Here is a 57671-nt window from a genome sequence, read left to right as displayed (position 1 = left end):
GAGAACTGAGAAAGGCATCATGACCAGTATCACTGTGATCGGCACCGGATATCTTGGAGCCACACACGCCGCCTGCATGGCCGAACTTGGATACGATGTCCTTGGAATCGATCGGGATGCGCAGAAGATCAGTGAACTCTCCCAGGGCTGCGCCCCGTTCTACGAACCGGGCTTGAACGAACTGATTGCCAAGCACACGGCGAGTGGGCGACTGCGCTTCAGTACTTCCTTCGCAGAAGCAGCCGATTTCGCTGACGTCCACTTTCTCTGCGTCGGCACACCCCAACTTCCAGGAAGCGACGCCGCGGACCTGCGTCATGTCGACAGCGTCATCGACGAACTCGTTCCACTGATCGACGGACAGGCGCTGCTGATCGGAAAATCGACCGTGCCGGTCGGGACGTGTGCGCGACTGGGGGCCCGGATAGCTCAGCTGACTGCCACATCGAACGCTCGAGTCGAACTCGCCTGGAACCCGGAGTTCCTCCGGGAGGGCAGTGCGGTCAAGGACACCCTGACTCCCGACCGCCTCGTCGTCGGGGTGGGCAGCATCGCTGCCGAGGACACGCTCCGGGACCTGTACCGCCCCCTGATCAATTCCGGGATCCCGTTCCTGTCCATGGACTTCGCGACGGCAGAGCTGGTCAAAGTAGCGGCGAACTCCTTCCTCGCGACCAAGATCTCGTTCATCAACGCCATGGCCGAAGTCTGTGAAGCGGCGGGAGCCGATGTCACCCAGCTATCCCAGGCACTCTCGCACGACCCGCGGATCGGGGGCCGGTTCCTGTCTCCGGGCCTCGGATTCGGCGGGGGGTGCCTGCCCAAGGACATCCGCGGATTCGTCGCACGTGCAACCGAGCTGGGCGTAGGTCACTCAGTCACCTTCCTCAAGGAGGTGGATGCGATCAACCTGCGCCGTCGGACCCGCACGGTTGAACTCGCCCGAGAACTGTGCGGCGGGACATTCGAGGGCAAGCGCATCGCGATCTGGGGGGCCGCCTTCAAGCCGGACTCGGACGACATCCGGGACTCACCGGCACTGGCCGTGGCCGACGCGATATCCGACCTGGGAGGTCACATAACGGTGTGCGACCCTCAGGCCACCGACAACGCCCGTCGGCGGCACCCCAGCTTTTCGTTCACCGAAGACCCTCTCGTGGCGGCCAAAGACGCACACGTCATCCTTCACCTCACCGAATGGGCGATGTTCCAGGACGTCGATCCAGGTCTGGCAGCTCAATATGCCCATCGTCTGTGTATTCTCGACGCGCGCAACACTCTCGATGCCGCACGCTGGCGATTGGCCGGCTGGCAATGTGCGTCCCTGGGGCGGCAGTCCTCGAAGCCCGCGCCGGCATTGACCTGAGCTGTCCAACAGCTTGGGCGCGGGTTTCGCACCGGATCACTCGCAGAATCCATGGACCTTCTTGCGGCGGAGCCGGCGGATAGGGCTGCAGACGAGGGAGAGGACTCCGGTTGTCCCTTACGGAAGATGACGGACAGGATCCGCCGGAGACACAACCGGTCCCGGCTCGGGGTTGGAGTCGTAGCCCTCGGCAGGGCTTTGAGGTCTCGGCGGGCGCCGCCGGAGCGGGCGACAACTGGTCCGGTGCCGGCGAGAGCGCGGAGTCGACCGGGTGGAGAACCCGCCGTCGAGCGCAGCGGACAACCACCACCACGGCGAGTCGGCGGCGGGGATCCATGTGGTCGGCGGCCGCCCCGTAGGCCGCGAGTCGAGTAGGTTCGGGGTCACGCCATGTTGCGGGCTCAGGCGGCCGTCGGCGGCCTGAGGGCGAGGGAGGGGAAGCGTGGCCAGGATCGCAGCACTGTCGTATTACCCCATCAAGGGGTGCGCCGGAGTCTCGGCCGACGTCGCCATGCTGACGCCCGCGGGACTTGCCCACGACCGGAGTTTCATGGTCACCGGTGCGGATGGCGTCTTCCGCAGTCAACGCCGCCATCCGCAACTCGCGCTGATCCGACCGGAGATCGGCGCCGGCGGTGCGCGCCTCACACTGCGCGGACCCGGCCTGGGCCGGCTGGCCATCGATGTCGACACCTCCGGCACGCGCCGGGACGTGGAGCTGTTCGGGGCCCCGTACAAGGGCATCGACCAGGGTGACGAGGCCGCCGGATGGCTGTCGGAATTCCTCGGCTCGCCGGCCCGGCTGATACGTGTGCCGCCGGAGCACAACCGGGTAACCGACGGTCGGACGCCCGGCACCTCCGGATACGCCGACAGTTGCGCCGTACACATCCTCTCCCGGTCCACTCTGGAGCTGCTCAACGAACGGATGGCCGAACGAGGAGGCGCGCCGCTGCCCATGGACCGTTTTCGCCCGAACATCGTCATCGAAGGCTGGGACGAGCCGCACGTCGAGGATCGGGCACGCCACATCACCATGGGCGAGGCGGAGTTGGGCTACGCCAAACTGGCCATCCGCTGCGTCGTCACCATGGTCGATCAGAGCGTTGGCGCCAAGGCCGGCCCCGAGCCGCTCCGCACTCTCGCCGGCTACCGGCGGGCAGCCGAGGGCGGAATCGCCTTCGGTACGAAGTTCGCCGTGCTCCGGCCGGGAAAACTGTCCGTGGGCGACCAGGTGATCGTCGGTTCCTGGGGCGAGCCGGAGCTGTAGGCCCGACGCCCGGCCGGAGCGTGTCGCAGGCCGGGAACGACGGACCACCCGCCCGGTGCTCCTCGCCAATGGCTCCGGCACGGCCCGGCAGACGTCGACAGACCCTGGGGCGAACTCGCGGGCGCCGTCGGCCTCCCTGCGTATCAAGGGGCCGGCTGTCGCCCCGGCATCGACGAACTGACCTCACGTCATCGGGGAAAGGAAGCTTGCCCGTCGGCCTCGGGATGCCGCGCGACGGCCCTGTCGGGGGGCGGCATGGTGTGCAGCAGTTCCAGTCGGCGCTGAACAGCCTCGACCGCCCCGAAGCGCCGGCCAGGGACGTGGCGGCGCAACGAAACCAGGGGCGGGCCGAGTTCCCGGGCCCGAACCTGGTCGCGAAGTTCCAGCCACTGGTGGTGGGCCCGGTCCACGGCACTCTCCACGGCAGGGTCGTCCGGGGCCTGCTGCCGGGCCAGGCGGGCGTCGGCGGCAGCCATCCACAACTCGCAGCTGCGCGCCGGATCACCGGCGAGACGAGCGAGGTCCGCCCGAACCTCCAGCCAGTGGATCGCCTGCACGGAGCCCGCGCCGTAGGTACGCAGAGCCCACCCCTCCCACATGGCTGCGAGTGACACGGCCTCGCTGTGCCGCCCCGCGTGGGCGGCGGCAAAAATCGCAGGCAGCGGATCCTCTTCGGACACCCCGGTGTTCTCCGCGTTCGGGGCAGGTGCCGTAGGAACGGATGCAGGCTCCTCGTGTGGCCGGCTCGGTGCCGGCACAGTCGGCGCCGCGGGGACGGGGAGGGCTGTGTGGTCGAAGGCCAGGAGCAGCGCGTCGGCGGGGCCGGTCTGGATGACGGCCTGTTCGTGGAGCTGGGCGAGCGGAGGGTTGGCGCCACTGCGCCAGGTGGTGGCAAAGGCCCTCAAGTAGGCCGGTTCCACGATCCGGTGGCGGGGCGGCGGCGGGGTGATCCGGCCGTATACGCGGATCCCGTGGCCGAGGACGAGGCCCTCGGTACGGAGCTGCTGCCAGGCGTCAGGGGCGGCGACCAGGTCGGTGACGACCGTGGTGGTGTCCGGGCGGCGCAGTTTGAGTTCGCCGGCCAGCCAGTGCCAGGGCAATGCGGTGTAGCGCAGGGTGGCCGGCGTGGTCCGGGCGAGCGCGAGGTGGATCAGGCGCTGCTTGTGGTCGAGATGGAGTTGTCCGGTGAGGTAGAGGGTGAGTGGGCCGGATGTGGCGGCCGCGGCGCGGATGTGGGTGAGGACGGTCTGCGGGTCGGTCGGATCGGCGAGCTCGACGATGGTGGCCGCCGTCGTTCGGGTCAGGATGCTGGGCGGCACCGCCGCGAGCGTGGGCAGGACACTGGTTGCGTCGATGAGGCGGCTCTTGCCGGGCGGCGCTGCCGCGAGCAGCAGCGCGGTCCCGGATGCCGTGTCCTCCCCGTTGATCATCACAACAGCACCGTATCCGCTCCCGGTGGTGAATGGAGCCGTCTGCCGACTCGGGACGGGCCGCCTGCAGTGCGCACGGCACGGAGGACCGGCGCGGCTCTCCAGGCGGTCGAGCCGTTCGTGGAGTGCGCGGCGCAACTTCATCGCCGCAGGCGACCGCGCCGACCGCCAGGGGCATTCGCTGGGGCCGGGGTGAGCCGGCCGGGACTTTGCGGGTGCTCTGAAACCATGCCTGGCCGGTTCTGGCGTTCGCCCTGTTCCCGGCAGACGGCTTTGGGCGTTGACTCTCCCTGGAATGCATGTTCGGATCGCGGGAGAGGGACATCGGATGACCCCTGCACAGCCGAAAGGCCAGGCACTGCCCGCAGTGGGCAACTCCCCGGGCGGGGACGGATCCGCTGCCGGGGGCATGACCCCGTTCGACGACACGTACGACCAGCCGGACCCACGCCCGTACTTCCGTGCGCTCGGCCCTTGGGAGTACCAGACCCCTCACCATGCGCAGAGCGTCTTCCGGCACCTGCTCAGTACATGCGGTCCCTCGAAGGACGCGGAGGGCCCGGCGGAAACGGCGGGCCCGGCCGCGGTGCTGGACATCTGCTGCTCGTACGGCTTCAACGCCGCGCTGCTCAACCACCACCTCACCTGGAACGACCTGTACGCCCATTACACGTCTCCGCACGCCACCGGTCTCAGCACCACCGAACTGATCGAGTGGGACAGGGAGTTCTACGCGGCTCACCGGCGCCCGGACGCGGTCCGCGTCGTCGGGCTCGACGCCGCCCCCCGTGCCGTCTCCTACGCTCGCGCCGTGGGCCTGCTGGACGAGGCGTTCGCCGAGAACCTGGAGACCGCACCGGCCGGCCCCGCCCTGCGCGACGCGGTACGCGGTACCCGTCTGATCACCCTCACCGGTGGGGCCAGCTTTCTGTCGCCCCGCACCTTCCAACCCCTCCTCGACAGTATTCGCGGCCCTGTACAGGTCGCCGCGTTCGTGCTGCGCACCGGCTCCTACCAGGCCGTCGCCGACTGCCTGGCAACGTACGGCCTCACCACCGAGAAGTCCGTCGAGCGCACCTACCCGCAGCGCCGCTTCACCAGTGCGCAGGAGCAGCAGTACGCCGTCACCGCGGTCCTGGCCGCCGGTGAGGACCCGCGCGGCAAGGAGAGCGACGGTTACTTCCACACCGCGCTGTACCTGTCACGCCCCGCAACAGACGCGGTGCGGACTCCGTAGGGGCACGCGCTTGCGGGGCAGCGCCAGTAGGCCGGGGCCGGCCGGTCGACGCACCGAGACGCCGCGCCCCAGCCCGCACACACCCCTGCACACATCAGCCCCTCGGTGGCAGCTTCGTTGCACGGGACATGGCGGAAACCGGTGGGTGCGATACGTGAGGTTTCCGTAGCAGGGTCGAGAAAGCCGGACGGGAGAGTTAGTTTGGGGTAAGCAACTAATCCAGCCCTCTTCGTCGAGGTGCCCATGTCTGCGACGCCTGCGGTGGACCGCGCGGCGCGGCGGCGGGCCCGAGCCGCCGCCGACACATCCAGCCCGCGGTACAAGTGGGTCGTGCTGTCCAACACCACGCTGGGTGTGCTGATGGCCACGATCAACGGTTCGATCATGCTGATCGCGCTGCCCGACATCTTCCGCGGCATCCGGATCGACCCGCTGCAGCCGGGGAACACGAGCCTGCTGCTGTGGTTGATCATGGGGTACTTGGTGGTCACTGCGGCGCTCGTGGTCAGCTTCGGCCGGATGGGCGACATATACGGCCGGGTCCGCATGTACAACGCGGGGTTCGCGGTCTTCAGCGTGTTCTCGGTGCTGTTGTCATTGGCGTGGATGCACGGCACGGCAGCCGCGCTGTGGCTGATCCTGATGCGGGTGGCCCAGGGCGTCGGCGGCGCGATGCTGATGGCCAACTCCAATGCGATCATCACCGATGCGTTCCCGGCGGACCAGCGCGGCCTTGCGTTGGGTCTGAACCAGGTCGCGGGCATCGCGGGCTCGTTCATAGGGCTGGTGCTCGGGGGGCTGCTCGCTCCGGTCGAGTGGCGCCTGGTGTTCCTGGTGTCGGTGCCGTTCGGGGTGTTCGGCACGTTCTGGGCGTACCGGAAGCTGCACGACACCGGCATCCGGCGGCCCGCCCGGCTGGACTGGTGGGGCAATCTCACCTTCGCCGTCGGGCTGATCTCGGTACTCGTGGGCATCACCTACGGCATCCAGCCCTACCGGGGGGACACCATGGGCTGGACCAACCCCGGGGTGCTGGCCGCCCTGGTCGGCGGCGTGGCGGTGCTGCTGATCTTCGGCGTCGTGGAGACCAGGGTCGCCGAGCCGATGTTCCGGATGAGCCTGTTCCGCATCCGTGCGTTCGCTGCCGGGAACCTCGCGAGCCTGCTCTCGGGAATGGGCCGCGGCGGGCTGATGTTCATCCTGATCATCTGGTTGCAGGGCATCTGGCTGCCCCGGCACGGCTACAGCTTCGCCGAGACCCCCTTGTGGGCAGGCATCTACATGCTGCCGCTCACGGTCGGATTCCTCGTCGCCGGACCGGTCTCGGGCTGGCTGTCCGACCGCTTCGGGGCGCGGCCGTTCGCCACCGGCGGCATGATCGTCGCCGCGGGCAGCTTTGTGCTTCTGGCGCTCCTGCCGGTCGATTTCCACTACGGGACCTTCGCCACGATCCTGCTGCTCAACGGGATCGGGATGGGGCTGTTCGCCTCCCCCAACCGGGCGGGAATCATGAACAGTCTGCCCGCCGACCAGCGTGGCGTCGGCGGCGGTATGAGCACGACCTTCCAGAACTCGGCGATGGTGCTGTCGATCGGGGTCTTCTTCAGCCTGATGATTCTCGGCCTGGCCACCACGCTCCCGCACGCCCTGTCCGACGGCCTGGTCTCCCAGGGCGTCCCCGCCGCCGACGCGGACCGGGTGGCGGCGCTGCCGCCGGTCTCGGTGCTGTTCGCCTCGCTGCTGGGCTACAACCCGGTCCAGACGCTGCTCGGCCCCGACGTGCTGGCCCATCTGCCGGCCGGCCACACCGCGTACCTGACCGGCCGGGGCTTCTTCCCCGCGCTGATCTCCGGGCCGTTCGCGCACGGCCTCACCACCGCGTTCGCGTTCGCCATCGTTGCCTGCCTCATCGCTGCCGTGGCCTCCTGGCTGCGCGGCGGCAAGTACGTGCACACCGACCGGCCGACAGCCGTCGGCCGAGCGGAATCCGCCCCCGCACCACCGGTCCCGGGAACGACGCCCGGCGCCGCGGCACCGGAGCGGGCGTCCGTCCGTGTCGGAGCCGACGTCCCCGATCCCGGCATCACGCGGTCCGCCCCGTCGCCGGCCGGCCTCGGCACCGCTCGGGCAGGGCCGCGCGGCACGCGGCCCCACCTCACCGGGGACGCGCTTCGTGATGCGTACACGCTGGTCGTCACCGCGCGTGGCTACCGCCCTGCCGTCTACGCGATGGCGACCGGCGGCAACGGCCGCCCCGCCACCGCGGGCGCCACCGATCGGACGAACGGACAGCTCACCGGCGTCGTCTGCGGGCCGGGCCCGGACAGCCCGCTGCCCGGCGCGGCGCTGCGAGCCGTCGATCCGCGGGGTGTGATCGTGGCGTACGCCACCACCGGTCACGACGGCCGGTTCCAACTGCCCGGCCTGCCCCACGGCCTCTCCGCGGCAACCAGGGCCGAAGCCCCGCAGGCTCCGCCGGGCACCCCCGGCGGGCCAGGCGGCGCCTTGCACCTCAGGCTGGACGGCGCATGGTCGTGAACGAGCCGCAGCGAGCTGTGCCCGGAGCGTCGGCCCCGCCCTCGGGCCGCGACGAGACCGCGGCCCGGCTGCGGGCGGCGGTCGTACGGCTGGCCCATGGGCTGCGCGCACCGGCGGAGCGGCACGACCTGACGCCAAGTCGCCTGACCGCGCTGGGCGTTCTGTCCGCGCACAGCCCCCTGCGGGTCGGTGACCTGGCGCGCGGCATGGGCATCAGCATGCCCAGTGCCTCCCGGCTGGTCGACATCCTGGTGGCCGCCGAACTGGTGGGCCGTCGTCCCGATCCGGACGACCAGCGCGCTTCCCTCCTCGTCCTCACCCCGGCCGGCACAGCCGTCCTGGACAGCATCCGCCGCGACAGCCTTCAGGCCCTGGCCTCCCGCATCGCCGCACTTCCCGACGACCAGCTCGCCGTGCTCGCCGCCGCTGTGCCCCTGCTGGACTCACTGGCTCAGCAGTTGGCCCCCAGCTACCTGCCGGCTCATGAACTCGCCCCGCGCCCCGGGAGGCAGTCACGGCACCGGCCGGCGGGTGACACGCCTGGCTGATCCTGCGCCGAAGGTTCCTTGCTCCGGTGTCCGGGGCGCACCACTGCGCGGCTTCGTCCGCACCCGCCCGCCCCTCGGCAGTTCCACTGAACAGCCAGCCGCACCGGCGCAGACCGTATGGAGGGGCGGCCCCGGAACCACCCCTGCATGCGGTCTGCACCTGGGGTTGGTCGCTGTAGGTGCGGGCCTGGGCCCGCCCCATGGTCGCGTACTCGCCGTCCTGCTCCAGGAGTGATTGGTGCGTGCCCTCTTCGAGAAGGCGCCCGCCGTCGAGGACGATGATCCGGTCTGCGGCGCGGGTGGAGCCGAGGCGGGGGGTGATCAGGACGACCGTGCGGTCCACGCTCAGCGCCCGGATGCGGTCGTGGACCGCTTCCTCGGTACGCGGGTCGAGCGCGGGCCGTCGGCTGCTCCTGGTGCCTCGGTGGGGTGTGAGCGGAAGGCGGTCCGGTATGCCTGCGGGGAGATGCCCGTGTGGCGGGCGAAGTGCTGGCGGAAGGTCGAGGGGGCGCCGAAGCCGGTGGCGGTGGCTATGCGTTCGACGGGGATGGCCGTGGTTTCGAGGAGTTGCTGGGCGCGGTGGACGCGGGCCCGCAGCAGCCACTGGAGGGGGGTGGTGCCGGTCTGGGCGCGGAAGTGGCGGTTGAGGCTGCGGATGCTCATCGCGGAGTGGCGGGCGATGTCGTTCAGGGTCAGCTGTTCGTGCAGATGGGCCTCCAGCCAGTGGAGGATGGGCTGGAGTGCGGCGTCTTGGCCGCCAGGGTCGGGGTGTTCGATGAACTGGCTCTGGCCGCCGTCGCGCTGGAGCGGCATCACCGTACGGCGAGCGGTGGCGGCGGCGAGGGCGGCGCCCAGGTCGCGGCGGACGAGGTGGAGGCAGAGGTCGAGGGCGGCGGCCACTCCGGCTGAGGTGATCAGGGGGCCGTTGTCGATGTAGAGGCTGCTGCCGTCGACATCGACGGCCGGGTGGCGGGCGGCGAGTTCGGCGGCGTGCTGCCAGTGGGTGGTGGCGCGGTAGCCGTCGAGGAGGCCGGTGGCGGCGAGAGTGAACGCGCCGACGCAGACCGACGCGAGCCGGGCGCCGCGCTCGGCTGCCGTGCGCAAGGCCGCGACCACCGGGGCGGGCGGGTCGTCCAGAAATCCCGAGTGACCTGGGACGACGACGGTGTCGGCCTCGGTCAGGGTCTCCAGGTCCCAGGCGGTGGCGAGCTGGAAGCCGCCGAATCCGGCGGCTGTCGTCACCTGCCGGCCGGGGGCACAGACCCGTACCTCGTAGTGGGTACGGCCGACCGCTTCATTGGCTGTACCGAAGATCTGGCCCGGTACGGACAGCTCGAACGGCACGACACCGTCGAGCGCGAGTATCGCCACAACAGTCATGGCCAGAAGCTAGCGGATGCTGGCATTTGGGCCACTGTCGGGGGGCTTCCCGAAGCAGAAGGATCAAGCGCAGGCCAGGGTGACCTGCCGTGACCTGCTGATCTCCGAGGAGTCGAGTCCTGTGACATCCTGTCCCACCCGGCCGTTCGCCGGTTTCGATCTGCCGGACACCGAACTCGCCGTGGCCGCGCTGCGGTACGCCGAGGAGCTGACCGAGCCGTACGTCTTCCGACACAGCGTGCGCGGCTATCTCTTCGGCCGGGCCCTCGCTACGCAGCGCGGTCTGCGCCCGGGTGCTGACTACAACGACGAGCTGGTCTTCGTCGCGGGCGTGCTCCATGACATCGGGCTGTCCGATGCGGGCAACGGTGACCAGCGTTTCGAGGTCGACGGCGCGGATCTGGCCGCCCGCTTCCTGCGTGAGCACGGCATGCCCGAGAGCGATGTCGCGATCGTGTGGGACGCCATCGCCCTGCACACCTCCGACCAGATCGGCGCGCGCAAGGGGCCGGAAGTCTCGCTCTGCCAGACCGGTATCGCCGCCGACATCCTCGGCCAGGGCCGTGAGGAGCTGCCCGAAGGCTTCGCCGACAGCGTTCATGCCGTGTTCCCGCGCGACGATCTCGCGTACGCCCTGAGCGACGCGATCGTGGCGCAGGCCCTGGACAACCCGCTCAAAGCGGGCCCTCTCTCCTTCCCCGGAAGTCTGCTCCGCCGCCATCTGCCGTCGGGGACCCTGCCCGATTGGTACGACCTCATCGCCGGTGCGGGCTGGGGAGACCGGCCCGCACGGAGCGGGGAAGACGTCGCACGGAGCCCGCGGGAGCTGGCCGGGCTGTTCGTCCGCCACCTCGCGGCCGGCGATCTGGACCGGCTCGCGGGACTCTACGAGCCCGGGGCCGTGTTCGTACCGGAGCCCGGCAGGGTGCTCACCGGCGCCGAGGCCGTGCACGAGAGCCTGCGGCGGTACGTCGAGAACGGCGTACGGATCGGCCTCACGCTCCGGCGCGTTCACGAGACCGGGGACCTGGCGCTGCTGTCGTCCGTTGCGGCCGTCGACGCTCCCGGCCGTCCTCGGGTGACGACGGTCACCACCGAGGTCGCCCGGCGACAGCCCGACGGACGCTGGCTGTATGTCGTGGACGACCCGTCCTTCAACGACTGAGGCAGCCCCTCCCCGCCCGGCCGGGCCCTGCCGGGCGGGGAGCGTCAGCGATCAGCCGCCTGTCGTGAGGGCATCGGCCGCCGTGATGTGTCGGCGGGTGATGTGCCGTACGGCGGCGAGTCCGCCGATGCCGGGGATGAGGGCGAGGAGCTTCGCGGGGGTTCCCGCCGCCGTGAGGCGGAGGGTGCCGAGCACGACCAGGAGGTAGGCACAGCCGTGCACCGGTCCGAGGAGCGCGGAGAAAGTCCGGTGGTGCGCGGTGAGGAGGTTGGCCAGGAGGAGGGCGAGGGTGACGATCTCGACGCCGGCCGCGATGCGCAGATGGAGTGGGGGCACGGTCATGCTCCTGTGGTGGATCCGGGCCTGATGATCATCAGGATGGTGACGGTCGCCCAGAGCAGGTTGAAGACGCCGGTGAGCATCGCCAGCCGGGCTCCGGCCCGCCGGTCGGGGGCACGGTCATCGGTTCTACGGCCTTCCGGGGTGCGGCCGTCGGCACCGTCCGCCGCCTCGACGGCGTTCAGGGCGTCTTCCTGCCGAGGGAGCAGAAGCAGGGCCAGGATCACGGCCGCGCAGCCGGTGAGGGCGATCGAGGTGATCAGCCAGGCGCTGCCCAGGACACCGAGGCTGCTGGCGGTGGCGAAGCCGAAGACGGGTACGGCGACGCCGACACCGGCGTAGACCCGGCAGATGCGGTGCAGGGTGCGCAGCGTCGCCCGGGGCGCGATGTCCCCGGGGGCCGCCTGGGCCCGGCGCAGCACCCCGGGGAACATGCTCGCGGCGATGGCGACCGGCCCGACGGCCGAGATCGCGGCCAGTACGTGCAGCGAGAGGAAGAATTTTGTCATGGTATGAGCGGTTCTCTCCATCGAGGGGGGTGCGGCGGCCGATCCTCGGCACCCCGGGCCCCGGGGACCCCGCCCGTTGCCGGACGGGCGGGGCGGGAAGGGCCTCGCCCCGGCACGGTGACGGGCGTACCGGACGTCCGGGTCCCGGACGGAGACCCGCGCCGGATGCCGTCGGATGATGGAGGGAACCCAACCGTCGGCGCGCCGGACCGGACCGTGGCGGTCGTGCCCGAGGAGCTTCTCGGCGGCTCGCGCCACCCGGGGCCGTAGAAACGCTCCAGGAGATGAACCCCCGGATCCAGGATCAGATCGGCCCGCTCGGGGGAGAGTTGGGCCGTGGCCCGCACGGACAGCGGCGGGGTACCACTGGGGACCTCCCGAGGGCCCTCGGCGGTGACGAGTTCGACCGTCAGGTCGCTGTCGGTGAGCAGTCCCCCGGCGAACAGCACCTCGTAGGGGCCCAAGGCGCCCAGCGGGTCGAATCCATCGAAACGAACAAGCTGAGCCAGCATGTTTGCACCACTTCCTTGGGGTTTATGGCTGATACGGCGCTATCGACCTCAAGCTATGGCGCTCCACCCCGGCCGGGCAGTGGCAAAAGGGACCTTCCTCAATGAGATCTGGCCACCGGAAACCCGGCCGACGCGAGGCACCGGCGCCCCAGGAAGACCAGCCCCGGCAACACCACCCGGCTGATCCAACGAGCAGCCGTGCGGCAGGACCTCTCCAGACACACGGCTTTCTCACTCATGCCGGGTGTCCTCTACCTCACCTGGATCGCCACCGCGCAGACCCGCCGCCGAGACAGCGACCACCGCGATGGACAACTCCATCGCCGAACTGCCCGACCGCTCCCATCCCGCACGGCAGGTGATCGAGGAGCACAAGGCCTGCCAGACCCGCAGGCTGGTCGGCATGTGCGCCGAGGCCCAGCTGCCCGAGCCCGAGCAGACCGCCGCCGAGATCACCTTCGTACTCGAAGGCGCACAGGTCAGCACGCAGAACGGAAGCATCGATCAGGCGGGGGCCGCCTGATGAGAATCGTCGAGGGGATCGTGGATCGGCACCGCTCCCCGCTCGGCGCACACCGGGCGACCGGCTGACCGCCCCGCCCCCGCGTTCCCGCCTCGGGTGACCTTCGCCGGGGCCGGCGGCACCTGCCGTTCCCTGCGGCACCGGGGCACCACCCCGCCTCCGCGAACCGGTCGCGGGACAGCTGCACCCCGCGCGCTCCGCCGAGTGCCACTCGGCGAGCTGGGCCCGGTCCACCTCTGCGTGCACTCGCGGAACCCGAACACGCCCCGCCACAGCGGCCATGCGGCCGCGCGGGACGCCGCCGTACGTCCGCGGTCGGCGTTGTCAGTGGTCGCAAGTATGTTCAGTCGTGTCCCGCCGCTGTGGCGCGGAAGCCCCCTTGGTGCATTGGAGATGGTGCGTTGTCTGACTGGGAGAGGTCGAGCACAGTGCAGGTGATTGCACCCGCACGGCCGCGCAAGCTCGCCAAGGTGCCGTTCGTCGAGCTTGCCGACGGACGCCTGCAGGGAGTGGTGTCCAGCGGCTCGGACATCGAGCGGGTCTATGTCTCGTCGATCGCCACGGGTACCTACGCGTTTGCCTGCAGCACCAACAACAACCGGCCCTGCGGCGGCGCTCGGGGCTCGTTCTGCAATCACATCCGTGCTCTGATCAACGAAGCGGTGCTGCAGTACGGCGCCGAGCGCGTCGCCCGCTACCTGAGAGTCGAGCGCGTGGACGGGGAGAGCGCGCAGTCCCTCGCCGCCGACATGAGCAGCGCACGGCCGCAACAGGGGGACGCCCAGGCCGCCGCGCCTGTCTTCAGCCGGTTCCTGCGCCACCTGGCCTACCTGGAACTCGCCCCGACCACGGCGCCGTTGCCGGAGATGCAGTGGTTCCCGTCGACCAGGGCGGTGGCGTGATGCGCGCCGATCTGCTGGCCGAGACCGTCGACGGGCTCGATGAGGCCCTGGCGGCCGTCGACGCCTTCGACCGGGCTCTCGTCACCGGTCTGCTACGCCCCCAGCCCGCCCAGACCGCCGGCCTGACAGCGCTCGCGCACGCAGTCGCGGGTACACCGCTGGCCACCAGGGTCGCCGAGGCGGCCGAGAAGGCGGCGGCCGGAGCCGCGAGCGAGGACCACTTGGTCGCCCTCGCCGCCGCCCGCACCGCACTGCTCGGCTCCGTCCACGACGCACTGACGACCCGCATCGAGGCGGCGATCGGGCGGTCCCGCAGCGAGGAGACCGTCCCGGCGCCCGGCGGGCCGCAAGCGGGGAACCTGCTCGTCGCCGCCCGCTCCTGGCTGTCCGATCTGGCGCGCTCCGGGTGGCAGGGCATCGATCACGACGTGGTCTCGGGGGCGGCGCACGTCGTCTCCGCGATGCTTCCGGATCCGGCCCTGCGCCGTCTCGCGACGCTCCTCGACGGCTTCGCCGCCGAACTCGCCGCGTCCTGCCCGGGTACAGCCCTGGAGCGTGTCCCGGCACGCCGCTGGGCCGATCTGTGGTCACGCGCGATGCTGCTGACGTTGCCCGGTGCGGCCGATGTGCCCATGACCGGTACCGCCACCGGCCGGCTCCTGCCTCTCGGTGTCGACGTGCAGGAACACGCGACCGCCGTACAGGCCCAGATGCACGCGGTGTTCGAGCCCGCGGACGGCACCGCGCCCCGCCTGGTGCGTGCCAGTGTGTCGGGGCCGAAGCCCGACACGGTCGTCGGAGTCGGCCTCTGGCAGCTGCTCCGCCCGCACATGTCGCTCCTGGCAGCCGCCGGCGAAGGCCGGTCGATGGACCTCGCGGGCATGCCCGTCACTGCCGAGGGCGACCTGGTCTGGAGCAATGAGCACGCACGCCCGAGCGAGCCCGCCGACGCCTTCGCCACCGCCCGCGTCGCCCTGCCCACCGCCACCGACGCGTCGACCGCGCCCTTGGACCGGCACCCTGCACGCATCGCCGCACCTGTGTTCCTGGAGGGCTACACCGCCCATGAGGACGACGGCGCACTCACGTTCACCGTCGCCGGACACCCCTTGGTCGTCGACACCGACCGCATTCCGACCGCCGGTCCGCTCACTCCCGAGGCCGTCGCCGCGTCGAGCGCGTGCATCGGGCTGCTCCGCTGGGACGCCGGGACGTACCGCGTCCAGCCTCTGGCCGTCGAGACGACCGTACGGAAGAAGGCTGTCGCGATCCACGCCGGGGGATGGACCGGGGGCACGACCGACAAGGCCGGAGTCAAGGCCGAGAAGACCGCCACCGACGCCGTGGCCGTGCTGCGGGAGCGCGCCGGAAGGTTGCTGCGGAAATGACGGAGCACACGACGGGACAGCCGGCCGAGTACGCGGGCCGGTCGGACTCCGGGGTGGACCCCCACGACAACCGCCGTCAGGTCCTGTACTGGCGGCTCCTCGCCCGGCTCTTCGACCACGAGGAGCAGGCCGCACTGGAATCGGCGAGCCTCGCCGTCGTCGAGGACATCGGTCTGCCGTCCGCGCTGCTGGACCCGCAGGCATCCGTCGACTCGGTCGTGCAACGCCACCCGGACCTGGCCGCCGAGTTCGACGGTCTGATGGCACCCGATCCCGACCCCGCCGACGGGGCACGTGACCGGGCAGCCGAGGTGCGGCGCGCGGCGCTGGTGTCGAAGGTGCTGCTCAACGTCTTCGCCACCGGCTCCGGCGCGGTCGACGCCGGACAGCTGGCGCGCTGGCAGTCCGACGCGGGCTGGCTGGAGCGCGCGCTCGGCTGCGCACCGGGAGAACTGCGCGGCACGACGCCCGCCCTCGGTCGGCTGATTCCGCCGATCGGCCCGGAACTCGGCGCCATCGAGGCAGACCTCGTCCAACGGATGCACTTGCGCGAAGTGCTCGCCGACCCCGCGCTCGCCGCGCAGCTGATCCCGAGCATGTCGCTGATCGAGCAGCTGCTGCGGGACAAGAACAACCTCTCCGGCGTGGCCCTGGCCAACGCCAAGGCCCTGATCCGCCGTTTCGTCGACGAGGTCGCCGAAGTGCTGCGCACCCAGGTGGCGAAAGCCTCGGTGGGCGCCCTGGACCGCTCCGTCCCGCCCAAGCGGGTGTTCCGCAACCTCGACCTCGACCGCACGATCTGGAAGAACCTCACCAACTGGAGCCCGGAGGAGGAACGGCTGTATGTCGACCGCCTCTACTACCGGCACACCGCCCGCAGGACGACGCCCCAGCGGTTGATCGTCGTCGTGGACCAGTCGGGCTCGATGGTCGACTCGATGGTGAACTGCACCATCCTGGCGTCGATCTTCGCGGGGCTGCCGAAGGTGGATGTGCACCTCATCGCGTACGACACGCGTGCCATCGACCTGACCCCCTGGGTGAACGACCCGTTCGAGGCCCTGCTGCGCACCAACCTCGGTGGCGGCAACGACGGTCCCGTCGCGATGGCCATGGCCCGCCCGAAGATCACCGACCCCAAAGACACCGTGATGGTGTGGATCTCCGACTTCTACGAATTCGACCGTTCCCAGCCGCTGTTCGAGGGCATCGAGGCCGTCCGGCGGTCCGGGGTGAAGTTCATCCCCGTCGGTTCGGTCACCAGCTCCGGGCGCCAGGAGGTCAACCCCTGGTTCCGTGAACGCTTCAAGGCCCTCGGCACGCCGGTGATCTCCGGCCACATCCGCAAACTCGTCCACGAACTCAAGACGTTCCTCACCTGAGACCTACCTGGAAAGGCCCTGTTGTGTCCGATCTGCTGCGAGCCCCTGCCGAGATCAAGTACGCGGAGGAACTGGACTGGCTGGAGTCCATCGACCACAGCCCCAAGCCCTTTTCCTGGCGCCTGTCCCCGAAGATGGTGCGCCTGTTCATCCTGGGCTCCGAGCGCTCCGACGGCCTGGACCGCGAGATTTCCCAGAAGTGGTTCGGCGACCGCAGTTTCGTCGAGCGCTCCATCGTCACCCTGGCCTCCGACCGCGGCCTGCTGCTCATAGGCGACCCCGGCACCGGCAAGAGCTGGCTGGCCGAGCTGCTGTCCGCAGCGATCTCCCGCAACTCCACACTGGTCGTCCAGGGCACGGCCGGCACCACCGAGGACCACATCAAGTACTCCTGGAACGTGTCCATGGTCATCGCCAAGGGCCAGTCGCGGGAGTCGATGATCCCCTCACCGATCATGACCGCGATGGAGACCGGCGCGATCGGCCGTTTCGAGGAACTCACCCGCTCCACCAGCGATGTCCAGGACGCGCTGATCTCGATCCTGTCCGAGAAGTACATCTCGGTTCCCGAACTGGACAGCGACAGCATCGTCTTCGCCAAGCCCGGCTTCTCGATCATCGCCACCGCCAACAGCCGCGACCGAGGAGTGAACGACCTGTCCTCGGCACTCAAGCGCCGCTTCAATTTCGTACGCATCCCGGTGATGACGAACAAGAAGAGTGAGACGGAGATCGTCCGCTTCCGTACGGAGGAACTGCTGCGCCGCCACCAGCTGGAGCTGGACGTGCCGCCGACGCTGCTCGACGTGCTGCTGCAGAGCTTCGCCGACCTGCGTGCCTCGGCGGCGGCGGCCGGCAGCGACGACGAGAAGCTGGAGTCCGCACTGTCCACCGCCGAGCAGATCGGCGTACTCGAGGACGCGATCCTGCACAGCAACTTCTTCGGCGATCGCGCCCTGACCGCCCGCACGCTGGCCTCCTCCCTCGTCGGGTCCCTGGCCCGGCGCGACCCCGAGGACCTGGCCATCCTCAACAAGTACCTGCACGGCGTCGTCGAACCACGCAGCAAGGAAGAGGGCGGATCCTGGCCGGAGTTCCTGGAGGGCGGCCGCGACGCGATCGCCACCCTGTCATGAGTGACACGCACGAGGAGACGTTCGATCCGCTGCGCGGGCAGTTGCAGGAGGCCGCCGCGGCGTTCGCCGACGGGCCCGACGCCCTGGAGGGCATCCTTCTCGGCATCGTCGACGACGTCGACCGCGCGGTGCGCGAGCCACTGGAGATCTTCCCCGTCTGCCACCACTCCCCCGCCTCGGCCATTGCGATGGCACGCCGCCTGCGCCAGAAGCAGCCGAAGGTCGTGTACCTGGAGCTGTGCGAGGACATGGCACCGCTGCTGACCGAACTGCGCAACTGCAAGCTCCCGGTGGCCCTCCAGGCGTTCGCGACCGACGTCGACGGCTTCCCGGCCGAGTGGTCCCCGCTCTCGGTCGTGGCACCGATCACCGAGGCCTCCGCCGAGTACCAGGCGATCGCCTACGCACTGGACACCCCGGGCGTCGAACTGGTCCTCGTCGACCGCTCCTCGGACCACGTCTTCCAGTGGGACGCACGCGGAACGCAGTCCGCCGACCCCGCCGATCCGGACACGCCGCCCGCCGAGGAGGAGGACGCGTTGCACGGCGACGCGGTCGGCGTGGAGATCGGCGACGTGCGCCCCCGCTTCGCGGAACTGGAGGAACACCTGCTGCGCCACGGCCGGGTGCGGCACTGGTCGGAGTGGTGGCACCAGTACGTCGAACTCCCGCTCGGCGACAGCGACCACGACACCTACCGCCAGGTCATGTTCCTGATAGGCAGCCTCTTCCGGCGCCTGGCACCCGGAGCCCCCCACCGGGTGCGCGTGGACGAGGACCGCGAACGCCACATGTGGACCAGGATGCGCCGGCACCTGGCCGCGACCGGCACCGATCCCGCGGACTGCCTCTACGTGTGCGGTGCCTTCCACGCGGCCAGCCGCGTTGCGGAGTTCGGTGTCCACGGCACCGACACCTTCGAGATCGGCCCACGCAGTGCCACCAAGTGGCTGCACGGCCTCATTCCGTCCAGCCACGCGGCGATCGAAGCGCAATTCGACCTGGCCGCCGGCTCGGTGTCGATCGCCGCGACGGTCTGGGCGAAGAACGTCAGGCGCACCCGCGTGGAGCCGTACCGTCTGGCGGGACAGGCGGGCGCGAAGAAGTCGAGGGCCAAGAAGACCGCGGCGGCCCTGCCCGCGCCGGCGGTCCCGCCCTCGGACAAGCTGACCGGCTTCCTGCGGCAACCACCCGTCCTGGACCGGCTGGACGAGGCCGAGTTGCTCGGCTGGTCGGTGGAGATCGTGCGCGCCGCGCGCCGCAGCGGCTACCTCGCCTCCACCGCCGACGCCATCGCGGTGTTCGAGACGTCGATCCTGTTGGCCGGGATGCGCGACCGGGCGAGGCCCACGCCGTACGACTTCCAGGACGCGGCCGTCACCTGCATCGAGAAGGACAGCGTGCCCGGTCGGCGCGACGTACGCCGCCTCGTCGAGACCCTGATGGGCGGCGACCGGGTCGGCCAGGTCGGTTACGACGCGCTGCCGCCCCTGGCCCGCGACGTGCACGACCGGCTCGCACCGCTGAATCTGAAGCTCCAGCAGCGTGGCGTGCAGCGGGCTCTGCTCGACATCGCCTCCCAGCCGGAACTGGAGCGGTGCTCCGATGTGCTGTGGATGCTGCGCCACCTGATGCCGCGGGGCGCCGCACGGCCGATCATGGGCGAGCGGAGACTGGGTGAGCGGCCGATCCAGGAGTCGTGGGACCTGGCGCTGGGCACACACGAGCGCGCGCTCATCGAACTCGGCTACGAGGGTGTCAGCGTCGAGCAGGTCCTGGAGCAGCGTCTGCGCCGCACGGCATACGGCCCGCACGCCACCACGGCGACCGTCCTGGAAGCCGTCGAGGACGCGACGTCGTACCTGCGAAGCCGCCGCCTCGCCGACGAACTGGGCAGCCGCGCCCTGGAGGTGCTGTCGGCCGAACGCAGCGTCGACGGCGCACCGGAGGTGCTGCGCCGGGTGCGGCGGCTGCTGGCGTACTACCGCACCAGCGAGCCGGTGCTGCCGCCGTGGATCGAGTCGTTCGTCAAGACCGGTTACGCCCACTACTGCACCCTGCTGCCGACGGCTTTCACCGACAGCGACGCCACTGTCCGCCAGGTGGCGGCGATGCTGGGTTTCCTCTTCAGTATGGAGAGCCTGGCGCTGTCGCTGGGCTGCGACCGTACCCAACTGGAGCTGGCCCTCGCCCAGTCGCATCCCGAGGACCCGTCGAAGACGGCGCTGCTGTGGGCGGCTCAGGTGCAGCTCGGGGACCTCTCCCGGGCGGACCTGCGGGCGAAGTGCGACGAACTGCTGGGCAACCCCTTGGTGCTGCCCGCCTATCCGCGCTACCTCAGCGGCTTCGTACACGCCCTGGAGCCCGTCCCGGGCCTCACCGACTTCGTCGTGGAGGCGGTGTCGAACGCCTTCGGACGGCTGCCGGACCCGGTTCTCCTGCCGTGGCTGCCGACCCTGATCACCACCCTGCGATCGGGCGGGGCCGAGCTGGCACCGCTGCTGATCCGTGAGTCCGGGCGGATCTTCCCCGGCCGGCTCTCGGCGCTGGACGAGTGGGTGCCGCCGTGGCGGGCGCAGCCGGAACCGGAAACCGCGCATCCGGTGCGGCGCGCGGACGGCAGTCGCGGTTGCACGCTGCTCGCCGCCCACCCCGCGGCGTGCGACGCGTTGGCGGGCCTGCTGGGTTGTGACGACACGTGGGAGGCAGCGGATCCTGTGCCGCCTGGCGCGGCACTGGCGGGCCGGTTCCCGGATACGGCGGTGGCTCTGGAGGTGCTGCTGGCCGGCGCGTGACTTCGGCGGGGTGCAAGCCCGCGCGGCGGATCCGCCGTCACGTCCACCCGGCCGGCCTGAGCTCAGGAATTCGGGCCGCGCCGGGTGGCTCCGGACGCACCCGGCAGCGCCCGGACCAGCTCAGGGGCGCTCCCCGGCTGCGTCGGAAAAGCCCTTCGAGCCGGCACGGCGCGGCCCTTCGCACCCCCGGTGGCGACCACGGGTGGGCCGGTTCCGGAACAAGGGGATACGGCGGGGAACCGTACATGTTCGCCGGTTCACTCCCCGCCCGGCGCACGACGCGTGGGCCGTTGCGCGGAATTCCCCGAAGGCCCTGTCGAGCGAGAAAGTCCACCGCCGACGGGGCCTTCGGCCCCCGCCGACATCGGCGTCCGTCGGCCCCGCCGTTCACGCTGCGCACAATCCGCCCGCAGCGCAAAGCGGCCGACCGCTCCTCGGCCCACCGTTAGCGTCGCACCATGCAACTCATTCGGATCACCGCCGACATCTGGCAGCTGCCCTTCCCGGTCGGGCACGTTCACATCGTGCGTGTGCCGGACGGCTTCGCCCTGATCGACACCGGCATGCCGGGGTCCGCTCCGGCGATTCTGGACGCCCTGGATCAGCTCGGCGGCCGCCCTCAAGACCTGCGGCAGATCGTTCTGACCCACTCGCACGTCGACCATGCGGGCTCGGCTGCGGATCTCGTCGCGGCCACCGGCGCCCAGGTCCTGGCCGGTGCGCTGGACGCTCCGTTCATCCGCGGCACCGCCCCCGAACCCGAGCCCCGGCACACCGCCTCGGAGCGCGCCCTTCATGAGCAGATCGCGGCTGGATTCGGGGACGCCGGCATGCCTCCGGTGAAGCGTGTGCCGGTGGACATGGAGCTGCGCGACGGCGACACCCTCGACGGCTGGGCCGAGCCCGTCCGCGTCCTGCATGTTCCGGGCCACACCCCGGGAAGCATCGCGCTCCATCTCGCCTCCAGCGGCGTGTTGTTCCCGGGTGACCTCGTCGCCACCGCGGAGGGCCGGGCGATCCTCGGTCCGTTCAACGTGGACAGGGAGCAGGCCATCGCCTCCTTCCGGCGGCTGGCCGCACTGGAGGTGGAGACCGTGTGCGTGCCCCACGGCGAGCCGCTGACGGAAAACGCGGGCGCGGTGCTCCGGGCAGCCACTCCGGAGAGCGACTGGCTGTGAGGCGAGGATCAATGTGCTGATGCCGAATCAGCCCCTCCCGGACCGGGCGCCTTTCGCTGCCGAAGCCGGGGCGATGAGTCACCGTCCACGCCGTACGACGCCCTGTTCGGCGGCATTCGTCTCGGCCGTGGCAGCCACGCGCTTCCCGAAATGAGTGAGCGCCGCGGCAAGAGAGGCAGCCCCATGGCGCAGCCGCGCTCGGCGTGCTCGACGGGCTCGACGGGCTCGGCGTGCTCGACGGGCTCAACGGGCTCAACGGGCTCAAGCAGGGGCCGTGCCAGATCCTTCTCCAGTCGGTTGATCCGGATCACCGACGCGGGCTGACCGGTCCGCACCCGCACAGCGCCTCTGGCCCGCCCTGCACCAGCGCAACAGCCGCCACGGTGCTGCCGCCACCGCCTGCCCATCGGCCGATCCCACTCCCCCTGCGCTCGGATCCCCCTGCCCTTGGGAGACATGCCTCGACGGCCTCGGCCACCCGCTCCCGTACGACCGCCTCGACCCCTTCTCGATATTTGTATACCAAGAAGTACGAGGGGAATGGAAAATCGGAACATTCCCCCCAAATAGCCCGCATCGACACAGGAGATCTTGCCGGATCTTGCCCCGGCTTCTCACTTTGGTATACAAACTGGAACCGGTTGTGCTTCAAATGCCGAGGAGCCCCTCATGCGTGTCGAATCCGCCCCGCCGCACCCCTGCCGGCGGAACCGTCCGCAGCGGCGGCGCACGGAGGGGCTCCGGCTCCAGCGGGCAGTGGGCCGCCTCGTGCGCGGCTTCGCGGGAGACCTGATCCTGGTGGACGGCACCCCGCTCGCCGATGTGTCCGTACTGAAGACGCCGCCGTACAGGGTGCGCGCGGGCCTGACGCACCAGCCGTGCCCCTGCCTCTGTCCCTGCCTCTGTCTCTGCCTCTGCCTCGCTCCCGAGGCTGAAGACCTTGCATCTCTGCGGTAACGGGCCGCCGCCTACGGCTCGTTACCGCATCTGCCCCTGCTGCCTCTTCCCCAGCCGAAGGAGTCCCCCATGACGTCCCCTTCCTCTCCGGTGTCCCACCACGGCGTCCTCGCCGGCGCCGCCTCCGCGGCGGGCACGGACTCCGCCGTGTCCGCAGGAACGCCGTCGGCCCTGGCCGATACCCGGAACGGGCCGCGCGACGTGGCGGTCTTCCGTGACGTGCGGCCCCTGGGCGCGGCGGACCCGGTGGATCTCACCGTCGTCGACGGCCGCATCACACGCGACCCGGCTCCCGGGGACGCGAAGGTGATCGACGGCGGCGGCCGCATCGCCCTCCCCGCTCCGGTCGACGCGCACATCCACCCCGACAAGACGACGTGGGGCGGCTCATGGGTCTCCCGCGAACCGGCGAACGGCATCGCCGGCCTCGCCGCCCAGGACGCCGAGCTGTTCCGCGGTCAGCGTCGGCCGGTGGCCGAGCGGGCGTACGGACTCATGGCGCACGCCGTGACCCGCGGGACGCGGGCGATGCGCGCCCACGCCGACATCGCCCCGGCCTACGGCTTGGCCTGCGTGGAGGGGATCGGAGAGGCGAGCGAACGGCTCAAGCACGCGCTCGACGTGCAGATCGTGGCCTTTCCGCAGCACGGCGTCGTTCGCGCCCCCGGGACGGCGGAGCTGCTCAAGGAGGCGGCCCGCAGCGGAATCGTGGACATGATCGGCGGGATCGACCCGATCAGCTTCGACCACGCCTTGGACGAGCAGTTGGACCTGGTCTTCGACCTTGCGGACCGATACGGCGTCGGCGTGGACATCCATCTGCACGACAGGGGCGAGACCGGTCTGACGGTGCTGCGCGCCCTCATCGACCGCACCCGTGCACTGTCCCTGCAGGGCAAGGTGACCGTCAGCCACGTCTTCTGCCTGCCCGGTCTCTCCGACACCGAACTGGCCGAGGTGGCCGAGGACCTGGGCGACCTGGACATCGCCCTGACCACCGTGGCGCCCAGCAGGTCGCTCGTCCTGCCGATCGCGAAGCTTCGGGAACACGGGGTTCGGGTCGGGCTCGGCTCGGACGGGGTGCGCGATTCCTGGAGCCCCTTCGGCAACGCGGACATGCTCCACCGGGCCCACCTGCTCGGCTGGATCACCGGCGCGCGCCTCGACGAGGAGCTGGCAGCCTGCTACGAAACCGGCGCGCACGGTGGCGCCGACGTCATGGGGCTGCCCCGCGCCGACCTCTCCCCGGGCTCCCCGGCCGACTTCGTCCTGCTGCGTGCCGAGTGCCTGCCGCAGGTCGTGGTAGACATGCCCGCGCGCGACATGGTGGTGCATGGCGGCCGAGTGGTGGCCCGCGACGGCGAGCTGATCTGACAGCCCCTCCCGCCCTCGCACCCCGGCGGCCCGTCACCTCACCACGCGCATAGGGTGACGGGATGCCCGGTGGCCCACGAGACCCCGATGACTCGCGAGTTCCGGGACAGGTCGGCAAGGGCCCAGGGAGGACGGCACACGTGACGGCAAGCACCGGCTGGAAGGGAGACGGAGGGCAGCCGTCGGCTCCAGCACCGCGCACACCACTGAGCGAGCTCGCGCGCCGGGCCATCAGGGAACGCATCGTCGACGGCAGCTACGCCCAGGGCACCCGCGTGGTGGAACGCGAGATCGCCCAGGACCTCCGGATGTCGCGGGTACCGGTGCGAGAGGCCCTGCGGGCGCTGGTGGAGGAGGGCCTGCTGGACCTGCTGCCGCACAGCGGCGTGCGGGTGCGCCGACTGGAGCGCGTCGATGTGGAGCACCTGTACGACGTATGGGAGCCACTGGCCATCCAGGCGTCACGCCTCGCGGCCCGCCGTGTGGCCCTCGCGGCCCCGGAGGAGGCCGCCACCGTTCTCGGGGACCTGCGGGACGTACTGGACCGGGCCGAGGCCGCAGCCGCCGCAGGGGAACGGGCGGCGGAGAACGACGCCGGCACCGCCTTCCACGACCGGATCGTGGCCCTGGCGGACAACCCGTTGCTGGCCCAGCTCATGCAGCGGCTGGACGGACAACTGCGGCTCCTGTTCGGCCTGAACACGGAACCCGCCCCCATGCGCGCACAGCACAGCGAAATGTACGAACGCATCGCGGCGGGAGACGCCGACGCCGCCGGGGCGATCACCCTCCTGCACGTCCGCAAGAGCAGGGAACTCGCACTGCGAGCAGTGGCCGCGCCAACCACCCGCTGAACGGCCCGCACACGCGACCTCGGGATCTCGCGTAGCGACAGACCGGATAAGAACTGTCATGCGCACGACAATTCGCGCCCTCGCGCTCACCGACGAGACCCCCGGCTGCGCCTACTGGTACACCGCCGGCGTCAACCGGGCCGGTGTCATCGCCCTGGTGGCCGGCACGGCAGCCGCCGCTCTGTATGTCAGCACCCAGCTCGGTCCGCTGGCCCGCACTGCCGGGGAATCGACCTCGCCCTCCCCGTCGGAATGACGGTCGCCGCAGCCACCTACGCGCTTCTGATGCGTCGGCACCGCACCGCACTCGCGGCCGAGCCGCACTGACACCCCGCTACGCACCCGGGGGCCGCTCCCAGGCAGGGCGCACACCCCCGGGCTGCCCGGCGGACACGTCCGAAGAAGCAATGAACGGCGAACGACAGCACATCGTCGTCTGCGCGGCCGCGGAGAAGGTGCGCCGAAGAACGCGCTCACCGGGCCGATGCACGCCATCGGCCCCAAAGAGAGGGCCGGGAAGGCCGAGAGCGCCGAGACAGCCGGCAACCGGCAACCGCAAGCACTTCGAACGCGCCCCCTCCACGGTGGGCGTCCCCCAGGGCCGACTCGTGCGTCCCCCGGGGACGGTGCACTGTGGAAGACGTGGGCCTCAGTGAGCGGTTTACGGGTCTGCGGGAGCCATTGCGGCCGAGCCATGCGCTGCTGGTGATTCCCCTTGCGCTCATCATCGTGATCACAGCGGTGGACATCCTGGCACCGGAAGACATCCGTCTGGGGCCTCTTCTGGTCATCGCGCCCGCGATCACCGCCTCATTCGCCGGCCCTCTGTCGACCGGAGTCATCGGGCTTCTGGCCGTGGCGGCCCAGGCGTACATCGGCCTGTACTTCGGTGTGCTGTCCTCCCGCAACACCCTGGTACAGATCGTCGCCATCGGCGTGCTCTCGATCCTGACCGCGCTCTTCGCCCTGATACGCGAGCGGCGCGGACGGCAGCTCGCCCGGGTGCGGTCGGTGGCCGAAGCGGCGCAGCACGTCCTGCTGTGGCCGCTGCCGGACCGTATCGGCCCACTGCGCGTGGCCTCCTTGTACCTGGCCGCCGAGGACGAGGCCCTGATCGGGGGTGACCTCTACGCGGCCACCCGTGTCGAAGGCGGAACCCGGGTGCTGATCGGTGACGTGAGAGGCAAGGGCCTCGCCGCCATCGGAGAAGCCGCCCTCCTGCTCGGCGCCTTCCGCGAGGCTGCCCACCAGCACACCGGCCTGCCCGCACTCGCCGCGGCCCTCCAGAAGAGCGTCCGCCGCTACGAGGACGACTTCGAGTCGGAGGACGCGACCGGGGAGTGCTTCGTCACCGCGCTGCTCCTGGAGATCCCGGACGAGGACCATGTCATCCGCATGACCAGCTGCGGACACCCTCCTCCCCTGCTGCTCACCCCAGGGCGCTCCGTGAGCGTGCCCAATCTGCACCCCGCGCCACCGCTGGGGATCGGCAGCACCGGGCCCGCGTCCTACAGCCTGGACGTGTCCACCTTCGAGGACGGCGACACCCTGCTCCTCTACACCGACGGCGTCATCGAGGCGCGCGACCGCAAGGGAGACTTCTACCCGTTCGCGGAGCGGGCCGAGCGGTGGACCGAGAGTTCTCCCGAGGCACTCCTGCACCACCTGCGACGGGACCTCCTCGCCCACGTCGGCGGACGGCTTGGCGACGACGCCGCCGTCATCGCGATCCAGCGCGACCCCACCGCGCGTCCGGGACACCGTCGTGGAAAGACCAACCGGGCGCCCGGGGATTCGTCCGGAGACCGCCTTTGACCTCGACCGTGGTTCAGTTCTCACCGTGGTGGCCGAGCGATACCGGTGGCGGCCTGCCCTCGACGGGCTGGAACGCCGCGACCGGGGAGAGGCTTCGACGACCTCTGCCGGGGAACAACATCTCTACGAGAGGTCGGCAGAACCTCGTGACCGCGCGAGCCGACGTGCTCGGGCCGTGTCCGTCGCACGCCGCGTCCCGCGGGATCGTGCGACGCCATGCTGGGCACGCCGTACGACGGCAGGAGGTTCCGCCCTCCGCAGAGCCGCTCCTCGGAGGAGTTCTCCGATGACCACCACATTCAAGGTGACGTCGCTGACGCCCACCCACCGCGACCATCTCCTGAGTCTTGCCGACAACGTATGGTTCCCCGCCGCGCACCGGCTCTTCGAGGAACACACGGCTGCCGACCGCTTCTGGATCATGAAGACGGGCACGGTGACCCTCGACTCGCAGCTTCCGCGCCGGCGTCGCGCGGAGATCGAGTCGCTGGGGCCGGGCGAGCTGGTCGGACTGTCCTGGCTCTTCCCGCCGTTCGAGTGGGAGCTCGGAGCCGAGACCGTGAGCCCCGTCCGTGCCTTCCAGTTCGACGCGCCGCAAGTCCGCGCACTCTGCCGGTCGGACCCCGAGTTCGGATTCGCGATCAGCCAATGGGTCGGCCTCGTGCTCACCCAGCGGCTGCACGCGACGCGGGGCCGGCTGCTCGATCTGTACGAGTCCGCCGCTCACATCTGACGTCTCGATGTGCCGTCCGTGGACGGCACGTCTCGATGTGCTGCCCATGGACGGCGGGGCACCGAAGGTGCGTGCGACGTCGGACGGCCGTCGAAATCCGGACCGGCCGACGGCCGTCAAGACCCGGCCGGGAGTCGCGTGCCCCGCCCTGTCAGGCGTCGGACACGGTGAAGAGGCTCCCGTCGGGGTCGCGGATGATGAAGGCGTCCTTCGCTGAATCGGCGAGTGAGGGTGAGGGTACCGCTGAGGATTCGCCTCCGGCGTCGACGGCGGCCGCCGCGGCCTTTTCGCTGTCCCTGACGTGGAAGTCGACGATCCAGCGCGGGCGGATCTTCGGGTCCGGGGCGGTCTCGATGCCACCGCCGCGCAAGGTGGCGACAGTGTGCCCGGCGAGCTGGATGACGACGTGGTCCTGTGCGTAGTCGACCATGCAGCCGCCGGGAGGCTGGGCCCAGTCGAAGACCTCGGCGTAGAAGATGGCGGCCTCGAACGCGTGGCGGGTCTGCAGGTCCAGCCGGGCGGGAGCGCTGCCCCGTCCCACCGACCAGGCCAGGGCCGGTCCCTCCCAGAAACCGAACATCGCCCCGTCGCGGTCGGCGGCGATCCCGGCGCGCCCCGCGCCGAGCTTCAACGGGCCGATCGCGAGCGTGGCGCCGCGCTCCCTGACGCGGCCGGCCGTCTCGTCGGCGTCACGGACAGCGAAGTACGGCATCCAGACGGCAGGAGGGCCGCCGGGTGAGCAGGATCCGATTCCGGCGACCGGTTCGCCGTGCGCCATGGCCACCGAGAAGTTGCTCCCGAGGCTGCTGTCCCGGAATTCCCAGTCCATGACCGCGGTGTAGAAGGACTGCGCCGCGTGCAGATCGTGTGCGATCAGGTTCACCCAGCAGGGCGCCCCGGCCACCGGCATGATCCGTTCGAAGGACGGCATTCGATGCTCCTTCCGGTGGACCGGTCGCCGACGTGATCGGGGGGTGGGCCCGGCCGGGTTTCAGGCTTTGGTGGTGCGGCCGCTCAGCAGGCCGCGTACCCGGTCCACCAGCCCGGCGTTCTCCTCGTCCACCGGCCCCTCGCCGTGCGCCGCCCTCGCCGTCGCGAACCTGCTGGCGCACCACCCGGTACAGGCGCGTCCCCTCGCCCACCGAGTGACGCACCCACGCACCGTGCACCCGCGGCCACCGGTTCTCCGTACCGTGGCCCCGCGGCCACCGGTTCTCCGGTCCTTCCCGTAAACGGAGCCGGCCCTTCGGCGCTCGATGGGTGAGCACATGCGCAGGACGACCGGCGGGTCGGCCTCATGCCGTCAGCGTGTACCCGGTGGGATTCCACCGCACTCCAGAGCCGCTCCGTCCACGCCCGATCCCGCATTTGCCGGGAACCCCGTCCCTCACGCAGCGGGCCCGCGCGCAGGCTCCGCCGGGTACGGCGAACGCGGACAGTGGTCCCAGGAGGTCCACCGTGCACCGGTGGCGCACCGGGTTCGCATCGAAGCCGCCGGCCGCGGCTGCGGGAACCCGCTTCTCCCCAACGCCCGTGAACCGCTCGGCGCCTTCGGCGCCGAGACCTCGCCGGCGTCGGCGCAGGAAGCACCGACGACACCGCCTTCCTCGCCGTACGGCTGCCCGCACACCGCCGCCACCGGCCGGACACACGGGCGATGTCGGGCGACTGGCGGACGCCGTCTGCCGCCCTGCCAAGAACGTCGTCACCGCCTCGATCCGGCCATGCGCTCCCACCCGATCCGGTTGTAAAATGTCGTCTAAAAGATGACAAATGCCATGTCATGCGGATGATGACACGCAAAGGAGGCAGCGATGGCGCGGGCAGTGGGCATTGACCTGGGAACGACGAACTCCGTGGTGTCCGTGCTCGAGGCCGGCGAGCCGACGGTCGTCGCGAACACCGAGGGCGCGCGGACCACTCCGTCGGTGGTCGCCTTCGCGAAGAACGGCGAGGTGCTGGTCGGCGAGGTCGCCAAGCGGCAGGCGGTGACGAACGTCGAGCGGACCGCGCGGTCGGTCAAACGGCACATGGGAGACGCTCAATGGCATTTCCCCGAGTCCGGCGACATCGACGGCAAGCGGTACACGGCGCAGGAGATCTCCGCGCGGGTGCTGCAGAAGCTGAAGCGGGACGCCGAGGCACATCTCGGGGAGGACGTCACGGACGCGGTGATCACTGTCCCGGCGTACTTCAACGATGCCCAGCGCACCGCGACCAAGGAGGCCGGCCGGATCGCGGGCCTGAACGTGCTGCGGATCATCAACGAGCCGACGTCCGCGGCGCTCGCCTACGGCCTGGACAAGGAGAACGAACAGACGATCCTCGTGTTCGACCTCGGTGGCGGCACCTTCGACGTATCGCTGCTGGAGATCGGTGAGGGCCTGGTGGAGGTGAAGGCGACCAACGGCGACACGCAGCTCGGTGGCGACGACTGGGACCAGCGGATCGTCGACCACTTGGTGAAGCAGTTCAAGAACGGCTACGGCGTGGACCTGTCCAAGGACAAGATGGCTCTTCAGCGGCTGCGTGAGGCCGCGGAGAAGGCGAAGATCGAACTGTCGTCCGCGACCGAAACCACCATCAACCTGCCCTATGTCTCGGCGTCGGCCGAAGGCCCGCTGCATCTGGACGAGAAGCTGACGCGCGCGCAGTTCGAGCAGCTGACGGCGCCTCTGCTGGAGCGCTGCAAAGGGCCTTTCCACAACGCGGTCAAGGACGCCGGAATCAAGGTGTCGGACATCGACCATGTGATTCTGGTGGGCGGTTCGACGCGGATGCCCGCGGTGACCGAGCTCGTGAGGGAGCTGACCGGCAAGGATCCGCACAAGGGTGTGAACCCGGACGAGGTCGTCGCCATCGGCGCCTCGCTCCAGGCCGGTGTCCTCAAGGGCGAGGTCAAGGACGTCCTGCTGCTCGACGTCACCCCGCTGTCCCTCGGTATCGAGACCAAGGGCGGCATCATGACGAAGCTCATCGAGCGCAACACCACGATCCCGACCAAGCGCTCCGAGATCTTCACGACGGCCGAGGACAACCAGCCGTCCGTGCAGATCCAGGTCTACCAGGGCGAGCGCGAGATCGCGGCGTACAACAAGAAGCTCGGCATGTTCGAGCTGACCGGCCTGCCGCCGGCCCCGCGGGGCATCCCGCAGATCGAGGTCGCCTTCGACATCGACGCGAACGGCATCATGCACGTCGCCGCCAAGGACCTCGGCACCGGCAAGGAGCAGAAGATGACCGTCACCGGCGGCTCCTCGCTGCCGAAGGACGACATCGACCGCATGGTGCGCGAGGCCGAGCAGCACGCGGAGGAGGACCGGCAGCGCAAGGAGTCCGCCGAGACCCGCAACCAGGCGGAGAGTCTGGTCTACCAGACCGAGACCCTGCTGCGGGACAACGCCGACAAGATCCCCGCGGATGTGCGTTCCGAGACCGAGGCCGCCCTGACGGAGGTCAAGGAGAAGCTCAAGGGCGAGGACACCGCCGAGATCCGTACCGCCACCGAGAAGGCAGCGGCCGCCGCGCAGCGGATCGGCACCGCTCTGTACGCGCAGGCACAGGGCGGCGAACCCGCTGGGGGCGGTACGGCCGGTACCGGCACTCCCGGGGGCACGAGCACCGGTGACGACGAAGTCGTCGACGCCGAGATCGTCGACGACGACCAGAAGGGGGGTACCGGATGAGCAAGGATCCGCACCTCCCGCATCAGGGCGAGCGGCCGCTTGTGCTGGTGCGCGACCGGAGCGCGGCCATTCCGGCCGCTCTTCCGCCCCGGCAGCACCGGGACGCGGGGACCGACCGGGCGGAGACAGAAGGCGAAGGGCTGCCCGAGACACGACTGCGCGAGCAGATCGCGGAGTTGACCGCGGACCTGCAGCGGTTGAAGGCCGAGTACGACAACTACCGCAAGCGGGTGCGTCGCGACCGCCTGGCGGTACAGGAGATCGCGGTGGTCAACGTCCTCACCGGGCTGCTTCCGGTCCTGGACGTCGTGGAAGGGATCCATCGGCAGAACGACGACCACGGCGCGGCCGAGGTCCTCGCCGCCACGCTCCAGGACCGGCTGGCGGTGCTGGGACTGCGGACCGTCGGTGCCGCGGGTGAACCCTTCGATCCCCGCACGCATGAGGCGGTCGCCTACGACGCCTCCGGCATCGCCCACGAGGCCGTGTGCACCGAGGTGCTGCGGCAGGGCTACCGGGTCGGCGACCGTCTCCTGAGGCCGGCTCAGGTGGCGGTGACAGGACCCGCTCCCGCCGCATAGTCCTGCGGGAGCGGCTCCCCGGACTTCGGGCCGGGGCGGTGCCGGAAGGGCCGGAACGGACACGACCGGTCGGACACCACCGGCTGGATCGGACGCGGGGGAGCTGACCGCCGCGGGCGAAAGGACACGCAAGCGACACCGAAAGACATTCATGATCGCTTCATCGGAAAGTCGATCGGACCGCCCCACCACCTGACTCACGACACCTAACGTCTTTGGTTCAGACCGGTTATTCACCCGTTATGACGCCGGACCAGGAAACCCGGCTCAGAAACCCGGACCAGAGAACAGGTGCCCCCGTGAGACTCGCCCCTCTCCTCATCGCCGCGACGTCCGTCGCGCTCGTCTCCCCGACCGCCGCGCACGCCCACTCCCCCGGCAGCCCCACCCCGGCCGCCCCCGGTGTCAGCGTTCCGGGTGGGCGCTACGACCACGCGGTCGAACTGAAGTTCCGGGCCGAGCGCGGAACCACCGTCCGCTACACGCTGGACGGTACGACCCCGACGCGCGACAGTCGCGTCTATTCCCCCGGCCGCCCGCTGCGGATCAAGAAGGACACCAATGTCACGGCGGTCGCCTTCCGCGGCAAGCAGAGCAGCGTCCCGGTGTCGTACGGCTACCTGATCAAGTCCCGGGAGAAGCCGCTCGCCCGCCTCGTCGTCATGTCCGACGTGCACGTCGGCAGCCATGCGAGCGCCGACAAGAAGTACGAGAGCTTCTTCGACACCATCGGGTCGATCTTCCCCGAGCCCGACGCGATCCTGTCCAACGGCGACATGATCAACGACAACGGTGACGGCAAGGGGCCCGATCACAAGATCGTCTCCGAGATCTTCCAGGCCAACCTCGCCCGCAAGGGCATGACCGGCACCCAGTTGCTGATCTCCAACGGCAACCACGACGCGAGCCTCGACGCGATACGGGCCGGATACCCCAAGGCGTGGTTCCCCGACTCGGGTGGTGGCTACTACGAGTCCGAGGTGAAGGGCCTGCACGTCCTCACGGTCAACACCGAGACGTACAACTCCGACACCGCCCAGCGCGCGTGGCTGAAGGGGCGGATGGCCGCGGTCACCGCCGACCCGGCCTACGCGGGCAAGCCCGTCCTGGTCCAGGGGCACCGGCCCACCACGGGCACGACCATGGACGGCCAGCAGGCGTCCAACCCACGGCTGGCGGAGGATCTGAGCGCCTTCCCGCAGGCCATCCTCTTCTCCGGTCACTCGCACCTGAACGTCAACGACGACCGCTCGATCCACCAGCGGGACTTCACCTCGGTCAACGACGGTTCGATGTCGTACGTCGAAATCGACCACGGCTACCAGATGGTCACCGAGGACGGTCTCGCCGACCGCTTCGAGTCGCCGACCGCACAGGCCCTCTTCGTGGAGGTCTACAAGAACCGCACGGAGATCGCGCGGGTGAACATGGCCGCGGACAAGCACGACATCTACACCGGTGGCCAGTGGTCGGCGAGCTGGCAGCCGCCGTACGCCAGCGCGGGCACGCTGAGCGGTGCCACCTGGACCGTGCGCCTGAAGGGTTCGACGAGCCGGCAGATCAAGAAGAACTTCCGCTACACCGACGCCGAACGCAACACCGCGGCACCGCGGTTCACCACCCGTGAGCCGCTGTCCCGGGTGCACGACGCGAAGGGCGGCACGGCGCTGCGGATCGCGCAGGCCAAGGACGACCAGATGGTGCACCACTACAACGTGGACATCACGGACGCGTCGACGGGGGCCCCGGTCGTCTCGTCCAAGGTCCTCTCGGACTTCTACTTCATGCCCCGCCCCAACACCCTCGACGTCCCGGTGCCGGGTGCGGTCGCGGGCAAGCGGTACGTGGCACGGGTCGTCGCCGTCGACGCGTACGGAAACGCTTCCCCGGCCGCGTCGCTGACGTTCCGCAAGTAGTCGGGCAGTGCGGCCGGGACCGGGCGGCTCCCTCCCTGGGGTGCCGTCCGGTCCCTGTCCTGCCGGCTGGTCAGGTCGTGTCGGGGTCGACCACGGCCCGGCCCTTGGCGCGCCTGCCGACGACCGCGGCCGCCGCGGCCGCGCTGCCCGCGAAGGCGAGGGCGACCATCCATGGCTGGTTGAAGACGTGCCGGGTGACGTGGTCGACGGAGTACCGGCCGGGTCCGATCAGACCGATCGCCGCGGCGGTGAAGCCGAGGAAGGCGGGGTACTCGTAGCCGCCGCCCTGCGCGAAGAATCCGGCGGGCGCGTGGACGGCCACGGCCCCCGCCATCGCCCCGGCCGCTGCCGCACCGGCCGCCGGGGTGGCGAGGCCGAGGGCCAGCAGGGCGCCGCCACCCGCCTCGCCGAGCCCGGCGGCGACCGCGCTGTGCTTCGGCGGGTGGAAGCCCATGGCCTCCATCGCGGCGGTGGTTCCTTCGATGCCTCCGCCGCCGAACCAGCCGGCCAGTTTCTGGGTGCCGTGCGCGGCCAGTACCGCGCCGGTGCCGACGCGCAGGACGAGCAGGCCGAGGTCACGCCGGTCGAGGCAGGCCATGGGGGTTCTCCGCTGGGGTTCGGGGCCGGGTGGGGGCAGGGGGCGGGGCCGGTGGGGCCGGGCCCGCCGCCCGATGCGAGTGGCGGGCGGGTGCCGTGGTTCCACTCTCCGTGGCGCGGGGCGCCGACGTGTCCCGGTGTTACGCCGTCCGGGGGACGGCCGCACGCGCGGCCCTGCGACGCACGCCATTGTGCAACTTGTTGCACAATGGCGTTGTGTTCGTCTACAACTGGCGCAACGACACTGTGTGAGGAGCCGCCGCATGAGCCCGTACCCGAATCTGCTGAGCCCGCTCGACCTCGGGTTCACGACTCTCCCCAACCGGGTGCTGATGGGGTCGATGCACATCGGCCTGGAGGAGGCCGAGGGCGGCTTCGAGCGGATGGCCGCCTTCTACGCGGAACGGGCCCGGGGCGGCGTCGGCCTGATGGTCACCGGCGGCATCGCACCGAACGCCCGGGCCTGCTCCTTGCCCGGCGGCGCCAAGATGACCACCGAGGCGGAGGCCGAGCAGCATGCGCGGGTGACCGCCGCCGTGCATGAGGCGGGCGGCCGGATCGCCATGCAGATCCTGCACTTCGGCCGGTACGCGCACCATCCCGGCCTGGTCGCGCCGAGCGCGATCCAGGCGCCGATCAGCGCCTTCACCCCGCACGCCCTCACGGACGACGAGGTCGAGGAGACCGTCGAGGACTTCGCCAGGGCCGCCGGGCTCGCGCAGCGTGCGGGGTACGACGGTGTCGAGATCATGGGCTCCGAGGGCTATCTGATCAATGAGTTCATCGCCGCCGCGACCAATCACCGCACCGACCGCTGGGGCGGCTCGTATGAGAACCGCATCCGGTTCCCCGTCGAGATCGTGCGCCGGGTCCGGGAGCGGGTCGGCAGCGACTTCATCCTGATCTACCGGCTCTCCATGCTGGATCTGGTGCCCGGCGGCTCCTCCCTGGAGGAGGTCGTGCGCCTCGCCCGCGAGATCGAGTCCGCCGGCGCGACGATCATCAATACGGGGATCGGCTGGCACGAGGCCCGGGTCCCCACCATCGCCACCTCCGTGCCGCGCGGTGCCTACACCTGGGTCACCGAGCGGGTGCGCGGCTCCGTCTCCGTACCGCTGGTGACGAGCAACCGCATCAACACGCCCGAGGACGCCGAGGCGATCCTCGCGTCGGGCCGGGCGGACATGGTGTCGATGGCCCGGCCGTTCCTCGCCGACCCGGACTTCGTCGTCAAGGCGGCGGAGGGCCGCCCCGACGCGATCAACACCTGCATCGGCTGCAACCAGGCCTGCCTGGACCATGTCTTCAGCGGCCGCGTCACCTCGTGCCTGGTCAATCCGCGCGCCTGCCACGAGACCGAACTCACCCTGGCGCCGACCCGCACCGTCAAGCGGGTGGCGGTCGTGGGCGCCGGGCCCGCCGGTCTCGCGTGCGCCGTCTCGGCGTCCGAGCGCGGACACCGGGTGACCCTCTTCGACGCGGCCGAGGAGATCGGCGGGCAACTGAACGTGGCGCGCCGGGTTCCCGGCAAGGAGGAGTTCAACGAGACGCTGCGCTACTTCCGCACCCGGCTCGCGGAGGAGAAGGTCGAGCTGCGACTCGGTACGCGGGCCACGGCGGATGTGCTCGCGGGCTTCGACGAGGTCGTCCTCGCCACCGGCGTCACGCCCCGCTCGCCCTCGATACCGGGCCTGGACCATCCCAGCGTGGTCGGCTACCTCGACGTCCTGCGCGACGGGGCCCGGGTCGGTGACCGGGTCGCGATCATCGGGGCGGGCGGGATCGGCTTCGACGTCGCCGAGTTCCTGACCGACCCGGGCGATGCCGCGAGCCTCGACCCCGAGGTGTTCTTCCGGCGGTGGGGCGTCGACACCGGCTACCGCGACCGGGGCGGACTCCGCGCCCCGGAACGTCCGAAGACGGCACGCACCGTCCACCTGATCCAGCGCAGGACCGGCAAGGTCGGTGCGGGGCTGGGCAGGACGACCGGCTGGATCCACCGCACCGAGCTGCGCCACCGCGGCGTGACGATGATCGCGGGCGCCGCCTACGACCGGATCGACGACGACGGACTGCACCTGACGGTCGACGGCGAACAGCGCCTTCTGCCGGTCGACACGGTAGTGCTCTGCGCGGGCCAGGAGCCGCGCCGCGAGCTGTACGAGGAGCTGCTCGCCGCGGGCCGCCCCGCACACCTGATCGGCGGCGCCGACGTCGCCGCCGAACTGGATGCCAAGCGCGCCATCCAGCAGGGCACGGAGCTCGCGGCTTCGCTGTGACGGACCCCGGAAGCCCCCGCCCGGGGGCTTCCGGGGTCCGGTCCCTCCGTCATGGGGCCACTGCCCGCCCGTCCTTAGGATGCACTCCATGTCACTGCCGCATGCGATCCTCACCGCCCTGCTCGAAAAGCCGTCGTCGGGGCTGGAGCTGACCCGCAGGTTCGACCGGTCGATCGGCTACTTCTCGTCCGCCTCGCATCAGCAGATCTACCGCGAGCTGGGAAAGCTGGAGCGGGCCGGGCAGATCCGGGCGCTGCCGTCGGAGCAGCCCGCCCGTGGGCAGAAGAAGGAGTACGAGGTGCTGCCCGCGGGCCGGGAGGCGCTGTCCGCATGGGTGGACCGCTCCGAGGACCCCAAGCAGGTCCGGGATCCGCTGCTGCTGAGGATGCGGGCGGCGGCGGTCGTCGGAGCGCCCGGGCTGGACGCCGAACTACGGCGTCATCTGGGGCTGCACCGCCGACAGCTGGCGGAGTATCTGGAGATCGAGGAGCGGGACTTCCCTCCCGAGCGGAACTCCGCGGAGGACCGGCTGCGGCACCTGGTGCTGCGCGGCGGCATCGATCTGGAGAACTTCTGGATCGGCTGGCTGACGCGGGCATTGGCGCACGACGAGGAGCCGGGCCCGTCGGGCGGCTGAGCGCGGCACGGCGGCCGCGCGACGCGCTCCCGACGGAGCGGACGGCGCCGCGGGCGCCGCGTCACGGGCCGCCCGCCGGGGCCCGGACCCGTTCCGGTCGCAGCGTCGGCCGGTCCGACGGCCCCCGGCTCCCGATCACGACCCGGGACGGTGATCCGGCCCCGTGCCCGGGCTCGGCGCGGGCCGCGGCCCGTTCGGCGACGGCCTGGGTCCCGGCCTGCGCGCGGCTGAGCAGAATCACGCCCCGTACCGCCGCGGCCGTGCCCAGCAGTGCCAGGACCAGGCTGACCGCGCCGCCCTGGAACCGTTCGCCGAGCAGGGCCAGACCTATGGCCGCCGCGGCCACCGGGTTGGCGAGGGTGACGACGGCCAGCGGCGCGCCCAGGCCGCCCCGGTAGGCGGTCTGGGAGAGCAGGAGCCCGCTCATCGCGAACGCGGAGACCAGGAGCGCGACGACCACCACGCGCCAGCTGAGCAACGGGCCGGTGTGGTCGGTGACGGAGACGGTCAGGGTCTGGGTGAGTGCGGAGGCGACTCCGGAGGTGATGCCGGACGCCGCCGCGTGCCGCAGGCCGGGGCGTGCCCCCGGGCGGCTGAGTCCGGCGACGACGGCCATGGTCCCGGCTCCGACGGCCAGCGACTCGGGGAGGCTGAGCGTCTCGTGCGGGGCGGCGCCGCCCGCGGTCGTCAGCAGGGCGCCGAGACCCAGCAGGGTGAGGATCGTGCCGCGCCATTCGATCGGGGTGACCCGGCGTCCGGCGGCCCTGGCTCCCAGCGGGACAGCGGCGACCAGGGTGAGGGCGCCGAGTGGTTGGACGAGCGTGAGCGGACCGTATTTGAGGGCCGCGACGTGCAGCAGCGCACCACCCGCGTTCAGACCGACCGACCCCCACCAGGCGCCGCGCCCGAGGAGCTTCAGGACCCCCGCGCCAGGCTCGGTGCGCCCGGCGAGCCGGGACTGAGCCACCGCGGCCGAGGCGTATGCGGCGGCGGAGACGAGCGACAGCGCGACGGCGATCGCCGTGGCGTTCAACGCCGGGCCCCGGACGAGGCGTACGAGGGCGCGGGGTGGGTCTGCGGTGCGGCGTCGGCGGTCGAGGCGGCGGGCCGCGGCACGGCCGTCGGCGCGGGCGCACCTGCCGGGGGGTGCCACGGAAGGTGTGCTCGCACGGGCTCCGTGCGCCGGAGCGGCAGGGCCGCGAACGCCAGGGCGAGGAGCGCGGAGACCACGATCGAGTCGAGCCAGTAGTGGTTGGCCGTGCCGACTATCACCAGCAGCGTGACAAGCGGATGGAGCAGCCACAGCCAGCGCCACCGGGTGCGGGTGGCAACGATCATCCCCACGGCGACCATCACCGCCCAGCCGAAGTGCAGCGAGGGCATCGCGGCGAACTGGTTCGCCATCGAGTCGGTCGCCGGCGTCGCTCCGTACACCGTCGGCCCGTACACCTGGCCGGTGTCGACGAGTCCGGCGGCGGCCAGCAGCCGCGGCGGGGCGAGCGGGAACAGCAGATGGAGGGCGAGCGCGGCGCCGGTGAGCGCGGCGAGAATGCGGCGCGACCAGACGTAGTGGCGCGGACGGCGCCAGTAGAGCCACCCGAGGAAGAGCAGCGTGGCCGGGAAGTGCACGGTCGCGTAGTAGGTGTTCGCGAGGTGGATCAGCGTCTCGTCGTGCAGCAGCAGACGCTGCACCGCGCCCTCGCCCGGCAGGTGCACGGACCGTTCGAAGTCCCAGACGTTCCCGGCGTTGCGGTACGCCTCCTCCACGTGACCGTTCGCGGCCTGCCGGCCGAGCTTGTAGATCACGAAGAGTCCCACGACGAGAAGCAGCTCGCGGACGAGGGGCGGTCGGGCAGAACTGTCCGGCTCCCGATCTGCGGGCTCGCTACCGGCGTACCTCATCCGGCGCCCCTTTGCTGACGAAACGGTGTTGCGGCGGCATGGTCCGGCCCACGCCATATCGATACGCCAGTGTACCGATACGCGAACGTATCGGTACCCACGCGTTTCGGTACACTGGCGTATCGATGGACCTCGTCGCAGAATCGCTGAGAGGGAGAGCACATGCCGTCGCCGGAAGCCGCGCAGGAACAGGCCCCCACGCCACGCCGCTCGAAGATCACGCCGGAGCGGGCGCAGGAGCTCTACGCGGCCGTGCTCGACATCCTGAGAGAGTCCGGCTACGAGGCCCTCACCATGGAGGGCGTCGCCTCGCGGACGCGTTGCGGCAAGTCCACGCTCTACCGGCAATGGGGCTCCAAGCCCGAACTGGTCGTGGCGGCGCTGCACGGCACCCGGCGGGTGCTGCTGCCGCACATCGACACCGGCACACTGGCGGGAGATCTGTGCGAGGTCGCGCGGGCCATCGGCACGGCCTCGGGACGTGACACCCCGCTGATGCACGCGCTCAGCCATGCCGCGCTGCAGAGCCCCGAACTGCTGTGCGCGCTGCGCGAGGCGCTGATCGTGCCGGAGATCGCGGCGATCGAAGCGATGGTCCGGCGCGGCGCGGAGCGCGGCGAGATCCCGGCGGACTCCCCCGCGGCGGAATTCGTCTCCGTACAGCTGCTGGGCGTGATGCGCGCCCGGCCCCTGCTGGAGGGGAAGCTCGCGGACGAGGCGTATCTCTCCCGCTTCGTGGAGAACGCCGTGCTCCCCGCACTCGGACTTGACGCACCCGCGCCGTAGTCCCCGAAGACGCGGGTCGCCGTCCGAGCGGATGACGACGACCCGCCCCGCGCCGCACCGTGGGGACGGGGGCGGCGTACCACCCGGGCGGCCGGCGACTCCTTCGGGAGCCACCGGCCGTCCGCGTCCGTCCTGTCGGCCAATCCGTCGTGGCGGCCGAACAGTGGCGGTCGATCGGTGACGGTCGATCGCAGGCGGTCAATCGGTGGCCGTCAATCACCAAACAAACGGTTGGTAGTTTCGCTAGACTGACCGAACTGATCGGCTTGCCCCTACGGCTGCGGCAGAGGCGGACCATGGACATCGGCAATCCCCTCGACTTCACGGGGCGGGCGGTGATCGTCACCGGTGGCACCAAGGGCATCGGCGCCGCGATCGCCGGGGCCTTCCTCGCCGCCGGTGCGGAGGTACTGGTGTGCGGCCGCAACGAACCGTCCGAACCCCCGGCGAGCGGTGCCCGGCGGGCGCACTTCCGGGCGGCCGATGTGCGCGACCCCGCAGCCGCCGCCGCGCTGGTCGACGCGGCGGTGGAACGGTTCGGGCGGCTCGATGTGCTCGTCAACAACGCGGGCGGCTCCCCCGACGGCGACGCGGCCACCGTGTCGCCGCGGTTCGTCGAGAAGATCGTCGCGCTCAATCTGCTGGCCCCGTTCTACGTGGCACAGGCCGCCAACCGGGTCATGCGGGCCCAGAGCGAGGGCGGCTCGGTCATCAACATCGGCAGCGTCTCCGCGCACACCCCGCAGCCCGGCACGGCCGCCTACACGGCGGCGAAGGCCGGACTGCTGGGACTGACCCGGGCACTGGCCCTGGAGTGGGCGCCGAAGGTGCGCGTCAACCACATCACGACCGGCCTGATCCGCACCGAGAGCGCGGCACCGGTGTACGGGCAGGACGGCGGCGCCGCGGTGGCCGGGGTGATTCCGATGCGGCGGATGGCCGTACCGGACGACGTGGCGCGCGCCTGCCTGTATCTGGCGGGCGGCCTGGCCGGGTACATCAACGGCGCCGATCTGGCCGTGCACGGCGGGGGCGAGGTGCCGGCCAGATTCCTCGCCGCACAGGGCGAGTAGGCAAGCAGGACCGGCAGCGGCCGGCGGCCGCGGCCGGGCGCGACGCACGGCGGCAGCGACGGGCCACCGCACTCCGCCCCACATGGGCGACGGAGTGCCGACGCCGCACGGCCATCGCGCGCGGCACGCGAGCGGGTGGCACTCGTCCGGCGGGCACGCCGGAGGCGGACAAGCACACGGGCGATCATTCTCGTCCCCTTGACGATATCGATCGACTCCCCTTATCGTCTTCATGACGAGAATAAGGGGGCCCCGACATGGCCGACATCACCAGGCGCTTCGGCTGGCGCCATCTGCGCTCCGCGCCGACTGCCCACATCCGCCACCACAAGCGCGGCCGACTCGCCCACGACGGACCGGGGCTCAGCTTCTGGTACCGGTCGCTGACTGCCGCGCTCTCCGAAGTGCCGGTCAACGACCGCGAGTTGGCGATGGCCTTCCATGCCCGTACGTCCGATTTCCAGGACGTCACCGTGCAGGCCACCGTGACGTACCGCATCAGCGACCCGGCCGAGGCCGCCGCCCGCCTGGACTTCTCCGTGGACCCGGACACCGGGGCCTGGCGAGGCGCACCGCTGGAGCAGATCGCCACCCTGCTCACCGAGACCGCCCAGCAGCACTCGCTGGACGCACTCGCCCGGACGACGCTGGCCGAGGCCCTGGTCGACGGTGTCGCGTCGGTGCGCGACCGGGTCGCGACGGGGCTCGCCGCCGAACCCCGGCTGCCCGCCACCGGCATCGACGTGGTCGCGGTGCGGGTCGTCGCCATCCGCCCCGAGGCCGAGGTGGAGCGCGCCCTGCGCACCCCCGCCCGCGAGCAGATCCAGCAGGAGGCCGACCGGGCCACCTACGAGCGCCGCGCCGTGGCCGTGGAGCGGGAACGCGCCATCGCCGAGAACGAGCTCGCCAGCCAGATCGAACTGGCCCGCCGCGAGGAGCAGCTGGTCGAACAGCGCGGCACCAACACCCGCCGCGAAGCCGAGGAGAACGCGGCGGCCGACGGGGTGCGCGCCGAGGCCGAGGCGGCCCGCAAGGTGCGGCTGGCCCGCGCCGAGGCCGAAGCCGCACGTGAGGTCGGCGCCGCACGCGCGGAGTCCCAGGCGGCCTGGCTGCGGGTGCACGGCGAGGTGGACGCCGCGACCCTGCACGCCCTGGCAGCGACCGCACTGGCCGAGAACGTGCCGCACATCGACAGCCTCACCGTCTCCCCCGACGTCCTCACCGGCCTGCTCAGCAAGCTCGGCAGGACCGCCCCGGAGTCCCCGGCATGAGCCTCGCCCCACGTGCGGTCCTGGTCCACCGCACCACGGAGTACGAGGAGTTGCTGGCCCGGCACGGCACGCACGGCCAGGCCGCGTTCTTCCTCTCCAGCCGCGGCCGGTCCATCGACGAGGTGGCCCGGCGGCACCGGCACACCGAGCAGGCGCTCGCCGATGTGGCGGCGGCCGTGCCGCTCCAGTGGCGCCGGTCGCGAGTGGAGCGCGCCGATCTCGACCGTTTCCTGTTCGCGCCCGAGGACGTGGTGGTCGTCGTCGGACAGGACGGGCTGGTCGCCAACGCCGCCAAGTACCTGTCCGGCCAGCCCGTCGTCGGCATCGACACCGACCCCGGACGCAATCCGGGCGTGCTCGTACGCCACCGGCCCTCCGACGCGGCCGCCCTGCTCCGGGCGGCCGCGTCCCCCGGCGGCGCGGCCGACGAACTCACCATGGTCGAGGCCGTCGCCGACGACACCCAGCGCCTCCTCGCCCTCAACGAGATCTATCTCGGCCCGTCCGGCCACCAGACCGCCCGCTACCGGCTCGGCCCCGACGCACCCGATGACGCACCCGCCGAGCCGCAGGCCTCCTCCGGCGTCCTGGTCGGCACGGGCGCCGGCGCCACGGGCTGGCTCCGCTCCCTGTGGCAGGAACGCCGCAGCACCCTGCGGCTCCCGGCCCCCACCGACCGCCGGCTGCTCTGGTTCGTCCGCGAGGCCTGGCCGTCGCCCGTGACCGGCACTTCGCTGGTCGCGGGCGAACTGGGGCGCGGGCAGGGGCTGAGGCTCACCGTCGAGTCCGACCGGCTGGTGGCCTTCGGCGACGGAATGGAGGCGGACGCACTGGAACTGACATGGGGTCAGACGGTACGGCTCGGCATCTCGCCGACCTCGCTGCGCCTGACCGTCTGACGGCCCGGCCCCCGAAGGCCGGGCATGCCGGTGAACAGGACGGCCGCGGTCGGGCCGCCTGCGGGCGCGATGCACCGCGGGCGGGGCGGAAGGCGAGGGGGCCGTGACGTCCGCCGCGGGCGGTGCGCACGGCGGCCACGGCAGCGACGACGGCCGGCCGCCGGGCGAGGAATCGACCGTACGTAGGCTTGCCTCCACGCACACCGGACTGCCGAGGCCCCACGCCCGTAGCGCCCACGCCCATCCGCGAGGAGCACCATGGACACCACCCCCACCGACACCCTGTCCCGCAACACCCGTCCGCCGCTGGCGCAGGCGGCGCTCGGAGTGGGCGTCGTCGTGCAGGACGCCCAGGGGCGCGTACTGCTGGGCAGGCATCACAGCGGAACCTGGGAGCTTCCCGGTGGCAAGGTCGACCCGACCCATGAGTCGATCGCCGAGGCGGCCGTCCGTGAGCTCCGCGAGGAGACGGGCCTGGAGGTCGACGTGGCCGATGTGACGGTTTTCGCCATGCTTCATGACGTGATCGCGGGCATCAACCGGGTGTCGATGGGTGCCGTGGTGACCCTGGGATCGGGGAGCCCGCGGGTGACCGAGCCCCATCTGATCAGCAGTTGGCAGTGGACCTCGCCCGACGCGCTGCCGGGGCCGCTGTTCGGCCCCTCGGCACAGGTACTCGCGGCCTGGCGCCCGGACCTCTCGATCGAGCACCCTCCGGCGCACCTGCTGAGCGTCTCGGCCGGCAGGGCCCACGCGTGACCCGTGGCTGAGCGAGCCGACAATCACCAGCCGGGCGGACGGCCACTAGCCGGGCGGACGGCCGCCTCGGCGGGCGACGGCGAGGATGGCCATGTCGTCCTGGTGGCCGTCGCAGGTCCAGCGGGCGACATCCGCGGTCACCGCCCGGACCAGATCGCCGGGGTCCATGAAGCGGCCGGTGAGCGTGGTGGACGCGCAGGGGTCGTAGAACGTGCCCGTTCGATCACGTGCCTCGGTGACGCCGTCGGTGATCATGAGCAGCAGCGCACCGGCCGGCAGCCGGAAGACATCGGTGAGCGCGTCGCCGTCCGGTGTCGCGACCGTCCCGAGCCCCATGCCCAGGGGCAGCTGCGGGCGGGTGGCGTCGAGCCGTTCGATCACTCCGTCGTGGATCAGGTACGGGCCCGGGTGACCGCGGTTGACCAGGCGCAGCAGCTTGCCGTCGCCGGGCACTTCGGCCAGCACGGCCGTGGTGAAGTCCTCGTCGGACGCCGCGTTCCCGCTGCGGCTCGCCTCCCGGGTCAGCGCGTCGTCCAGGCGCCGAGCCAGTTCGGCCAGCGTGGGGCGTTCTCGGCCTCTTGGCGGAACGCGCCGATCGCCACCGAGACGGACGCGACCGCCTGGACCCCCTTGCCCTTCACATCCCCGATGATCATGCGCACGCCGTAGGGGGTCTCCTGCACCGCGAAGAGGTCGCCGCCGATTCTGGCCTCGACCTGCGCGGCGGTGTATCCGGCGGCGACGGCCAGCGGCCCGGCCCGTGGCGGCGGGGGCGGGAGGACCGCCAGTTGCACCGCCTCCGCGATGCCTCGCGCCCGGGCCAGATCCCTCCCTTGACGGCGCAGCAGCAGATTGACCCCGAGCGCCAGTATCCCGATGAGGCCGATGACGGCGAGGTCGACGACGGTCGCCGAAGCGGAACGCCCCCGGAAGAAGTCCAGCGCCAACGAGACCGCGCAGGCGACGCTCGCGACGAGGACGCAGGCCCGGTACGGCAGCATCGCCCCGGCGATCAGCGGCGCCGCGGCCAGCAGGGGCAGGCCCGTGTACGGCTGGGGTGCGAGAAGGTTCAGCAGTACGCCCGACGCCAGGACCGGCACGACGAGCAGCCAGCCCGCCCATGCCGCTGTGCGCCGATTCTCCATCACCCGCACTCCCTGTCGCTCCCCCGCCGGGCTCCCCGACTTGAACGTATCACCCAAAATATCCGCATATGCATGGCTATCGGTTCGTCCACCCCCGATCACCGGTCCGGTGGCGAGTCCGGCGGCCGGGATCGGATCCCCCGGTCGTCCGGCCGACCGCCGGGCGTCGTTCCCGGCCCCTGTCCGGGCTACGCGTCGGGCGAACAATTCCACCTCTCGGCTGCTTTCGCCCCACAGTCGTGACCATGCTGAATCACGTAGCCGTACTGTCCGACATCCACGGGGTCCTTCCGGCCCTGGACGCCGTGCTCGCCGAACCGGACGTGAGCACCGCGGATCGCATCGTGCTCACCGGAGACATCACCGCCGGCCCGCAGCCGAATCAGGTTCTCGACCGGCTGACCGGCCTCGGCGACCGCGTCGCATGGATCAGCGGCAACGCCGATCGTGAACTCCTCGAATACCGACGTGGCCTGCGCGACTCGATCCCCGATCCGATCGCCCCCTGGGCCGCCGAGCAGCTGCGCGAGGATCACCTCGACCTTCTCGCCTCGTTGCCGCGCTCGCTCACCCTGTCCGTGCGCGGACTGGGAAAGGTGCTGTTCTGCCATGCGACGCCCCGGGACGACGAAGAGGTCGTCCTGGTCGACTCCCGCCTCGACCGCTGGAAGGAGGTCTTCGGCGGGCTCGGCTCCGACGTCCGCACCGTGGTCTGCGGCCACACCCACATGCCGTTCGTCCGCCTCGCCCACGGCCGGCTGGTGGTCAACCCCGGCAGCGTCGGCATGCCCTACGGGCGGCCCGGAGCCCACTGGGCCGTCCTCGGCCCCGGTGTCGAACTGCGCACCACGGACTTCGACACCGCGGCGGCCGCGAAGCTGATCGGCCGCGACTCCGCCTACCCCGGCATCGCCGAGTGGGCCGACTACTTCCTGCACGCCCGCGCGACGGACGAGGACGCCCTCGATGCCTTCGCTCCGCGGGACGGCCGCGACAGCGCGCCGTGACGCGCACACCTCTTCGGGAAGCGGCCCGGCCCCGGCGGCGTCGGTGACACCGCCCGGACGCCGGCATCCGTCCTGCCGGCACCCTGCCGTCAGGTATCAGGGGCGCTGAACCGCTGTGCGGCCTCGTGGAATTGGTCTGTATCGTCACTTCTCCGAAAGTCCAGCACCATGGGGGGGAGTTGCGATGAGCCCTGGCTCCTTGCTCGGACAGGCGGCCGCCGCGGACATGAGGGACATCCCTGCCGGGGAGATCGTCCTGCGGGACGAGGGCACGCGGACCAACTGGAAGGTCGAGGTCGGGGCCTTCCGGCTGGCGCCGTATCCCGTGACCCGTGAGCTGTACCGCGCCGTGCTGGGCGAGGCACCCGTGTCACCGGCGGGGCCGCGGACACCGGTGACGGAGGTCTCCTGGGAGGACGCCGTTCGATTCTGCAACCTGCTCTCGCGGGCGGCGGGACTCGAACCCTGCTACTCGACCGGCGGCGGTCCCGACGGGCAGGACGTGGTCTGCGACTGGACGGCCGACGGCTACCGCCTCCCGTCCGAGGCGGAGTGGGAGTACGCCTGCCGGGCCGGGACCTCCGGCGACCGCTACGGAGAGCTGGACGAGATCGCCTGGCACCGCGGGAACTCCGGCGGCACGGTGCACGACGTCGCGACCAGGGCGCCGAACGCGTGGGGCCTCTTCGACACGATCGGCAACGTGTGGGAGTGGTGCTGGGACGTCTACGATCCCCGGGTCTACGGCCCGTACCGCGTGTTCCGTGGTGGAGGTGGATACGACCGTCCCCGAGGCTGCCGGGCCTCGTGCCGCCGAAAGAGCCACCCGACGTTCCGCATCGACGATCTCGGCTTCCGGCTCGCCCGGTCGCGGTGAGCGGGGCGGCATGGCGCCGCCGGTGCGTACGCCGTGCGCTATCGGTCCGAGGCGGCCGCGGTGAATGTGACCGGCAGGCGTTCGGGGCCACGCAACCCGCCCGGCCGCCACCGCAGTTCCCCGGGCGGCACGGCCAGCGCGAGGCGGGGCAGGCGGCGCAGGGCGGTGGCGATGGCGATCCGGCCCTCCAGCCGGGCCAGCGGCGCACCCAGGCAGTAGTGGATGCCGTGCCCGAAGGCGAGGTGGGCGTTGTCCCGCCGGGTGATGTCGAGACGGTCGGGATCGGGGAAGTGCTCCGGATCACGGTCGGCGATGGCGGAGGCCACCAGCACGGTCGCCCCGCGCGGGATGTCCACCCCGGCGATCGTGACGTCCTCGCGCGCGAACCGGGCGATGCCGGGGTTCACCGGTCCGTCGTAACGCAGGAACTCCTCGATCGCGCCCGGCAGCAGCGCCGGATCGTCGCGCAGTATCCGCAGCTGGCCGGGGTGGGCGAGGAGCGCGGCAATGCCGCTGCCGATCAGGTTGACCGTGGTGATGTATCCGGCGACGAGCAGCAGGAAGGCCATGGAGATCAGTTCGTCCTCGTCCAGCCGCCGCTCCTCGTCCCGGGCGACGATCAGCGCACTGAGCAGGTCGTCCCCGGGGTGCGCCCGCTTGGCCTCCAGGAGTCCGGCCAGGTATGCGCTCATCTGCTGCCACGCCCCGTCCAGCCGGGCCCGGTCCGGCAGCTCGGTCCCCTGGAGAATCAGGTCGTCGGCCCACCGCTGGAAGTCGTGCCGGTCGGTCACGGCCACCCCGAGCAGTTCGCTGATCACGGTGACCGGGAGCGGCAGCGCGAAGCTCTCCACCAGGTCGGCACGGCCGGCCGGCACGATCTCGTCGAGCAGTCGGTCGGCGATCTCCTGGATCCGCGGCTCCAGCCCCGCCACGTGGTGCGCGGTGAACGCCTGGGAGACCAGGCGGCGCAGGCGGGTGTGGTCCGGCGGGTTCGCGCGCAGCATGGTGTGCAGCATGGACCCGCGGTCGGTGGCGGGCAGCCGCTCAAGGAGCCGGGGGTCCGACGCGTCGCGGGCGTCGCTGCTCAGCTGCGGGTGGGACAGTGCCGAGAGGCCGTCCTCGTACCGCGTGACCACCCAGGCTTCGATGCCTCCGGCGAGGACCGCACGCCGTACCGGGCCGTCCTCGCGCAGTTGCCGGTAGAGCGGAAAGGGATCCGCCACGAAGGCCGGGTCGGCGTAGGGCAGGAGCACCGGCTGCTGGCTCATCATGCCTCCCGTGGGGCATCGCGCCTCGTCGCGCATACATGACCGATTTCGACTGATACATCCAGCGTAAGGGGCCCGATGCGCAGTCGAAGGGAAGGACGGCCCGAGCCCCGCGCGGTGCGACCTGTACGGCGGGTCGCCGGTCGCGGCCGCCCACCGGAAGGCACCCCCGAGTCGGGGCGGCGACAACGAGCGGGCGAACAGACGGACCGGCCGGGGCGGGAGCCCGGCAGCATCCGCTCCACCGGTCCGGCACTCGGCGCGCACAACGCCGAGGTGTACCGGGGTCTGCTCGGCCTGAGCACCGACGATCTTGCCGCGCTCGGCGCGGACGGAGTCGTCTGACATGGCGGACACCACCGCGACAGCCGCCGGGCTCGGCGCCAGACTCGACCGGCTGCCGCTCAGCCGGTTCCACCGCAGACTTGTCCTCGCCCTGGCCGGAATGATCCTGTTCGAATGGGTCGAGACCTACGCCTTCGCGTTCGTCGCGCCCGCCCTGCGCGCCGAGTGGGGGCTGTCCATCTCGGGCGTCGCCCTCATCGCGGGCATCGGTCAGCTCGGTGCCTTCGCCGGAGGCGTACTCGGTGGCTATCTCGCCGACCGGCTCGGCCGACGCCGCACCATGCTCGGCTTCGTCGGCGTCTACTGTGCCGCAACCTTCCTCTGCGTGGTCGTCCAGGCTCCCTGGCAGCTGATGCTGACCCGCTGCGCCGCTCACGTCGGCGCACAGGGCATGGCGGTCGTCGCCATCGTCGTCCTCACCGAGTTCGTCCCGGCAACCGCGCGCGGACGGTTGCAGACCTACAAGGTCGCGGTGGGCTCGCTCGGCATCCCGATCGCCGCCTGGGCGGGCTACTTCCTCGTCCCACAGTGGAGCTGGGGCTGGCGGCTGGTGTTCGGCCTCGGCCTGTTGGGGGTGGTCTTCGCCTGGCTGATCCGCCGCTGGGTTCCGGAGAGCCCGCGCTGGCTCGTCGCCCGCGGAAAGCCGGAGCAGGCCGAAGAGGTGGTGCGGTCGATCGAGCGGCAGTGCGGAGTGCGGCCGGACGGGGAACAGGCCGCGAGGCCGTCGGCACCCCCCGCACGGGCCGTGACGTCACCCGCGCCGACGGCGACCGACGCGCCCTGCCGTCCCCGCCTCGCCGAACTGCTGCGCGTCCCGAACCGGCGCAGGTTTCTCACCGTGTCGGTGATGTGGGTGGCCGGCCTGCTCGCCTACTCCGCCTTCAACACCTGGACCCCCACCCTCCTCTCGGAGAACGGACTCGAACTCTCCGACACCCTCCTGCTCTCCGCCGTCCTGGCCACCGCGGCACCGCTCGGTGCGCTCCTCGCCCTGCCGCTCATCGACCGCTGGGACCGGCGTGCGACCCAGCTGGTCCTCGGCACGCTGACCGCCGCGACGCTGCTGCTGTTCGGTCTCGTCCGGGATACCGCGGCCGTCCTCGTCCTGGGCTGCGGGGTCAGCCTCCTCTTCCAGATGGCCGTGCCCTTCCTCCAGGTGTACTCGGCCGAGATCTTCCCCACCCGCGTCCGCGCACTCGGCTCCGGCACCGCCAACGCCCTGTCCCGGATCTTCAACTTCGCCGCCCCGATGCTGGTGGCCGCGCTCTTCACCGGACTCGGCTACACCGCCGTCTTCGCCTTCCTGGCCGCCCTGAGCATCGTCGGCGGCGTTGTAGCCGTCGCCTTCGGCCCCCGCACCACGGGCGTGAGCCTGGATGCCGGCGAATCCTCCGAACGCCCCCTCACCGCAAGGGAATCAACTCACTCATGACCGAGCTCGCCTTCACCCCCGCGACCGAACTCGTCACTCGCATGCGGCAACGCGAGCTGTCGGCCGAGGAGCTCATGCGTTACACCCTCGACCGGATCAGTACACATGACCGCGCCCTCAACTCCGTCGTCGCACTGGACACCGAGCGGGCGCTCGCCGAGGCCGCCGCCATGTCCGCGCGGATCGCCCGGGGCGAGGACCCCGGGCCGCTCGCCGGGCTTCCCGTCCTCGTCAAGGACAACGAGGACGCGCAGGGCTTCCCCACCACCCGCGGCACCCGGGCCTACCGCGACAACCCTCCCGCGGCCCACGACGGCATCCATGTGGCCCGACTGCGGGCCGCGGGAGCGCTCGTGATCGGGAAGACCAACATGCCGCCCCTCGGAGCGGGCGTCCACACGGCGAACGACGCCTTCGGCATCACCCGCAGCCCCTGGAACCCCGAGCGGTCGCCGGGCGGTTCCAGTGGTGGCGCGGCCGCCGCCGTCGCCGCCGGTCTCGTCGCCCTCGGCACCGCGGGGGACGGCGGTGGTTCCACCCGCATCCCCGCCGCGCTGTGCGGAGTTGTCGGCCTCAAGCCGAGCCGGGGCCGCATCCCGCAGGGACCCTCCGCCACGACGTGCTGGCCGCAGCACGCCGGCCTCAGCGGCATGGCACGCACCGTCCGGGACACTGCGCTCCACCTCGACGTGGCCGCCGGCCACCACCCCGCCGACCCCAACTCACTGCCCGCTCCCGGCATTTCGTACCGGGAATGCCTCGAACAGCCGCTGCCCCGGCTGCGGGTGGGCGTGCTTCGCACGCTGGGCGTGGCCGCACCGCGACCCGAGGTGCTGCGGGCCGTCGAGAGGACGGCGGACGTGCTGCGGGAACACGGCCACGAGGTGGCGGACGAAGAATCGGCACTGCCCGGGGCGGAAGAGTTCCCCGCCCCGTTCCTGCTGCGCCAGAAGGTCCTCGCTTACCACCGGGTCGTCAGCGTCCTTGACGAGTTCACCGCCCGGCGCGCGGACTTCGAACCGTGGATCGCCGACCTGCTCGACGACGGAAGCTCGGTCTCGCCGACCGATTTCGCCCGCTATTGGCAGCACCGAGGACGTCTGGACCGGTGGGCGGCCGAGCTGTTCGGGCGATACGACCTGCTGCTGCTTCCGACGGTGCCGACCACTGCATGGCCGGCGGAGGGTCCGGATGTGAGGGCGGCCGTGCGCGAGCGGACCGTGCCGATCTCCTTCACCTCCGTCTTCAATGACACCGGTCATCCGGCGATCAGTGTCCCGGCGGGGCTGGGCCCGGACGAACTTCCCTGCGCGGTACAGCTCGTCGCCCCGCATCACCGGGACGATCTTGTGCTCGGCTCCGCGCTCGCGGTCGAGGCCGCCCACGGACCGGTACATCCGCCGGCCTTCACCCTCGGCAACTGACGAACCGGTCCATCACTCCACCCCTCCGACGGGGGAAGCAGGAAGCGGAACGGCCGAGAGGCCGTGTCGGATGTCTCCGATACGGCCTCTGACCTGCGACTCATACGAGTCGGGACGACAGGATTTGAACCTGCGACCCCTTGACCCCCAGGAGTGCGAGCCAGGGGAGTTTTCCGGATAGATCACATATTTCACGGATGTAGATCGTGCATGGCGAGGCACGCTGTGCGGCACCGGGCATACCCTGTGGTCCCCAACTGGTCCCCAAGCCCGGACCCGGTCGCCCCTGGAGGTCGGTACTGGTCGAGCGACCAGTACCCGGCGCGGACGCCGGCGGACTTCATCTTCGAGATGAAGTCCTTCACCGGCCGCATGACGAAGGGGCGCCGGAACAAGGTCGGGGAATCGCCAGCAAGGGCAGCTCAACTGAACCCCGCGCGCTGACCTCACACAGGCCGGCAACAGGAGCATCCGGACGGGTCCCCACCGCCAGCCCCATGCCCCATGCGTCCGGGCCTCCATCGACGGCGACCGTGGCGATGCCGAAGGCAGCGCGAGCGACGCCGACAGCGGACAGTCGCCGACGAGAGCGCTCAGACTGGCCGACCACAGCGCTCAGCCACACTCCCGGCCCCACCCGGGAGGCGCTCAGCCCACGACCCGCTGCACCATGACTCAAACCAGTTCGGGCTGCGGTTCGCGTCGCGGTTCCGGCAGATACGCCGACGCGGCCTTCCGGTCCCACAGCTTGGTGGTCCGTACGTAGCCGTAGACCACTGAGGCCATCGCCAGAATGAGCAGCGGCCCGAACACCCACGGATGTCCGGCCATCTCCACCGGCAGATAGCGATACGACGCCAAGAGCCCAGCGAAGACCGCGGCGCCGTAGACGACCAGCTGGATTCCCGACCGGTCCCAGCCGCGGTCGAGCGAGCGCAGCGCCGTCTCGATCGTGAGCGTGAACACCACACCGGCGACGATGTCCGCGCCATAGTGGTAGCCGAAGCCCAGCGTTGCACCGAGCGTGGCGATCAGCCAGAACGCGCCTGCGAATCGCAGAGCCCGCGGGCCCTTGCGGGAATGAATGAAGATCGCGGTAGCCCACGCCGTGTGCAGACTGGGCATGCAATTGCGCGGGGTGATCTCGTCGAAGACCATCGGGTGCGGGGTACTGACCGGCGGCGGCGTGTCCGGCCACAGGTCCGCCACCGCCCAGTGCCCCCCGTCCGCGCCGTAGGCGAAGATCGGTCCGACCACCGGGAAGATCATGTAGATGCCCGGCCCGAGCAGGCCGATGACCAGAAAGGTACGCACCAGATGATGGCCCGGGAAGCGGCGCTCGACCGCCACGTTGCGCAGCTGGTACAGCGCGACGACGACCGCCGCCACCGCGAGCTGAATGTAGACCCAGTCGAGAACGTGGGCGCCGACCGTGCCGGTAGCCGCGACAATCCGGCCTGCCAGCCACGACGGGTTGCCCAACGCCTGATCGGCGGCTGCCACGTACTGGTCGAGCACCACCGGGCGGGTCTTCGACGTGATCAGCAGCCAGGTGTAGCCGGTCTTGCGGCCGGCCACCAGCAGCAGGGCCAGTCCGACGCCTTTCAGCAGCAGGACACGGTCCCGGTCGGTGCGGCGCGTGACAGCGATGACGGCACAGGCCAAAGTCACCCACAACGCGCCGTTGCCGAACATCATCTCGGCGCCGACCGCCCACCGCACCAGCCAGAAGACGACGTCGATGCCGATCGCGGCGCCGACCGCAATAAACCGCTGCCGCCAGGTGAGCACCACCATCATCAACGCCATACTGACGTACAACACCGTCCCCGATTTGGGGGCGAATATCACCTCTCGCGCCTGGTCGGTGATCGGCCCCGGCTCGCCGTACCGACGCGCGGCGACCTCCAGTGCAATGAGGAATCCGAGGGCCGCCACACTCACCGCGACCCACAGCACGACGCGTGGTTGACGCCATGCAGCGAACCTAGTTCTGCCGTCTATTCGCGAAAACATTCGCGGTACCGTAGATATCAATTTTCAGCTGCTTTGTCATATTTCAATGCGATCGTTGCGAGCTCGAACATGCTAGCGGAACGGGTGGGTTTGGCTGATCACAGGTGCGCCGAATACAGCGATCAGTTCCCTTTTTCCCGCGGCCACGGCGGACATGAAACGCCGCGCACCCCGCGCGGCCCCGGATTGGGGCGGCTCGGTGGACGGGAGGGCGGGTGTCGGGGCGAGCTCGACGGCGACAGTGGGCGGTCGAGGGCGGCGCGAGCGACGCCGACAGCGGATAGTCGCCGACGAGACACAGCATGCCCGGCTCCGCGTCGACACCGGCCTCGAGATCTACTTCGCGGACCCGCACAGCCTGTGGCAACGCGGCACGAAGGAGAATACGAATGGGTTGCTGCGGCAGTACTTTCCGAAGGGCACGGACCTGTCCCGATGGCAGACAGACGACCTCGCAGCCGTTGCACTCGCCCTCAACATCCGCCCCCGCAAAACCCTCGGATGGAAGACACCCGCTGAAGCCCTAGACGAACACCTACTCTTGACTCAAGAAGCCGGTGTTGCGACAACCGATTGAGTCCGGGCTCGCTTCCGCGGTCCGAGTGTGTGTTGCATCCGGGCTGGAGCGCGCCCCGGCCGTGGGCGTCGCGCTTGCCCACGACATGGCCAACCTGCCCTGCGTACGGCGGCGCGCCCGCCCCGTGCCCAGCGTGCCGCCGGGGGTGATGGTTGATGTGTGGGCGCAGCTCGACCCGACGGAACAGCAGCGGCGCCGGGCCTGGCTGACCCGTCACAGCCGGACCCCACTGCACCTGCGGGGAGTCCCGGAGGAAGTGATCGAGCTGGCGGGCCTGCACGTCACCGAATGGGCGCTTCCGCCGGACGTGCCATCGATTTCGCTGGTTGTCCAGCAACGGTCCTGGCCAAGGAGAGCCGACTGATCGGGAGAGGTGGTAGATATGGCGTGACGCGTCCTTGTCCAAGCCTCGGGCTGCTTTAATCCCTGACTTTGAGGAAACGCATCCGGGTCGCCCCGTTGCTGTCGGTACCGCCGGCCTCGGCGTCGGTGATCCTACCGCCGGTGAGGACGAACATCAGGTGCAGGCGGACCGTCCGGGGGCCGGACGTGGCGGTGTACTCGGTCATGATGTGTGTGGTTCCGCCCTGATGCTCCTGCCCTGCCGCGTTGATCGCCGCGATCTGGGTGAAGCTCGTCAGGAGGGTGTCTGTCGTCTCGTCCCTGAGCCAGCCGATGATGTAGCCGCTGCCGCCGGTGGCGGTACCGAGCGCGTACCGTACATCGCTGTCGATGTGGTACACCCCGGCCTCCGGGAGCACGATGTCGGACTCGGGGATCGGCACATCGGTACCGGTCTCGGCCAGGAGGTTGGCATGCTGCCGCTCGGCGTTGAGGAACGCGCTCACCGGCGTGAGGCGGGCGCCGATCCTCCACCTTTCGGGGCAGCCGGGCATCTCGGCGATGTCGATGTCCACCGACCGTTCGAGGCTGCTGTTGCCGCCCGGCGCGATGCCCATCAGGTCGACCCGCGGCACGAGTAGCCCGCCGGCCGTGTTCCGCGCGGCGTTGCACGGGGACGGGTCCAGAGCGGGCGTGTCGGGCGCGTACAGACACCCGTCGCTGCCCCGGGTGATGGCGTTGCCCAGGTCGGTGGAGATGCACGGGGGCCGGGCGGTGGAGCATCCTTCCTGGCAGGAGGCGACCGGGATAACCGGCGGGACCGGGGTGTAGGGGGTCGAGCCGTCGAGGGTGTCGGTCGTGCATGTGATCACGCCGTCGCAGTTGCGGCAGGTTGTACGGAGGAACGGCCTGCCGCAGCCCGGGACGGATGCCTGGACGGTGAGGACGAAGCTGTCGACGGTCCACTGCTTGGGACCGACTTGGCAGGTGTCGTCGTTGCCTGTTTCGAGGTTGAGCTCGACGACGATCCTTCCCGCGAGGACGTCCGCGAAGGACACGGTGGTCGGTGGGATGACGCCGTTGTCGTCACCACCCGCCGGCAGATTGGGTGGGCCCAGGAGATCGGTGCGGATCGGGGTCGTGCCGTTCCACAGGGCGAAGCGACCGTAGAGCTGGCAGGCCGCGTTCGGGCCGTCGTTGTGGACATGGACCGAGGCACTGATCGTGAGGCTGGTGGGGTTGCCGCACAGTGATGCGGGGTCGATGTGCACGACACCGGCGAGCCAGGTGTGCTGGCCGTTGTGTGTGCCGTTGTCAGCCGGGAACGTGCCCGTACCTCCGTTCAGGATGGTCTGAGCGACGACAGGGTCCAGTGCGGCATGGGTGTTGGCGATGGTGTAGTAGGGCGTCGGGTCGGTGCTGTCGGCGGTCGCTGCGACCCGGTACGGTGCGGAATCGCACAGTGGGGTCGTCTCGCAGTGCTGGCACGGCTTGGAGCCGGGACAGAGGACGCCGACGGGGAGACAGGCCGCTCCGGTGGGCTGACAGCCGCCGATGACGATCGGGGACTGCCTGCAGCCGCATCCACTCATGGTTCAACTCCTGGTGTGAGGTGGGGTGGGGTGGTGACAGCGGCGGTGTGCGCCATGCCTCTTCGGCGCCGTTGCGCCCGGGGTGGTGGTGTGCTGGCTCGCCGGCCGCAGCGAACGAAGTCGCGCTGGCGCAGGCCCGTTGAGGGATACCGGCGGCCCCGGAGCCGGTCGCAACCGGGCAGAGGAAGACGGCCGTCTACCGGACCGCTCACCGGGCCGTGGCTGATATGACGTCGGTCGTCAACCAGCTACGTGTTCCCTCAGCTGGTCACGCCCTTGAGTTGGGAAACAGAAGCGGCCATGTCGACGCCTCTTCGAGAGTCTGCTGCTGGGCGAACCGCGTGGGGCGCTCGGACATGGGCAATCTCAAGCTCAGTCACTTACCGTCTTCGTTACAAGACTGAATGTACTATTCCAGCATCTGTCTGGCATTACTCCGTTAGGGTGGCTGATTTCACCGTCGGGCGGCAGAGCGCTCGCATCCTTCCGCCGGACAGACCCGGGGGTGCCGGTTGAGTCGGCACGGAGCGCCGTGCCGGTGTTGCCACCGGTCCGTTTCTCCGTGCCGCTCGCCGAACCCCGCGTACCCGTCTCTCCGCGGACTCTGACGTTCAGGCGTGGTTGAGGCATGCCCAGGGGTTGGAGATCGTGTTGCCTCTGTGGCGGTAGCGGGTGACCGTCACCGCTTGGGGGTCGAACAGTTCGATCCTGTCTGCCGAGGGCCTTTACCACCGTCCGTTGTGGTCGGTGAGGGCGTCGGCGGACGTCCTTCCACTTCCAGCGGTGCAGTTACATCACCAGCTGATCACCCGGTGCCACGTGAAGCTGGCCAGGGAGCTCAGGGGGGCTTTGCAGACCGCGTGTTCGAAGTAGTTGGCCCAGCCGCGCATGATCTGATTGAGCCTGATCAGCACGTCCCTGGGGTTCTGCTGCGACGTTCTGTTCGTCAGGGCGCGGATCTTGTCCTTCAGCTGCCGGATGGGCCGGTCAGCGATGAAGAGACGTGCCACTTGTCCGTTCCTCGCTTGCGGCGCCACTGGATGCGGAACCCCAAGAAGTCGAACCCTTCCGACATGTGCACCACCTGCGTCTTTGCCTCCGAGAGACGAAAGCCAAGCGGTTGCAGCACGTCGGCGATGTCCTCGCGCAGCGCTTCGGCGTTGTCGCGTTCACCGTCGGTCAGGACGACGAAGTCGTCCGCGTAGCGGACGACTCGACAGTTCGGACGTCCAGTGGCACGGCGGCGCCAGCGCAGGTGGCTGGTTGCCATCTCCCCGTTCGGCTCCCATGGCCGGATCAGACGCTCGTCAAGTGCTGACAAGGCGATGTTCGCCAGAAGCGGGGAGAGGATGCCGACCTGCGGAGTGCCAGTGATGGTGTCCTCGCGGCTGTTGTCCTCGGTGAGGACGCCGGCCTCGCATTTGCGTACCCGACAGCTTCACCAGATACCTTCGCGGTGATCACTAGGCTGCGTTCGGTGCAGCGCGCCCGGTGGATGCGCTCCGCCCACTCGCCCGCCAAACCACCGCGCACCCGGGCCTGCAACATGGCCAGCGCCGGCACATCGTCCCCGGTCGCCTCCGTCACCACCGCGGACGCCGGAGCCTGCCGCCCAGCCGGGTGCGGCAGGTAGGCGGCGAACCGCAAATCCATCCTTGTCACGCCGTTCCCTTGCCCGTCAGGCGTGCCTTCGGCTCACCACGCTATTGCCGCTGACGTGCGTCTCGCTACCTGGCCAACGATGCGAGACGAGCCACTTAACTTGCCTGCTCTGGGACTTGACCTCCCAGGTCAGCGCGATGCTCGCGCGCAGGTTGTTCATCTACAAGCCCTAAGCTTGGCGTTTAATCGCGGCAAGATCATTGCTTGTTAGGGTTCGCCGTTTGCCTGACAACGGGCACGGCCGCCCGTGATTCTTCGGAGTGTCGA

The 57671-nt window shown here is 70.6% G+C and carries 48 protein-coding genes and 2 pseudogenes; 35 read left to right on the top strand and 15 right to left on the bottom strand.

The window, feature by feature from the left end; genetic code table 11:
* Positions 1–19: 19 nt before the first annotated feature.
* Both ACIOMQ_RS31185 and ACIOMQ_RS31180 read left to right on the top strand, forming a co-directional pair.
* On the top strand, positions 20–1366 hold the full coding sequence (locus ACIOMQ_RS31185; protein WP_401939753.1) for a UDP-glucose dehydrogenase family protein: 1347 nt from the start codon (positions 20–22) through the stop codon (positions 1364–1366).
* A gap of 442 nt (positions 1367–1808) precedes the next feature.
* Positions 1809–2636, top strand: coding sequence for an MOSC N-terminal beta barrel domain-containing protein (locus ACIOMQ_RS31180; RefSeq protein ID WP_362203185.1), 828 nt, complete (start codon positions 1809–1811; stop codon positions 2634–2636).
* A gap of 188 nt (positions 2637–2824) precedes the next feature.
* Here ACIOMQ_RS31180 and ACIOMQ_RS31175 read toward each other — a convergent pair whose 3' ends face one another.
* Positions 2825–4066, bottom strand: coding sequence for a hypothetical protein (locus ACIOMQ_RS31175; protein WP_402191365.1), 1242 nt, complete (start codon positions 4064–4066; stop codon positions 2825–2827).
* Positions 4067–4394: 328 nt separating this feature from the next.
* On the opposite strand from ACIOMQ_RS31175, the gene ACIOMQ_RS31170 reads away from it, so the two are divergent.
* From ACIOMQ_RS31170 to ACIOMQ_RS31160, 3 genes are all read left to right on the top strand, one after another.
* Positions 4395–5303: a hypothetical protein gene (locus ACIOMQ_RS31170; RefSeq protein WP_362203188.1), complete on the top strand. Its 909-nt coding sequence runs from the start codon at positions 4395–4397 to the stop codon at positions 5301–5303.
* 360 nt (positions 5304–5663) lie between these two features.
* On the top strand, positions 5664–7841 hold the full coding sequence (locus ACIOMQ_RS31165) for an MFS transporter (RefSeq protein ID WP_402191362.1): 2178 nt from the start codon (positions 5664–5666) through the stop codon (positions 7839–7841).
* On the top strand, positions 7832–8389 hold the full coding sequence (locus tag ACIOMQ_RS31160; protein ID WP_362203191.1) for a MarR family transcriptional regulator: 558 nt from the start codon (positions 7832–7834) through the stop codon (positions 8387–8389). The genes ACIOMQ_RS31165 and ACIOMQ_RS31160 overlap by 10 nt, the downstream gene beginning before the upstream one ends.
* A 345-nt stretch (positions 8390–8734) precedes the next feature.
* Here the strand turns inward: ACIOMQ_RS31160 and ACIOMQ_RS31155 are convergent, their stop codons facing one another.
* The gene (locus tag ACIOMQ_RS31155) at positions 8735–9769 is read right to left on the bottom strand and encodes a helix-turn-helix domain-containing protein (protein ID WP_362203194.1); all 1035 of its coding nucleotides are present in this window, start codon (positions 9767–9769) and stop codon (positions 8735–8737) included.
* Between the two features lie 121 nt (positions 9770–9890).
* On the opposite strand from ACIOMQ_RS31155, the gene ACIOMQ_RS31150 reads away from it, so the two are divergent.
* Entirely contained in the window at positions 9891–10934 is a 1044-nt protein-coding gene (locus ACIOMQ_RS31150) for a nuclear transport factor 2 family protein (protein WP_401757072.1), read from the top strand.
* A gap of 51 nt (positions 10935–10985) precedes the next feature.
* Here ACIOMQ_RS31150 and ACIOMQ_RS31145 read toward each other — a convergent pair whose 3' ends face one another.
* Together ACIOMQ_RS31145 and ACIOMQ_RS31140 are read right to left on the bottom strand one after the other, a co-directional pair.
* Positions 10986–11276, bottom strand: a complete 291-nt coding sequence (locus ACIOMQ_RS31145) for a DUF3817 domain-containing protein (protein WP_362203200.1) — start codon at positions 11274–11276, stop codon at positions 10986–10988.
* Positions 11273–11782 (bottom strand): hypothetical protein, encoded by a 510-nt coding sequence (locus ACIOMQ_RS31140; RefSeq protein WP_401757071.1) that lies wholly within the window; start codon positions 11780–11782, stop codon positions 11273–11275. The genes ACIOMQ_RS31145 and ACIOMQ_RS31140 overlap by 4 nt, the downstream gene beginning before the upstream one ends.
* A gap of 825 nt (positions 11783–12607) precedes the next feature.
* On the opposite strand from ACIOMQ_RS31140, the pseudogene ACIOMQ_RS31135 reads away from it, so the two are divergent.
* The 12 genes and pseudogenes from ACIOMQ_RS31135 to ACIOMQ_RS31080 all read left to right on the top strand — a co-directional run.
* Positions 12608–12885, top strand: a pseudogene (locus ACIOMQ_RS31135) (TetR family transcriptional regulator); the annotation flags it as partial.
* Between the two features lie 366 nt (positions 12886–13251).
* Positions 13252–13719 (top strand): hypothetical protein, encoded by a 468-nt coding sequence (locus tag ACIOMQ_RS31130; RefSeq protein ID WP_402191277.1) that lies wholly within the window; start codon positions 13252–13254, stop codon positions 13717–13719.
* Complete coding sequence (locus ACIOMQ_RS31125) at positions 13689–15107, top strand: hypothetical protein (RefSeq protein ID WP_402191275.1); 1419 nt, start codon at positions 13689–13691, stop codon at positions 15105–15107. Before ACIOMQ_RS31130 ends, ACIOMQ_RS31125 begins: the two co-directional genes overlap by 31 nt.
* On the top strand, positions 15104–16489 hold the full coding sequence (locus ACIOMQ_RS31120) for a VWA domain-containing protein (protein ID WP_401267769.1): 1386 nt from the start codon (positions 15104–15106) through the stop codon (positions 16487–16489). Before ACIOMQ_RS31125 ends, ACIOMQ_RS31120 begins: the two co-directional genes overlap by 4 nt.
* Positions 16490–16512: 23 nt before the next feature.
* A complete protein-coding gene (locus ACIOMQ_RS31115; protein WP_362203218.1) occupies positions 16513–17625 on the top strand; it encodes an AAA family ATPase in 1113 nt (370 codons plus the stop codon).
* Positions 17622–20420: a hypothetical protein gene (locus tag ACIOMQ_RS31110; RefSeq protein ID WP_401988133.1), complete on the top strand. Its 2799-nt coding sequence runs from the start codon at positions 17622–17624 to the stop codon at positions 20418–20420. Before ACIOMQ_RS31115 ends, ACIOMQ_RS31110 begins: the two co-directional genes overlap by 4 nt.
* A gap of 458 nt (positions 20421–20878) precedes the next feature.
* Positions 20879–21598, top strand: a complete 720-nt coding sequence (locus tag ACIOMQ_RS31105; protein WP_401267762.1) for an MBL fold metallo-hydrolase — start codon at positions 20879–20881, stop codon at positions 21596–21598.
* A 1026-nt stretch (positions 21599–22624) separates the two neighbouring features.
* Positions 22625–23929 carry an amidohydrolase gene (locus ACIOMQ_RS31100; RefSeq protein ID WP_401939735.1) on the top strand — a complete coding sequence of 435 codons (1305 nt, stop codon included), beginning with the start codon at positions 22625–22627 and terminating at the stop codon, positions 23927–23929.
* Between the two features lie 140 nt (positions 23930–24069).
* Entirely contained in the window at positions 24070–24783 is a 714-nt protein-coding gene (locus tag ACIOMQ_RS31095) for a GntR family transcriptional regulator (protein ID WP_401757061.1), read from the top strand.
* Between the two features lie 58 nt (positions 24784–24841).
* Positions 24842–25039: a hypothetical protein gene (locus ACIOMQ_RS31090; protein WP_401939730.1), complete on the top strand. Its 198-nt coding sequence runs from the start codon at positions 24842–24844 to the stop codon at positions 25037–25039.
* Between the two features lie 413 nt (positions 25040–25452).
* Positions 25453–26598 (top strand): PP2C family protein-serine/threonine phosphatase, encoded by a 1146-nt coding sequence (locus tag ACIOMQ_RS31085; protein WP_401940120.1) that lies wholly within the window; start codon positions 25453–25455, stop codon positions 26596–26598.
* A gap of 286 nt (positions 26599–26884) precedes the next feature.
* The gene (locus tag ACIOMQ_RS31080; protein WP_362203239.1) at positions 26885–27331 is read left to right on the top strand and encodes a cyclic nucleotide-binding domain-containing protein; all 447 of its coding nucleotides are present in this window, start codon (positions 26885–26887) and stop codon (positions 27329–27331) included.
* 151 nt (positions 27332–27482) lie between these two features.
* On the opposite strand, the gene ACIOMQ_RS31075 is transcribed toward ACIOMQ_RS31080, so the two are convergent.
* Positions 27483–28262 carry a VOC family protein gene (locus ACIOMQ_RS31075; RefSeq protein ID WP_362203242.1) on the bottom strand — a complete coding sequence of 260 codons (780 nt, stop codon included), beginning with the start codon at positions 28260–28262 and terminating at the stop codon, positions 27483–27485.
* Positions 28263–29145: 883 nt separating this feature from the next.
* Here ACIOMQ_RS31075 and dnaK point away from each other — a divergent pair.
* From dnaK to ACIOMQ_RS31060, 3 genes are all read left to right on the top strand, one after another.
* Positions 29146–31017 (top strand): molecular chaperone DnaK, encoded by a 1872-nt coding sequence (gene dnaK / locus ACIOMQ_RS31070; protein WP_402191270.1) that lies wholly within the window; start codon positions 29146–29148, stop codon positions 31015–31017.
* Positions 31014–31598, top strand: a complete 585-nt coding sequence (gene grpE, locus ACIOMQ_RS31065) for a nucleotide exchange factor GrpE (protein ID WP_362212073.1) — start codon at positions 31014–31016, stop codon at positions 31596–31598. Before dnaK ends, grpE begins: the two co-directional genes overlap by 4 nt.
* Positions 31599–31897: 299 nt before the next feature.
* The gene (locus ACIOMQ_RS31060) at positions 31898–33514 is read left to right on the top strand and encodes a chitobiase/beta-hexosaminidase C-terminal domain-containing protein (protein WP_401757054.1); all 1617 of its coding nucleotides are present in this window, start codon (positions 31898–31900) and stop codon (positions 33512–33514) included.
* 70 nt (positions 33515–33584) lie between these two features.
* Here ACIOMQ_RS31060 and ACIOMQ_RS31055 read toward each other — a convergent pair whose 3' ends face one another.
* Positions 33585–34112 (bottom strand): DoxX family membrane protein, encoded by a 528-nt coding sequence (locus ACIOMQ_RS31055; RefSeq protein ID WP_362212079.1) that lies wholly within the window; start codon positions 34110–34112, stop codon positions 33585–33587.
* A 262-nt stretch (positions 34113–34374) separates the two neighbouring features.
* Between ACIOMQ_RS31055 and ACIOMQ_RS31050 the strand changes: the two genes are divergently transcribed.
* A complete protein-coding gene (locus ACIOMQ_RS31050; RefSeq protein WP_402191267.1) occupies positions 34375–36390 on the top strand; it encodes an FAD-dependent oxidoreductase in 2016 nt (671 codons plus the stop codon).
* A gap of 88 nt (positions 36391–36478) precedes the next feature.
* On the top strand, positions 36479–37027 hold the full coding sequence (locus ACIOMQ_RS31045) for a PadR family transcriptional regulator (RefSeq protein ID WP_402191264.1): 549 nt from the start codon (positions 36479–36481) through the stop codon (positions 37025–37027).
* Between the two features lie 61 nt (positions 37028–37088).
* On the opposite strand, the gene ACIOMQ_RS31040 is transcribed toward ACIOMQ_RS31045, so the two are convergent.
* Both ACIOMQ_RS31040 and ACIOMQ_RS31035 read right to left on the bottom strand, forming a co-directional pair.
* Entirely contained in the window at positions 37089–38060 is a 972-nt protein-coding gene (locus ACIOMQ_RS31040) for a hypothetical protein (protein ID WP_402191262.1), read from the bottom strand.
* Positions 38057–38929, bottom strand: a complete 873-nt coding sequence (locus ACIOMQ_RS31035; protein WP_401988122.1) for a phosphatase PAP2 family protein — start codon at positions 38927–38929, stop codon at positions 38057–38059. Before ACIOMQ_RS31035 ends, ACIOMQ_RS31040 begins: the two co-directional genes overlap by 4 nt.
* A 162-nt stretch (positions 38930–39091) precedes the next feature.
* Here ACIOMQ_RS31035 and ACIOMQ_RS31030 point away from each other — a divergent pair, with 162 nt between their 5' ends.
* The 5 genes from ACIOMQ_RS31030 (at position 39092) to ACIOMQ_RS31010 (ending at position 43717) form a co-directional block, all read left to right on the top strand.
* Positions 39092–39715, top strand: a complete 624-nt coding sequence (locus tag ACIOMQ_RS31030; protein WP_362212093.1) for a TetR/AcrR family transcriptional regulator — start codon at positions 39092–39094, stop codon at positions 39713–39715.
* A 296-nt stretch (positions 39716–40011) separates the two neighbouring features.
* Positions 40012–40788: an SDR family oxidoreductase gene (locus ACIOMQ_RS31025; RefSeq protein ID WP_401988120.1), complete on the top strand. Its 777-nt coding sequence runs from the start codon at positions 40012–40014 to the stop codon at positions 40786–40788.
* Between the two features lie 257 nt (positions 40789–41045).
* Entirely contained in the window at positions 41046–42059 is a 1014-nt protein-coding gene (locus ACIOMQ_RS31020; RefSeq protein ID WP_362212097.1) for an SPFH domain-containing protein, read from the top strand.
* Entirely contained in the window at positions 42056–42958 is a 903-nt protein-coding gene (locus ACIOMQ_RS31015; RefSeq protein WP_401267732.1) for a hypothetical protein, read from the top strand. The genes ACIOMQ_RS31020 and ACIOMQ_RS31015 overlap by 4 nt, the downstream gene beginning before the upstream one ends.
* A 258-nt stretch (positions 42959–43216) precedes the next feature.
* Entirely contained in the window at positions 43217–43717 is a 501-nt protein-coding gene (locus tag ACIOMQ_RS31010; protein ID WP_401267729.1) for an NUDIX hydrolase, read from the top strand.
* Positions 43718–43762: 45 nt separating this feature from the next.
* Here ACIOMQ_RS31010 and ACIOMQ_RS31005 read toward each other — a convergent pair whose 3' ends face one another.
* On the bottom strand, positions 43763–44242 hold the full coding sequence (locus ACIOMQ_RS31005) for a PP2C family protein-serine/threonine phosphatase (RefSeq protein WP_402191360.1): 480 nt from the start codon (positions 44240–44242) through the stop codon (positions 43763–43765).
* Positions 44239–44862: a hypothetical protein gene (locus ACIOMQ_RS31000; RefSeq protein WP_402191376.1), complete on the bottom strand. Its 624-nt coding sequence runs from the start codon at positions 44860–44862 to the stop codon at positions 44239–44241. Before ACIOMQ_RS31000 ends, ACIOMQ_RS31005 begins: the two co-directional genes overlap by 4 nt.
* A gap of 245 nt (positions 44863–45107) precedes the next feature.
* On the opposite strand from ACIOMQ_RS31000, the gene ACIOMQ_RS30995 reads away from it, so the two are divergent.
* Positions 45108–45869: a metallophosphoesterase family protein gene (locus tag ACIOMQ_RS30995; RefSeq protein WP_402191260.1), complete on the top strand. Its 762-nt coding sequence runs from the start codon at positions 45108–45110 to the stop codon at positions 45867–45869.
* A gap of 184 nt (positions 45870–46053) precedes the next feature.
* The gene (locus ACIOMQ_RS30990) at positions 46054–46746 is read left to right on the top strand and encodes an SUMF1/EgtB/PvdO family nonheme iron enzyme (RefSeq protein ID WP_362212112.1); all 693 of its coding nucleotides are present in this window, start codon (positions 46054–46056) and stop codon (positions 46744–46746) included.
* 38 nt (positions 46747–46784) lie between these two features.
* On the opposite strand, the gene ACIOMQ_RS30985 is transcribed toward ACIOMQ_RS30990, so the two are convergent.
* Complete coding sequence (locus ACIOMQ_RS30985; RefSeq protein ID WP_402191258.1) at positions 46785–48014, bottom strand: cytochrome P450; 1230 nt, start codon at positions 48012–48014, stop codon at positions 46785–46787.
* 117 nt (positions 48015–48131) lie between these two features.
* Here ACIOMQ_RS30985 and ACIOMQ_RS30980 point away from each other — a divergent pair, with 117 nt between their 5' ends.
* From ACIOMQ_RS30980 to ACIOMQ_RS30970, 3 genes are read left to right on the top strand one after another with little or no spacing between them, the layout of a single operon-like run.
* A complete protein-coding gene (locus ACIOMQ_RS30980; RefSeq protein ID WP_402191255.1) occupies positions 48132–48359 on the top strand; it encodes a hypothetical protein in 228 nt (75 codons plus the stop codon).
* A gap of 1 nt (position 48360) precedes the next feature.
* Positions 48361–49791, top strand: coding sequence for an MFS transporter (locus ACIOMQ_RS30975; protein WP_401988114.1), 1431 nt, complete (start codon positions 48361–48363; stop codon positions 49789–49791).
* Positions 49788–51215 carry an amidase gene (locus ACIOMQ_RS30970; protein WP_402191253.1) on the top strand — a complete coding sequence of 476 codons (1428 nt, stop codon included), beginning with the start codon at positions 49788–49790 and terminating at the stop codon, positions 51213–51215. Before ACIOMQ_RS30975 ends, ACIOMQ_RS30970 begins: the two co-directional genes overlap by 4 nt.
* A 675-nt stretch (positions 51216–51890) precedes the next feature.
* On the opposite strand, the gene ACIOMQ_RS30965 is transcribed toward ACIOMQ_RS30970, so the two are convergent.
* Positions 51891–53231 (bottom strand): phosphatase PAP2 family protein, encoded by a 1341-nt coding sequence (locus tag ACIOMQ_RS30965; RefSeq protein WP_401939688.1) that lies wholly within the window; start codon positions 53229–53231, stop codon positions 51891–51893.
* A gap of 334 nt (positions 53232–53565) precedes the next feature.
* Here ACIOMQ_RS30965 and ACIOMQ_RS30960 point away from each other — a divergent pair.
* Positions 53566–53808 (top strand): annotated as a pseudogene (locus ACIOMQ_RS30960) (transposase); the annotation flags it as partial.
* 25 nt (positions 53809–53833) lie between these two features.
* Positions 53834–54172 carry a hypothetical protein gene (locus ACIOMQ_RS30955; RefSeq protein ID WP_402191251.1) on the top strand — a complete coding sequence of 113 codons (339 nt, stop codon included), beginning with the start codon at positions 53834–53836 and terminating at the stop codon, positions 54170–54172.
* Positions 54173–54227: 55 nt separating this feature from the next.
* Here the strand turns inward: ACIOMQ_RS30955 and ACIOMQ_RS30950 are convergent, their stop codons facing one another.
* From ACIOMQ_RS30950 to ACIOMQ_RS30940, 3 genes are all read right to left on the bottom strand, one after another.
* The gene (locus tag ACIOMQ_RS30950) at positions 54228–55742 is read right to left on the bottom strand and encodes a hypothetical protein (protein ID WP_402191249.1); all 1515 of its coding nucleotides are present in this window, start codon (positions 55740–55742) and stop codon (positions 54228–54230) included.
* A 794-nt stretch (positions 55743–56536) separates the two neighbouring features.
* Positions 56537–56752 carry a group II intron maturase-specific domain-containing protein gene (locus tag ACIOMQ_RS30945; RefSeq protein ID WP_401267704.1) on the bottom strand — a complete coding sequence of 72 codons (216 nt, stop codon included), beginning with the start codon at positions 56750–56752 and terminating at the stop codon, positions 56537–56539.
* Entirely contained in the window at positions 56710–57063 is a 354-nt protein-coding gene (locus tag ACIOMQ_RS30940; protein WP_402191246.1) for a reverse transcriptase domain-containing protein, read from the bottom strand. Before ACIOMQ_RS30940 ends, ACIOMQ_RS30945 begins: the two co-directional genes overlap by 43 nt.
* Positions 57064–57671: the final 608 nt, after the last annotated feature.

The sequence above is a fragment of the Streptomyces sp. NPDC087845 genome (assembly GCF_044742755.1).
Classification (GTDB): domain Bacteria; phylum Actinomycetota; class Actinomycetes; order Streptomycetales; family Streptomycetaceae; genus Streptomyces.
Note: the sequence above shows the minus strand (reverse complement) of the source record. Positions and strands in the feature narration are given on the sequence as shown.

Excerpts from the sequence above, each read along its gene's own strand:
- ACIOMQ_RS31030 (WP_362212093.1), top strand. The coding sequence starts at position 39,092 with ATGCCGTCGCCGGAAGCCGCGCAGGAACAGGCCCCCACGCCACGCCGC.
- ACIOMQ_RS31185 (WP_401939753.1), top strand. The coding sequence starts at position 20 with ATGACCAGTATCACTGTGATCGGCACCGGATATCTTGGAGCCACACAC.
- ACIOMQ_RS31020 (WP_362212097.1), top strand. The coding sequence starts at position 41,046 with ATGGCCGACATCACCAGGCGCTTCGGCTGGCGCCATCTGCGCTCCGCG.
- ACIOMQ_RS31045 (WP_402191264.1), top strand. The coding sequence starts at position 36,479 with ATGTCACTGCCGCATGCGATCCTCACCGCCCTGCTCGAAAAGCCGTCG.
- grpE (WP_362212073.1), top strand. The coding sequence starts at position 31,014 with ATGAGCAAGGATCCGCACCTCCCGCATCAGGGCGAGCGGCCGCTTGTG.
- ACIOMQ_RS31025 (WP_401988120.1), top strand. The coding sequence starts at position 40,012 with ATGGACATCGGCAATCCCCTCGACTTCACGGGGCGGGCGGTGATCGTC.
- ACIOMQ_RS31165 (WP_402191362.1), top strand. The coding sequence starts at position 5,664 with ATGGCCACGATCAACGGTTCGATCATGCTGATCGCGCTGCCCGACATC.
- ACIOMQ_RS31035 (WP_401988122.1), bottom strand. The coding sequence starts at position 38,929 with ATGAGGTACGCCGGTAGCGAGCCCGCAGATCGGGAGCCGGACAGTTCT.
- ACIOMQ_RS30985 (WP_402191258.1), bottom strand. The coding sequence starts at position 48,014 with ATGAGCCAGCAGCCGGTGCTCCTGCCCTACGCCGACCCGGCCTTCGTG.
- ACIOMQ_RS31120 (WP_401267769.1), top strand. The coding sequence starts at position 15,104 with ATGACGGAGCACACGACGGGACAGCCGGCCGAGTACGCGGGCCGGTCG.
- ACIOMQ_RS31050 (WP_402191267.1), top strand. The coding sequence starts at position 34,375 with ATGAGCCCGTACCCGAATCTGCTGAGCCCGCTCGACCTCGGGTTCACG.
- ACIOMQ_RS31010 (WP_401267729.1), top strand. The coding sequence starts at position 43,217 with ATGGACACCACCCCCACCGACACCCTGTCCCGCAACACCCGTCCGCCG.
- ACIOMQ_RS31110 (WP_401988133.1), top strand. The coding sequence starts at position 17,622 with ATGAGTGACACGCACGAGGAGACGTTCGATCCGCTGCGCGGGCAGTTG.
- ACIOMQ_RS31155 (WP_362203194.1), bottom strand. The coding sequence starts at position 9,769 with ATGACTGTTGTGGCGATACTCGCGCTCGACGGTGTCGTGCCGTTCGAG.
- ACIOMQ_RS30970 (WP_402191253.1), top strand. The coding sequence starts at position 49,788 with ATGACCGAGCTCGCCTTCACCCCCGCGACCGAACTCGTCACTCGCATG.
- ACIOMQ_RS30975 (WP_401988114.1), top strand. The coding sequence starts at position 48,361 with ATGGCGGACACCACCGCGACAGCCGCCGGGCTCGGCGCCAGACTCGAC.
- ACIOMQ_RS31140 (WP_401757071.1), bottom strand. The coding sequence starts at position 11,782 with ATGACAAAATTCTTCCTCTCGCTGCACGTACTGGCCGCGATCTCGGCC.
- ACIOMQ_RS31175 (WP_402191365.1), bottom strand. The coding sequence starts at position 4,066 with ATGATCAACGGGGAGGACACGGCATCCGGGACCGCGCTGCTGCTCGCG.
- ACIOMQ_RS31105 (WP_401267762.1), top strand. The coding sequence starts at position 20,879 with ATGCAACTCATTCGGATCACCGCCGACATCTGGCAGCTGCCCTTCCCG.
- ACIOMQ_RS31160 (WP_362203191.1), top strand. The coding sequence starts at position 7,832 with ATGGTCGTGAACGAGCCGCAGCGAGCTGTGCCCGGAGCGTCGGCCCCG.
- ACIOMQ_RS30950 (WP_402191249.1), bottom strand. The coding sequence starts at position 55,742 with ATGAGTGGATGCGGCTGCAGGCAGTCCCCGATCGTCATCGGCGGCTGT.
- ACIOMQ_RS31055 (WP_362212079.1), bottom strand. The coding sequence starts at position 34,112 with ATGGCCTGCCTCGACCGGCGTGACCTCGGCCTGCTCGTCCTGCGCGTC.
- ACIOMQ_RS30990 (WP_362212112.1), top strand. The coding sequence starts at position 46,054 with ATGAGCCCTGGCTCCTTGCTCGGACAGGCGGCCGCCGCGGACATGAGG.
- ACIOMQ_RS31075 (WP_362203242.1), bottom strand. The coding sequence starts at position 28,262 with ATGCCGTCCTTCGAACGGATCATGCCGGTGGCCGGGGCGCCCTGCTGG.
- dnaK (WP_402191270.1), top strand. The coding sequence starts at position 29,146 with ATGGCGCGGGCAGTGGGCATTGACCTGGGAACGACGAACTCCGTGGTG.
- ACIOMQ_RS31000 (WP_402191376.1), bottom strand. The coding sequence starts at position 44,862 with ATGGAGAATCGGCGCACAGCGGCATGGGCGGGCTGGCTGCTCGTCGTG.
- ACIOMQ_RS31090 (WP_401939730.1), top strand. The coding sequence starts at position 24,842 with ATGCGCACGACAATTCGCGCCCTCGCGCTCACCGACGAGACCCCCGGC.
- ACIOMQ_RS30965 (WP_401939688.1), bottom strand. The coding sequence starts at position 53,231 with ATGTTTTCGCGAATAGACGGCAGAACTAGGTTCGCTGCATGGCGTCAA.
- ACIOMQ_RS31145 (WP_362203200.1), bottom strand. The coding sequence starts at position 11,276 with ATGACCGTGCCCCCACTCCATCTGCGCATCGCGGCCGGCGTCGAGATC.
- ACIOMQ_RS31015 (WP_401267732.1), top strand. The coding sequence starts at position 42,056 with ATGAGCCTCGCCCCACGTGCGGTCCTGGTCCACCGCACCACGGAGTAC.
- ACIOMQ_RS31100 (WP_401939735.1), top strand. The coding sequence starts at position 22,625 with ATGACGTCCCCTTCCTCTCCGGTGTCCCACCACGGCGTCCTCGCCGGC.
- ACIOMQ_RS31170 (WP_362203188.1), top strand. The coding sequence starts at position 4,395 with ATGACCCCTGCACAGCCGAAAGGCCAGGCACTGCCCGCAGTGGGCAAC.
- ACIOMQ_RS30995 (WP_402191260.1), top strand. The coding sequence starts at position 45,108 with ATGCTGAATCACGTAGCCGTACTGTCCGACATCCACGGGGTCCTTCCG.
- ACIOMQ_RS31080 (WP_362203239.1), top strand. The coding sequence starts at position 26,885 with ATGACCACCACATTCAAGGTGACGTCGCTGACGCCCACCCACCGCGAC.